This window comes from Streptomyces sp. NRRL WC-3605, assembly GCF_001509795.1.
Taxonomy (GTDB): domain Bacteria; phylum Actinomycetota; class Actinomycetes; order Streptomycetales; family Streptomycetaceae; genus Streptomyces; species Streptomyces viridochromogenes.
The window spans coordinates 1-55,195 of record NZ_LLZN01000024.1 but is presented as its reverse complement, the minus strand read 5'-3'; the positions used below and the strand labels follow the sequence as shown (position 1 = coordinate 55,195).

Below are 55,195 nucleotides of genomic sequence, written 5' to 3'. Positions count from 1 at the left end.
AAGACCATCGGCGACACCGCCCGGCTGGTCTCCGACACCTCGGGCGCCCTGCGCGACAACCTGGACGACCTCGTCGAGCGCGCCCCGGGTGCCGCCAAGGGCGCGCACGCCGCCTCCGGGGTGCTGGACACCGTCTACCGGGCGCGCTGCGAGGACGCCGTCCTGCCCGATCCGGCCTGCGCCGACCTGAAGAAGGCCAGGCAGTCGGCGGCGGACGTGGCGACGATCGCCGACGACCTGAACACGCTGATCGCCGACCAGCACGGCGATCTGAAGAAGCTCGACAAGAACCTCGCCACGCTCCAGAAGCAGGCCGACGCCCTCGCCGAGCGCGCGCCCCACCTCTCGGAGGACCTCGACGACGCCGTCGGCCGCATCAACAAGCTGAACGACGGGGCCGCGAAGGTCGCCGCCGGCGCCAAGAAGCTGCACACCGGGCTGGGCACGGCGAAGTCCGGCGCCAAGGACCTGGACACCGGCGTGGGCCGGCTGAAGTCGGGCGCGTACGACCTGAGCGGCGGCATGTACAAGCTGGCCGACGGCTCCGGCAAGCTCTCGAACGGCCTGCACGAGGGCGCCGGGAAGATCCCCGACTACGACAAGAAGGACCGCGACCAGCGCACCGAGGTGATGGCCGACCCGGTCCAGCTCGTCTCCCGGGACCTGCACAAGGCGCCCAACTACGGCACCGGCTTCGCCCCGTACTTCATCCCGCTGTCCCTGTGGGTGGGCGCGATGGTGGCGTACATGCTGATCGCGCCGATGAACCGGCGCGCGCTCGCCGCGGGCGCCTCGGCGTGGCGGATCGCGCTGGCGGGCTGGCTGCCCGTGGTCGCCCTCGGGGTGCTGCAGACCGCGGCGCTGATGGCGGTGCTCCACTGGGCGATCGGGCTCCAGATGGCGCGGGCCGCCGGGACGGTGGGCTTCCTCTTCCTGGTGACGGCGTGCTTCGCGGCGATCGTGCAGTGGCTGAACGCCCGCTTCGGCGCGGCCGGACGGATCCTCGTCCTCGCGCTGCTGATGCTCCAGCTGACGTCCGCGGGCGGCACCTACCCGGTGCAGACCAGCCCGGGCTTCTTCAACGCCCTGCACCCGTTCCTGCCGATGACCTACGTCGTCGAGGCGCTGCGCCGGCTCATCACGGGCGGCGGACTGCAGCCGGTGTGGACCGGAAGCCTGGTCCTGGCCGCGTTCACGGTCGGCGCCCTGGCGCTGACCGCGCTGGCGGCCCGCCGCCGGCAGGTGTGGACGCTCGACCGGCTGCACCCGGAGCTGAGCCTGTGAGCGGGCGCGGGACAATCGGGGCCATGGAAAGCAGCAGCGCCGCGTCGGGCGGCAGCACGCGCCGTGAGGCCACCCGGCAGAAGCTCTACGAGGCGGCCGTCACGCTCATCGCCGAACAAGGCTTCTCCGCCACCACCGTGGACGAGATCGCCGAGCGTGCCGGGGTGGCGAAGGGCACCGTCTACTACAACTTCGCCAGCAAGTCGGTCCTCTTCGAGGAGTTGCTGCGGCACGGGGTCGGGCTCCTCACGGCCTCCCTGCGGGACGCGGCCGAGACGACCGCCCGCGCGGGCGGGAGCAGGGTGGACGCGCTCGACGCGATGATCCGCGCGGGACTGGTCTTCATCGACCGCTACCCGTCGTTCACCCAGCTCTACGTCGCCGAGCTGTGGCGGACCAACCGCGCCTGGCAGTCCACGCTGATGGTGGTCCGGCAGCAGGCCGTGGCGGTCGTCGAGGGCGTGCTGCGCGAAGGCGTGGAGGGCGGTGAGTTCAGCGACGAGATCGACGTCCCGCTGACCGCCGCCGCCCTGGTCGGCATGGTGCTGGTGGCCGCGCTGGACTGGAAGTCGTTCCAGCCGGAGCGCTCCCTGGACGACGTCCACGCGGCGCTGTCCCGGCTGCTGCAGGGCAGGGTGAGCGGTCGCCGCTGACGCCCGATCCGGGCAACGGACACACGAAGGCGCCGGTCCGTGACGGCCGCGTCCCCCGCGGGCCGTCACCGGACCGGCGCCTCCTCGTGCACCCCCGTGCTCCCCCGTTCCCCCGTTCCCCCCTGGACCCCCGTTCGGTCCGTCCCCCGGGTCCCCCGGTCTCGCTCCCGCCGACGCCGGGCCGGCGGAAGGAGCGGATCCGGGGCCGCTCCGTTCCGGCGCCCCGTGTCGCCGGTGCCGGAGCCGATCCCCTTCTCCGTGCCTCCACTCTCCCGTCCGGGCAGGTCGCGCCCCATCCGCGCGCGTACTCAACTCGCCGCCTAGGTACGGGTACTCAGGGCTGCGTGCCGGGCCCCATGACCTGACGTCGCCCACTGGCTACGATCCCCTGCGTGTCCGTACTCCCCCTGGTGTTCACGAGCGGCTGGGCCAGCGGCGTCAACGCGTACGCGGTGGTGCTGCTCCTCGGCATATTCGGCGCGACCGGACTGAGCGACGACGTCCCCGAGGCCCTGCAGCGGCCTGACGTCCTGATCGTGGCCGGTGTGCTCTTCCTGTGCGAGGCCGTCGCCGACAAGATCCCGTACGTGGACTCGGCCTGGGACACGGCGCACACCGTGATCCGCCCGGTGGCCGGCGCGGTCGTCGCCGCGCTGCTCGCCGGTCAGAGCGGATCGGTGCCGGAGCTCGCGGCGGGCGCGCTCGGCGGTTCCACGGCCCTGGTCAGCCATCTGGTGAAGGCCGGGACGCGGATGGCGGTCAACAGCTCCCCGGAGCCCTTCAGCAACATCGTGGTGAGCCTCGCCGAGGACCTCGGGGTCGCCGCGCTCATCACCTTCGCGATCTTCCACCCCGTCGCGGCGGCCGTCATCACGGGCGCACTGCTGCTGGCCGGGGTGCTGCTGCTGTACTTCCTCATCTCGCGCATCCGCCGCTTCCGGCGGCGCCGGGCCGAGCGGCGCGCCGAGAAGCGGCTCGCCCGCCCCGCGGTGACCCAGCGCCCCGGCTGAGCTGCGACGGAGCCCGGCGGTCCGGTTGTCGGCGGCGGCCGATAAGGTCCCCTCCATGGCACGGATTGCGGTGATCGGCGCCGGGATGGGCGCCCTGGCGGCGGCGGCCCGGCTGGCCGTCGCGGGCCACCGGGTGGCGGTGTACGAGCGCACGGAGACGTACGGCGGAGCGGTGCGCCGCTTCGAGCGCGACGGCTTCGCCTTCGACACGGGCCCCGGCCTGCTCCCGCTGCCCGCCGTGTACCGCGACCTGTTCGTCAAGACCGGCAAGGAGCCCCTGGAGGAGTGCGTCGGGCTGGTCCAGGTCGACCCCTCCGCGCGGCACCTCTTCGCGGACGGCTCCGGGGCCGCCCTGCCGAACGCCTCACGCGCGGGCGTCGTCTCGGCCCTGGACGAGGCTCTGGGCGCCGGGGCGGGGCGCCGCTGGGGCGACTTCCTGGTCCGCGCCCGCGAGACCTGGGACCGCACCCGCAGACCTCTGCTGGAGGAGCCCCTGTGGCCCAACTGGCAGGTCCTGGCCGAGCGTGAGCCCTACCCGTCGGTGCCCCACAAGCGGCTGCTGCGCACCCGCCGCGCCGGCACCCTCGCCGAGGTCGGCGCCTGGGAGCTGCGCGACCCCCGGCTCACCGCCCTCCTGGAGAGCCACGCGCTCGTGTACGGCCTCGATCCCCGCGAGGCCCCGGCGAACGCGGCGGTGCTGCCGTACATGGAGCACGCCTTCGGGACCTGGTATGTGCGCGGCGGCATGCGGGAGTTGGCGCGGGCCGTGTACGAGCGGTGCCTGGCCCGCCGGGTCGCCTTCCACTTCGGCGCGGAGGTCGCGGCGGTCCTGGAGGAGGACGGCCGGACGTCGGGGCTGGAGCTGGCCGACGGGACGGCGGTGGAGGCGGACTTCGTGGTGTGCGGGGTCGCGCCCGGCGTGCTGGACCGGCTGGTGCGGGGCACGGCGGTTCGCGGCGGCGAGGGCGAGGTCCCGCCGAGGCGGCGGGCCCCGAGCCGGCTGACGGTGCTGCTGGCTCTGCGCGGCGGCCGCCCGGAGGGCACGGCGCACCGCACGGTGGTGCACGCCGAGGACCGGGACGCCGAGCTGGACGCCCTGTTCGGGCCCACCGCGGGCATGGCGGCGAGCCCCACGGTCACGGTGCTGCGGCCCGACGACCCGTCCCTGGTCCCGGACGCCGGTCATGAGGCGGTCACGCTCGTGGCGACGGTGCCGGCCGGCGGCGCTTCCGCCGAGGAGACGGCCCGGCGTGCGGACGACCTGGTGACGGCGGCCGAGCGGGCGGTGCCGGATCTGCGGGAGCGTCTGCTGTGGCGCGAGGTCCTGACCCCGGCCGACGTCGCGGAGGCGACGGGCGCGGAGGGCGGTGCCGTTCCGGCCCCGGCGCTGGCCGCGGCGGACGGGCGGATGCTGCACGCGGCCAACAGCACGGGCCTGGAAGGGCTGTTCACGGTCGGCGGCTGGTCGCACCCCGGCGGCGGGCTACCGCACGCGGGGATGTCCGGCGCGCTGGTGGCCGGGCTGATCGTGGAGGGACCGGGGTTCCAGGGCTCTCGGTGAGCCCTGGCCCGCGGACCCGTCAGAAACGGTACTGCTCGTCGTAACCGGGGCCCTGCTGCTGCCCGTTGTCCTGGTACGGGTACTGCTGCTCGGGCGGGAGCTCGGCGCCGTACTCGTCGGTGCGCTGCTGCGGCACCCAGACACCGCCGGGCGGGGTGCCCTCGGGGTAGGTGCCGGTGGCGTACGCGTCCTGCCCGTAGGACTGCTGGCCGTACTGCTGCTGCCCGTAGGCGTCGTAGGAGGCGCCGCCGTAGGTCTGCGTGCCGATGTACGGGTCGGAGTAGGCGGCGTACTGCTGCTGGCCGTTCGCGTCGTAGCCGTACTGCTGCTGCTGGTCGTACCCGGCGTAGCCGTCGTACCCGTAGCTCTGGTCGGCGGTGGCGTACTGCTCCTGGGACTGCCCCGCGTCGGCGTAGCCCTGCTGGGCGGCCGCGTAGGCGGCGTCGCTGTACACGCCGTAGGAGCCGGTGTCCTCCGGCATCGGCTGCGGCTCGTAGACGGCGGTCGACTCGGCGGCCGTCTCCCGGCCGCCGCGCGCGGGCGTGAAGACGTCGTCGCGGTCGTAGTCGTCGGTGCCGTAACCGGCCCGGTCGCGGCCGTAGTCGGCGCTGTCGTCCGCGTAGCCGTCGCCCGCCTCCAGGTCGGAGACCTCCAGGGTCGGCTCCTGCCGGTCGTCGTCCTCGTCGCGGCGGCGCTTGGACCCCAGCGGGCCGAGGGCCGGCGCGGAGACCGCCCAGCCGGCGGAGAAGCCGCGGCGGAACGACAGCGTGACGTAGGTCTGCCCGATGGCGAAGGCCGAGGCGCCCACTCCGATGATGACCACGGATCGCGTGAGCACGCCGAGGACGACTCCGAGGAAGCCGACGAAGGCGACCAGCCGCCAGCGCAGCCGCGCCTTGTACTGCAACAGCACCTCGCCGAGCAGCCACAGCGCGACGACGCCGAACGCGATGTAGAGGACCGTCAAGCCCATGTACGCCCCTCTCCCAGTGGCCGCCTACGCAGTGTGACGTATATCAGGACGACCGGTCTAGGCCTGCGGTGGGTGGTGCAGGCCCAGGTTCTCGTGGATTTCCAGTGTCGCCGTGGAGTTGTTGAGCGTGATGAAGTGCAGTCCGGGCACTCCCTCGGCCAGAAGCCGTGCGCAGAACTCGGTGGCGAACTCGATACCGATGGAGCGTACCGCCGCGGGATCGTCCTTCGCTGTGAGGATCCGCTCTCTCAGGGCGTCCGGGAACGCCGCATTGGTGAGCGAGGGGATGCGTTCCAGCGTCCGGACGCCGGCGATGGGCATGATCTCCGGGATGATCGGGGTGTCGCAGCCGGCGGCGGCGACCCGGTCGCGCAGGCGCAGGTAGTCCTCCGGATCGAAGAACATCTGCGTGATCGCGTAGTCGGCTCCGGCCCGGCACTTGTCGACGAAGTGCCGGACGTCGGTGTCCCGGTCGGCGGAGCGCGGGTGCATCGCCGGGAAGGCGGCGACGCCGACGCAGAAGTCCCCCGACGCCTTGATCAGCTCGACGAGTTCGGCGGCGTAGGTGAGGCCGCGGGGGTGCGCCACCCAGTCGCCCAGCGGGTCGCCGGGCGGGTCGCCGCGCAGGGCCAGCATGTTGCGGATCCCGGCGTCGGCGTACTGGCCGATGATGTTCCGCAGGTCGGCCACCGAGTGGTCTACGGCGGTGAGGTGGGCGATCGGCGTGAGGGTGGTGTCCGAGGCGATGGCCTCGGTCGCTTTGACGGTGCCGGCGCGCGTGGAGCCCCCGGCGCCGTACGTCACCGAGACGAAGTCGGGCCGGACGGCCTCGACCCTGCGCAGCGCGTTCCACAGGTTCCGCTCGCCCTTCGGGGTCTTGGGGGCGTAGAACTCGAAGGAATACGTCGTCTTGCCGGTCGCGAGCATCTCGCGCACGGTACGAGCGTGGTCCGACCTGATGGATGCGGTGCCGAGGGCCATACTCGCAGGTTAACCAGGGGTACCCGGTCCCCCAACCGGACGCCGGACATTTGCCCGATTTGTCAGGCCCGTGTCCACCCCTTGGACAGATCGGGGCCGATGACCGCCCTCGCACACCACTCAAGATCCCTGGGCGCCCACCATCCGAGACGGCTCCTCGCCGAAAATGAGACAGCCGGATGAAACGGACCGAAGGAGACGGCCGGATGACACGGCCGGATGAGACGGTCCGGTTCAGTCCTGCCGCAGCCGCTTCGCGAACTCGGCCGCGGCGGCGCCGGGGTCGTCCGCCTCCGTGAGGGCCCGGACGACGACCACCCGGCGGGCTCCGGCCTCCAGCACCTGGTCGAGATTGCCGAGGTCGATGCCGCCGATGGCGAACCAGGGGCGCTCGGTGCCGAGGGCGGCGGTGTGGCGGACCAGGCCGAGACCGGGCGCGGGCCGGCCGGGCTTGGTCGGGGTGGACCAGCAGGGGCCGGTGCAGAAGTAGTCGACGCCCTCCTCGACGGCCGCCGCGGTGGCCTCCGCCTCGGTGTGCGTGGAGCGGCCGATCAGGACGCCGGGGCCGAGGATCGCCCGGGCGGCCGGGACGGGCAGGTCGCCCTGTCCGAGGTGCAGCACGTCGGAGCCGGCCGCATGGGCCACGTCGGCGCGGTCGTTGACCGCGATGAGCTTGCCGTGCCGGGCGCACGCCTCGGCGAGGACGCGCAGGTGCTCCAGCTCCTCGGCGGCCTCCATGCCCTTGTCGCGCAGCTGCACGATGTCGACGCCACCGGCGAGCACGGCGTCCAGGAACTCCGCGAGATCGCCCTGGCGCCTGCGGGCGTCGGTGCACAGGTACAGCCGCGCGTCGGCGAGTCGCGTGCGGGCGGTGTCGGACATGCGGAGCCCCCTGGGGTCGGTGGTGCCGGGTTCCGGACGGGTGCCGGACGCTGGCACGGTACCTGGGAGCCCTCGCCGAGGTCCGATCCAGGGGGAGCCCGGCCTGATCGGCAAGACACCCCCCTAGGGCACGGGTGCACCACGGAGCGCGCGATGCGAAGGCCGCGCCCCGGATGCACCCACCGGCCGGTCCCGGGCCGCGTGTCTGCCGCGGCCCGGGACCGGCCGCAGGGCCGGGTGCGGGTCGGTCAGACGGCGAGCGCCTGGGCGCGGCGCTTCACCTCCGTGCCGCGGTTCTCGCTGAGGGCCTGCGCGGGCGTGCCGGGCAGGGAGGGGTCGGGAGTGAAGAGCCACTCCAGCATCTCTTCGTCCGTGAAGCCGTCGTCCCGCAGGAGCGTCAAGGTCCCGGACAGGCCCTTGACGACCTTGTCCCCGTCGATGAAGGCGGCGGGGACGTGCAGCGCGCGGTTCTCACCCCGGCGTACGGCGATGAGCTGGCCCTCCTTGACCAGCTGCCGGACACGGGTCACCTCGACGCCGAGCATCTCGGCGATGTCGGGAAGGGTGAGCCAGGCGGGGACGAGAGCATCGATCTTTGCGTCAATCTCGGTCACGGGAACAAGCCTGCCATCTGGCACCGACAGTCGGAAGTCAGGCCGGTCCGGCCGGGCGCCGCCGCCGTCCGGCAGGCTCACGCCGTCGCCGCCTTCAGGGGCCGCGCGGGGTCCGCCAGCAGCGAGGCGTCCAGCGGCGTGCCCGCCTCGATCAGCCGCCGCCCCTGGGCGAGGTCCCGGGGCCGGCCCACCGCCAGCAGGGCGGCCAGCCGTCCTTCGCGCAGCCAGCACACCGACCAGGCGGGGCCCGCCGGGTCGCCGCGCCACAGCAGCGTGTCGGCGCCCGGATGGTGTCCCGCGTACTGCACGAACCGGCCGAACTGCTCGGACCAGAAGTAGGGCACGGGGTCGTAGCGCGCGGTGGTCTCGCCGAGGATGTCGGCGGCGACCGTGCGGGGCCCCTGGAGGGCGTTGTCCCAGTGGTGGACGAGCAGCCGCTCGCCGTAGCGCCCGGAGGGGAAGGAGGCGCAGTCGCCGACCGCGTACACGTCCGGCGCCGAGGTGCGCAGCCGGTCGTCGGCCAGCACCTCGCCGTGCGCGCCGAGCGCGATGTCCGAGCCGGTGAGCCAGGAGGTGGCGGGCCGGGCCCCGATGCCGACGACGACGGCGCCGGCCGGCACGCGCGTGCCGTCGTCCAGGACGACGGCTCCCGGCTCGACGCGCTCCACGCGCGTGCCGGTGCGCAGCACGGCCCCGCTGTCCGCGTACCAGGCGGCCATCGGCGCGGCGACCTCGGCGGGCAGGGCGCCCGCGAGCGGCCGCTCGGCGACCTCCACGACGGTCACCGCGCAGCCCGCCTCCCGGGCGGCGGTGGTGAACTCGGCGCCGATCCAGCCCGCGCCGACGACCACGATGTCGTGCCGGCGGGCGAGCACCGGGCGCAGCCGCTCGGCGTCGTCCAGGGTGCGCAGCAGGTGCACGCCGGGGACGCCCTCGGTACCGGGCAGCCGCAAGGGTTCGGCGCCGGTGGCGAGGACCAGCACGTCGTACGGGACGGGCCCGGTCTCGGTGTCCAGGACGCGGTCGGGGGTGCGGACGCCCAGCACCTCGCAGCCCAGGCGCAGTTCGACGCCGAGCGTCTCGAAGTCGACGTCGAAGGCGGAGCCCTCGGCGGTGCCGAGCAGCACGGCCTTGGACAGGGGCGGGCGGTCGTACGGCTGGTGGGGCTCGGCGCCGATCAGGGTGATCGCCCCGGTGAAGCCCTTCTCCCGCAGGGCGACCGCTGTCTGCACACCGGCCATGCCGGCCCCGGCGACGACCACGGACCGCTGCGACTGGGTGGTTGGCTCGCTCACCCGATCACCATAGACACTCGTCGTCAGCTCGGGTTCCGGCCCCGGCCGCGTCGCGCGACGAGGAGCACGCCCGCGCCCGCGGCCACCGCCGCGGCGGCCACGCCCGTGGTCGGCAATGTCGAGGAGCCGGTGTCCGCCAGCTCGCCGCCGTTCGTCGCTCCGGCCCCACCGGTCGACGACGACCCGCCGGCCGAGCCACCAGTGGAACCGCCGGACGACCCGCCCGTCGAACCGGCCGACCCGCCGCCCGTCACGTCCAGCGTGATGTCCGCCTTGTCGTTGGCCTTGTCGGGGTCGAACGACCGGTTCTCGGGGCTCAGCGCGATCGAGCCCTTGGCGCCCGCGATCCGCTTGTCGATCCTCAGCTTGAAGGTGTACTCCATCCGGGCGTCCTCGCGCATGTTCATCCCGAGGTGCGCGGGGCAGTTGTACGTCCCGCCCTTGTCGTGGCAGTAGTAGTCGCGCTTGACGACCGAGGTTCCGGCGGGAAGCTTGATCAGGACGTGGACGCCCGGCACCCCGCCCTCCTCCAGGAGCCAGGCGGGCCCGGCGTTGGCGAACCCCACCTTCATCGTCACCGTGTCACCGACCCGCCCGCTCAACGCGGCACCCGTCACCTGGTAGTCGGCCGTGTTGACGGTGGTGACCGGCACGTAGACGTACGCCGCGGAGCCCGCGCCCCCGGCCGGTCCCTCGACCAGCTTCACGGCCGGTGCGGTCCCCGGCACCGACGGCTCTCCGTTCTCGTCGTCCGACGGAGCGTCCCCGTACCCGACGCGCAGCCGCAGCCTGTCGTTGTACGCGCGGTCGAGTGCCTTCACCCGGAGAGGCTTCTCGGGCGTGAGGACGGCGCCCGGCTCCACCGGCTGGTCGTACGCGCACGTCGCGGTCCAGTACTCGGGCATCTCGTCGTAGGACCTGACGTGCTGCACACGGCAGTTGGAGGGGACGTCCACGAGGTCGAGCCCCCGGGTGACGGAGTAGGAGACCCACGCCTTCCCGGCGGTCACGGTGCCCTTGTTCGTCACGGTGGCCGGCACGTCGAACGTGCTCCCCGGTCGCAGCCCGTGGACCGGCTCGACGCCTCCGAGGACCAGGTCGGGTACGGCTTCGTCGCCGAGGGCGGCGGGAGCAACGGACAGCACGATCAGTCCGGCGGCGCCGAGGGCGGCGACGACGGCTCCGGAGGCGCGGCGGTTGTGCGGGGGTATCGGCATGAAGACATCCTCTGCTGGGACGCGGGAGACGGACGGCACCTTCCGGGGGAACGGCCCTTCTCTCACTAGACCCTCGCCGATCTCCGACGGTTGTACGTCCGGCGCCTTCTCCGCCGTACCGCCGGTCAGGGCGCGGGGACCTGCTCGACCACGCTGGTGCCGCTGCCCGCCTGCGACTCCCACTCCCAGGTCTCCGTCAGGCGCACGCGCCCGTCGGGGAGTTCGCCCACCGTGGACACGCAGTGGCCCGAGGAGGTCGTGCCGTCCCGCTTGAGCTGCACGTAGCGGAAGTCCAGCCGGTCGCCGTCGCGGGTGCCGACGAGGTGCCCGCGCACGACGTCGCCGCCCGCGTACTGGGCCCAGACCACGCCGTCCTCCTCGTGGTACGTGAACCGGGTGCGCGTCCCCACCTGTCCCGGCGCCTGGTCGGCGACGGGGGCGAGGACGAGACCGTCGAGCGAGCGGGCCATGCGGGGAGGCTCCCTTACCGATGTCCGGGGCTGCGGGCTAGGGTGGCCACCGTAGAGCACTCGCGGGAGCCCGGACGCACCGGGCTGAGAGGGAGGCTGGCGGCCTCCGACCGTACGAACCTGATCCGGGTCATGCCGGCGAAGGGAGGGGCTGGACGCCCATGTCCTCACGTACTGCAGACGTCCTCGTCGTCGGGGGCGGGATCATCGGCCTGGTCACGGCGTGGCGGGCCGCGCAACGCGGGTTCGCCACGGCCGTGGTGGACCCGGAGCCGGGCGGCGGGGCCGCCCAGGTGGCGGCCGGGATGCTGGCCGCCGTCACCGAACTCCACTACGGGGAACAGACCCTGCTGGGTCTCACCCTCGACTCGGCCCGCCGCTACCCGGACTTCGCGGCCGAGCTCGCCGACCTCACCGGGCACGCCCTCGGCTACCGCCGGTGCGGCACGCTCGCCGTCGCGCTGGACGCGGACGACCGCGCGCACCTGCGGGAGCTGCACGCCCTGCAGACGCGTTCCGGGCTGGACTCGGAGTGGCTGACCGGCCGGGAGTGCCGGCGCCTGGAGCCGATGCTCGCGCCCGGGGTGCGCGGCGGCCTGCGGGTGGACGGCGACCACCAGATCGACCCCCGGCAACTCACCGGGGCGCTGCTGCAGGCGTGCGAGCGCGCCGGTGTGACCTTCCACCGGGCCTGGGCGGAGCGCCTGGACGTGACGGCGGACCGGGCGACGGGGGTCACCACCACGGACGGCACCGCGCTGCGGGCGGACCGGGTGGTCCTCGCGGCGGGCAGTCTGAGCGGCCGGCTCGCGGGCGTCCCGGACGACGTGCGACCGCCCGTGCGGCCCGTGAAGGGGCAGGTGCTGCGGCTGACCGTGCCGCGGGGCCTCGCGCCGTTCCTGAGCCGGACGGTGCGCGCGATGGTGCGGGGCAGCCAGGTGTACCTGGTGCCGCGCGAGAGCGGGGAGCTGGTCGTCGGGGCGACGAGCGAGGAGCAGGGCTGGGACACCACGGTGACCGCGGGCGGCGTGTACGAGCTGCTGCGCGACGCCCACGAGCTGGTGCCCGGCATCACCGAGCTGCCGCTGACCGAGACCCGGGCTGGCCTGCGCCCGGCCTCCCCGGACAACGCGCCGCTGCTCGGCCCGACCGCCCTGGACGGGCTGCTGCTGGCCACCGGGCACCACCGCAACGGCGTGCTGCTCGCGCCGGTCACCGGGGACGCCCTGGCGCACGTCCTGACCACCGGTGAACTGCCGGACGTCGCCCGTGACTTCACACCGCTGCGGTTCGCCGCCGTCCCCCAGGAGCAGCCGGCATGAACATCTCGCTCAACGGGGAGCGGCGGCGTGTCGCCCCCGGTACGGCGCTCGACGCCGCCGTCCGGCTGCTCACGGCGGCCCCCTCCGGGGTGGCCGCCGCCCTCAACGAGACCGTCGTCCCGCGCGCGCAGTGGCCGTCGACGCCGCTGCGCGAGGGCGACCGCGTCGAGGTCCTGACCGCCGTGCAAGGAGGCTGACCCATGGCCGACGACCCCCTCGTCATCGGGGACCTGTCCCTCGGCTCCCGGCTGATCATGGGCACGGGCGGGGCGCCCAGTCTGGACGTCCTGGAGCGGGCGCTGGTGGCGTCCGGGACGGAGCTGACGACCGTCGCGATGCGGCGGGTGGACCCCTCGGTGCACGGCTCGGTCCTCTCCGTCCTCGACCGGCTCGGCGTCCGGGTGCTGCCGAACACCGCGGGGTGCTTCACCGCGGGCGAGGCGGTGCTGACGGCCCGCCTCGCGCGCGAGGCGCTCGGCACGGACCTGGTCAAGCTGGAGGTCATCGCCGACGAGCGAACCCTGCTGCCGGATCCGGTCGAGCTGCTGGACGCGGCGGAGACGCTGGTGGACGACGGGTTCACGGTGCTGCCGTACACCAACGACGACCCGGTGCTGGCGCGGAGACTGGAGGACGCCGGGTGCGCGGCGGTCATGCCGCTGGGCTCTCCCATCGGCTCGGGGCTCGGCATCCGCAATCCGCACAACTTCCAGCTGATCGTGGAGCACGCGCGCGTGCCGGTGATCCTGGACGCGGGCGCCGGGACGGCCTCGGACGCGGCGTTCGCGATGGAGCTGGGCTGCGCGGGCGTGATGCTCGCCTCGGCGGTGACGCGGGCCCAGGAGCCGGTGCTGATGGCCGACGCGATGCGGCACGCGGTGGAGGCGGGCCGGCTGGCCCGCCGGGCGGGCCGGATCCCCCGGCGGCACTTCGCCGAGGCGTCGTCCCCGGTGGACGGCCTGGCACGGCTCGATCCGGAACGGCCGGCCTTCTGAACGTACGTTCGATCAAGGTGCCCGGAGGCTGAGTCGTCCGTCACAGGACGGTCGCAGTCCCGCCCCGATCCCGGCCGGACCGGACGGGGTGTCGGTGTCGGCTCGTACACTCACCTGCGTGGATACGACCCTTCAGGACCCTCTGGTCGGGCAGGTGCTCGACGGCCGGTATCGCGTGGACGCGCGCATCGCGGTCGGCGGGATGGCCACGGTCTACCGGGCCCTGGACACCCGCCTCGACCGCGTGCTCGCGCTCAAGGTGATGCATCCCGCGCTGGCGGCGGACGGGGCGTTCGTCGAGCGGTTCATCCGGGAGGCGAAGTCCGTCGCCCGGCTGGCCCATCCGAACGTGGTGCAGGTCTTCGACCAGGGCACCGACGGGTCGTACGTCTATCTCGCGATGGAGTACATCGCCGGCTGCACCCTGCGGGACGTCCTGCGCGAGCGCGGGGCGCTCCAGCCCAGGGCCGCGCTCGACATCCTGGAGCCGGTGCTCGCCGCGCTCGGCGCCGCCCACCGCGCGGGGTTCGTGCACCGGGACATGAAGCCGGAGAACGTCCTGATAGGGGACGACGGCCGGGTCAAGGTCGCCGACTTCGGCCTGGTGCGCTCGGTGGACACCGTGACCAGCACCACCGGGGCCGTCCTCGGCACCGTCTCGTATCTCGCGCCCGAGCAGATAGAGCAGCCGGGCGCCGCCGACGCCCGTGTCGACGTGTACGCCTGCGGTGTCGTCCTGTACGAGATGCTGACCGGTCAGAAGCCGCACGACGGGGACTCCCCCGCCGTGGTGCTCTACAAGCACCTGCACGACGACGTGCCGCCGCCCTCCGCGGCGGTGCCGGGCCTGGCCTACGAGCTCGACGAGCTGGTCGCCTCCGCCACCGCCCGCACCCCGGAGGTCCGTCCGTACGACGCCGTGGCCCTGCTCGCGCAGGCCCGTGTGTCGCGTACGGCGCTCACCGACGAGCAGCTGGACGCGATGCCCCCGCAGGCGCTGTCCGACGGGCACGACAACGCCGACGACCGCACGAGCGTGATTCCGCGCGGGCTGGCCGTGCCCCGGCCGCTGCCCGTCGACGGGGACGAGCCCGCGCACCGCACCACCCGCCTGGAGATGCCGCCGCCCCCGCCGTCCGGGCCGCCCCGCGCGCGGGGCCCGCGCCGGCCGCGCGGCCCGCTGGTCGTGGTGGCCGCGGTGCTGCTGGCCCTGGGGCTCGGCGCCGGCATCTGGTACATCAACTCCGGTCAGTTCACCGAGGTCCCGCCTCTGCTGTCGAAGACCGAGGCGCAGGCCCGGGACCGTCTGGAGCAGGACGGGCTCGACGTCGGCCGGGTGCGGCGCGCGTACAGCGACACCTTCGACCGCGGGACCGTCGTCGGCACGGACCCGAAGCCGGGCGCCCGTATCCGGCAGAACGACGCCGTGGACCTGGTCGTCTCCCTCGGCCCCAAGACCGTGAAGGTGCCGGACCTGCGGGACCGGCCGCTCGCCGAGGCGCGGGCCGCGCTGAAGGACCGCGGCCTGGAGCCGGGCATGGTGACGCGCGAGTTCGACGACGCGGTGGCACGCGGCTCCGTGATCTCCTCCTCCCCCGGCGACGGCTCCACGGTCCGCTCGGGCTCCGCGGTCGCGCTCACGGTCAGCAAGGGCAGCCCGGTCGACATCCCGGACGTCACCGGGGAGAGCGTGGAGGACGCGCGGGCCGAGCTGCAGGAGGCCGGCCTGAAGGTGAAGATCGCCCCCGCCCGGGTCAACTCCGAGTTCGACGCGGGCCAGGTCGCCCGGCAGTCGCCGGGTGAGGGTTCGCAGGCGGCCGAGGGCGACACCGTCACGCTGACCCTCTCCAAGGGCCCGGAGATGATCGAGGTTCCGGACGTGGTCGGCGAGAGCGTCGACGACGCCAAGGACCGGCTGGAGGCCGCCGGCTTCGAGGTCGACGAGGACCGCGGGCTGCTCGGCCTGTTCGGCGACACGGTCAAGAAGCAGTCCGTGAAGGGCGGCGACAAGGCACCGAAGGGGTCGACGATCACCATCACGATCCGCTGAGGGCGACGATCGGGCGGCGGGGCGGCCGGGTGACCGGGCCGTTCCCGCCGCATGACACCCTGGACCGGTGAGAAGTCAGCAGTCCGGCCCCCCCCCCCCCCGCCCCTCCCGCACCACCCTCCCCGGCCCCTCGCGCAACCCCGTCGGCGGTCATGTCCCGGTGGCGGGCGGCCTCAGCTCCGTCGGCCTCGCCTACGCCCGTGACCTGAGCGCCGAGACGGTCCAGGTGTTCGTCGCCAACCCCCGGGGCTGGGCGACCCCGCCCGGCAATCCGCGCCAGGACGAGGAGTTCCGCGCGGCCTGCGCCGCTGAGTCGATACCGGCGTACGTGCACGCCCCGTACCTGATCAACTTCGGCTCGCACACCGAGGCGACCGTCGAGAGGTCCGTGGAGTCGCTGCGGCACTCGCTGCGGCGCGGCCGGGAGATCGGGGCGCTCGGCGTGGTGGTGCACACGGGCAGCGCGACCGGCGGCCGGGACCGCTCGGTGGCCCTGAAGCAGGTCCGCGAGCACCTGCTGCCGCTGCTGGACGAGCTGACCCACGACGACGACCCGTTCCTGCTGCTGGAGTCCACCGCGGGTCAGGGCTCCTCGCTGTGCTCGCGGACCTGGGACTTCGGGCCGTACTTCGAGGCTCTGGACGCCCATCCGAAGCTGGGAGTCTGCCTGGACACCTGCCACATCTACGCGGCCGGCCACGATCTCACCGGCCCCTCCGGGATGCACCAGACGCTGGACCTGCTGGTGGACACGGTCGGCGAGGGCCGCCTGAAGCTGATCCACGCCAACGACTCCAAGGACGTCGTCGGCGCCCACAAGGACCGGCACGAGAACATCGGCGCGGGGCACATCGGCGAGGACCCGTTCCGCGCGCTGATGACCCACCCGGCGACCGCGGGCGTTCCGCTGATCATCGAGACCCCCGGCGGCAAGGAGGGGCACGTGGCGGACGTGGAGCGGCTGAAGAAACTCCGTGACGGCTGACGCGGACGGGAATACCCCCAGGGGGTATGTGGTTCCGGTGGAGCGAGAGACGGAACCGCGCGTCAGGGGGCGTCATGGAACACGAAGCACACGCGTCACACGTTCATCACCACCATGCGGGCATGACCGCCGGCGGTGGCTGGGAGACCGCGGTCCGGGCCACCCTGCACTGCCTCACCGGCTGCGCCATCGGCGAGGTGCTGGGCATGGTGGTCGGCACCGCGCTCGGCTGGGGCGCCGTGCCGACCCTGGCCCTGGCGATCGCCCTGGCCTTCTTCTTCGGCTACGCGCTCACCCTGCGCGGCGTCCTCAGGGCCGGTCTCGGACTGGGCGCCGCCGTGAAGGTCGCACTGGCCGCCGACACCCTGTCCATCGCGGTGATGGAGCTGGTCGACAACGGCGTGATCGCGCTGTGGCCGGGCGCGATGGACGCCGGGCTCGGCGACCCGCTGTTCTGGTGGGTGCTGGCGATCGCGCTGGCCGTCGCCTTCGTCCTCACCACTCCGGTGAACAAGTGGATGATCGGCCGCGGCCGTGGGCACGCGGTGGTGCATCGGTACCACTGAGAGGCGTCCGCGCCAGGAGTCAGAGCCCGGGGCCGTCCCCGGGCTCCTCCTGGTAGGAGTAGCGCTGCTCGCGCCACGGGTCGCCGATGTTGTGGTAGCCGCGCTCCTCCCAGAAGCCGCGCCGGTCGGCGGTCATGTACTCCACGCCACGGACCCACTTGGGCCCTTTCCAGGCGTACAGATGGGGGACGACCAGCCGCAGCGGGAAGCCGTGCTCGGCGGTCAGCAGCTCGCCGTCCCGGTGGGTGGCGAAGATGGAGCGCTCGGAGGCGAAGTCGGCCAGCCGCAGGTTGGAGCTGAAGCCGTACTCGGCCCACACCATGACATGGGTGACGGCGGGCGCGGGCGGGGCGATCTGGAGGATCGTGCGCGCCGGGATACCGCCCCACTCGGCGCCGAGCATGCTGAACTTCGTCACGCAGTGCAGGTCGGCGACGAGGCTGGTGTACGGCAGGGCCGTGAACTCCTCATGGGTCCAGCTGTGCTTCTCGCCGTCGGCCGTGGCACCGAAGACCCGGAAGTCCCAGCGCTCGGGACGGAACTTGGGCACCGGGCCGTAGTGCGTGACGGGCCACCCGCGCTGGATGCGCTGCCCCGGCGGGAGTTCGGACTGTGCTGCTGCCTCACCTTCGCGCTCCACCGGCTGACCCATGCCTCCATCCTGACAGACCCGGGACCGTGCGCCTGACCACACCCCCCACCGAACCACCCAAAACGGACTAAGCCTGCACTTACTTACTAAGTGAAGACTTACTGGACGATCTTCGCGTCCGGTGGAATCATGCGCCGCATCCTGCCAGTCCCCCGCTTGGAAGGAGCCCGTAGCGATGCAGGGCGACCCCGAGGTCCTCGAATTCCTCAACGAGCAGCTCACCGGTGAGCTCACCGCGATCAACCAGTACTGGCTGCACTACCGCATCCAGGACAACAACGGCTGGACGAAGCTCGCGAAGTACACGCGGGAAGAGTCCATCGACGAGATGAAGCACGCGGACAAGCTCACCGAGCGCATCCTCATGCTGGACGGCCTGCCCAACTACCAGCGCCTCTTCCATGTGCGCGTGGGCCAGACGGTCACGGAGATGTTCCAGGCCGACCGCCAGGTGGAGGTGGAGGCGATCGACCGCCTCAAGCGCGGCATCGAGGTGATGCGCTCCAAGGGCGACATCACGTCCGCGAACATCTTCGAGGAGATCCTGGCGGACGAGGAGCACCACATCGACTACCTGGACACGCAGCTGGAACTCATCGACAAGCTCGGGGAGGCGCTCTACATCGCCCAGCAGATCGAGCAGCCGAGCTAGGACCAGCCGACCCGCCGGACTAGGCGGCGTCCTCGAGGCCGGAGACGACCGGCTCACCGCGGTCGGCGAGCTCACGGCGGGGGCAGGCACCCCGGCCCAGCAGCGCCTGGATACGGCGCACGCACGATCCGCAGTCGGTACCGGCCTTGCAGGCGGAGGCGACCTGGCGGGGGGTGCAGGCGCCGTTCTCCGCGTGCTTCTTGACCTGCTGCTCGGTGATGCCGAAGCAACTGCAGACGTACACGCGGTTCACCTCCCGATGGGGTCGAAGTGCCATCCCCTGATCGGTGAGGCAAACCTAACCTTACCTGTCGTGGCAGGAGCGCAAAAGTGGTGTGGGGCGCGGATCGTGTGATCCGCGCCCCACCGCCCCTGACCGGGAAGATCACTGGTCGCGGTACATCTCCGCGACGAGGAACGCCAGGTCGAGCGACTGGCTGCGGTTGAGCCGCGGGTCGCAGGCCGTCTCGTAGCGCTGGTGCAGATCGTCGACGAAGATCTCGTCGCCGCCGCCCACGCACTCGGTGACGTCGTCGCCGGTGAGCTCCACGTGGATGCCGCCCGGGTGGGTGCCCAGCGACTTGTGGACCTCGAAGAAGCCCTTGACCTCGTCCAGCACGTCGTCGAAGCGCCGGGTCTTGTGCCCGGAGGCGGCCTCGAAGGTGTTGCCGTGCATCGGGTCGGTCACCCAGGCCACGGTGGCCCCGGAGGCGGTGACCTTCTCGACCAGCTCGGGGAGCTTGTCGCGGACCTTGTCGGCACCCATGCGGACGATGAAGGTCAGCCGGCCGGGCTCGCGCTCCGGGTCGAGACGGTCGATGTACTGCAGCGCATCCTCGGCCGTCGTCGTCGGACCCAGCTTGATGCCGATGGGGTTGCGGATCTTCGAGGCGAACTCGATGTGCGCGTGGTCCAGCTGCCGGGTGCGCTCACCGATCCACACCATGTGCCCGGAGACGTCGTACAGCCGGCCGGTGCGGGAGTCGACCCGGGTCAGCGCGGACTCGTAGTCGAGCAGCAGCGCCTCGTGGGAGGCGTAGAACTCGACCGTCTTGAACTCCTCCGGGTCGGCCCCGCAGGCGTGCATGAAGTTGAGCGCCTGGTCGATCTCGCGGGCCAGCTGCTCGTAGCGCTGACCGGACGGGGACGACTTCACGAAGTCCTGGTTCCAGGCGTGCACCTGGCGCAGGTCGGCGTAGCCGCCGGTGGTGAAGGCGCGCACCAGGTTGAGCGTGGAGGCGGAGGCGTTGTACATCCGCTTCAGGCGCTCGGGGTCCGGGACGCGGGCCTCCTCGGTGAAGTCGAAGCCGTTGACGGAGTCGCCGCGGTAGGTCGGCAGGGTGACGCCGTCGCGGGTCTCGGTCGGCTTGGAGCGCGGCTTGGAGTACTGGCCGGCGATGCGGCCGACCTTCACGACCGGCACCGAGGCGGCGTACGTGAGCACGGCGCCCATCTGGAGCAGGGTCTTGAGCTTGTTGCGGATGTGATCGGCGGACACCGCGTCGAACGCCTCGGCGCAGTCGCCGCCCTGGAGGAGGAACGCCTCTCCCTTGGCGACGGCCGCCAGACGGGCGCGCAGCTGGTCGCACTCGCCCGCGAAGACGAGCGGCGGATACGACTCGAGGTCCGCGATCACTGCGCGCAGAGCCTCGGGGTCGGGGTACTCGGGCTGCTGCGCCGCGGGCAGGTTTCGCCAGGTGTTGCCAGCGCTCGCGCTGGTCTTAGCGTTCACGGTCACGTCCTCAACATTACGGGGTCGTGTCGGGCGTCCCGCCCCATGCCCAGCAATTGAGACACGGGGTACACCAGTCGGACATGCGGTAAGGTGCGTGGCATGTTCGCGCACTCGATCCAGAACTGGTGGTGGACCGCTCATCCGGCGGCCCGCTGACTGCGCGTATCCCAGACTTCGCGAAGGCCGCCCGAGGGGCGGCCTTCGGTGTTTCCCGGGGTCCGTTCCTCCCAGCGAGAAGGACACCGGACCCATGCAGCTGCTCGACCTGCTCGACGATCCACGCCCGTTCGCCCTGCTGCGCCGTCGCGCGCCGGGCCACGACGAGAACACCGTGGAGGTCCTCCTCGGCCCGGTCACCGCCCGTGACCGGCTGGCCGACCTCCCCGACGAGGGCCTGGCGCTCGTGCCCTTCCGGCAGATCCGCGAGCGCGGCTTCGACGTCCGCGACGACGGCACCCCGCTGCTGGTGCTGACGCCCGAGGAGTCGCACACCGTGCCGCTGGCCGAGGCCCTGGCGCAGCTCCCGGCGCACGAGGTGCGGGTCGACGGCGGCGGCTTCGACGTCGGCGACGAGGACTACGCCGAGATCGTCGGACGGGTCCTGGAGCAGGAGATCGGGCGGGGCGAGGGCGCCAACTTCGTGATCCGGCGGACGTACGAGGGCCGCATCCACGGGTTCTCCCGGGCCGACGCGCTGGCCCTGTTCCGGCGGCTGCTGGAGGGCGAGCGGGGCGCGTACTGGACGTTCGTCGTCCACACCGGCGACCGCACACTGGTCGGGGCCAGCCCCGAGGTGCACGTGCGGATGTCGGGCGGCACGGTCGTGATGAACCCGATCAGCGGGACGTACCGCTACCCCGCGGAGGGTCCGACCCCCGAGCACCTGCTGGACTTCCTCGCCGACGGCAAGGAGATCGAGGAGCTGTCGATGGTGGTCGACGAGGAGCTGAAGATGATGTGCACCGTCGGCGACATGGGCGGCGTCGTCGTCGGGCCCCGCCTGAAGGAGATGGCGCACCTCGCGCACACCGAGTACGAGCTGCGCGGGAAGTCCTCGCTGGACGCGCGGGAGGTGCTGCGGGAGACCATGTTCGCGGCGACCGTGACCGGCTCCCCCGTGCAGAACGCCTGCCGGGTCATCGAGCGGTACGAGCCCCTCGGGCGGGACGGCGTGGGGCGCGGCTACTACGCGGGCGCCCTGGCCCTGCTCGGCCGGGACTCCGGCGGGGCGCAGACCCTGGACTCCCCCATCCTGATCCGCACCGCCGACATCGACGCCGGCGGGCGGCTGCGGGTGCCGGTCGGCGCCACGCTGGTGCGCGGCTCGGACCCGGCCGGCGAGGTCGCCGAGACCCACGCGAAGGCGGCCGGGGTGCTGGCGGCCCTGGGGGTACGGCCGTCCCGGCCGGGTACCGGGCACGCGCGCGTGCGGCTCGCCGACGACCCGCGCGTGCGGGCCGCGCTGGACGGGCGCCGGGCGTCGCTGGCGCCGTTCTGGCTGCGGATGCAGGAGCGGGACGGCGCGCTCACCGGGGACGCCCTGGTGGTCGACGCCGAGGACACCTTCACCGCGATGCTGGCGCACGTGCTGCGTTCCGGAGGCCTCGGGGTGAGCGTCCGGCGCTACGACGAGCCGGGGCTGCGGGAGGCGGTGCTCGCGCACGAGGGGCCGGTGGTGCTCGGCCCCGGCCCCGGCGACCCCTCCGACCCGTCCGACCCGAAGATGCGCCTCCTGCGGGACCTGACCGCCGAGGTCGTCCGGCATCACCGGCACGGCGTGCTCGGCGTCTGCCTCGGCCATGAGCTGATCGCCGCCGAGCTGGGCCTGGACATCGTGCGCAAGGACGTGCCGTACCAGGGCGCGCAGACCACGATCGACCTGTTCGGGCGGGCGGAGACGGTCGGCTTCTACAACAGCTTCGCGGCGCGCTGCGACGACGAGGCGCTCCAGGAGCTGGCCGCGCACGGCGTCGAGGTGAGCCGGGCGGAGAACGGCGAGGTGCACGCCCTGCGCGGTCCCGGCCTTGCGGGAGTGCAGTTCCACCCCGAGTCGGTGCTGACGCTGAACGGCGCGGCGATCGTCCGGGAGCTGGTGGGTCAGCTGCGCGGGACCAGCACGTTCTCGGAGCGGCGGCCCGCGGTGTAGTCGAGGACGTTGCGCACGGTGGTGTCGACGATCTGGCCGACGGCGTCCCGGGTGTAGTACGCCTGGTGGGAGGTGACCAGGACGTTCGGGAAGGTGACCAGGCGGGCCAGGGTGTCGTCCTCGATGGCCTGGAGCGACTTGTCCAGGAAGAACAGTCCGGCCTCGGCCTCGTAGACGTCGAGGCCGACCCCGGTGAAGCGGCCCTCGCGCAGCTCGGCGACGAGGGCCGCGGTGTCGATGAGCCCGCCCCGGCTGGAGTTCACGAGGATCGCGTCGTCCTTCATCGTCCTGAGCGCGTCCGCGTCGATCAGGCGGCTCGTCTCGGGCATCAGCGGGACGTGCAGGCTGACCAGGTCGGACTCGGCGAGGAGCCGCTCCTTGGGGACGTAACGCATGCCGAGCTGCATACAGGCGGGGTTCTCGGCGACGTCCCAGCCGAGCAGTTTCATGCCGAAGCCGTGGGCGATGCGGGCGAAGGCCTCGCCGATCTTGCCGGTGCCGAGCACGCCCGCGGTGCGGCCGTGCAGATCACGGCCCATCAGCCCGTCGAGGCGGAAGTCGAAGTCACGCGTGCGCGTGGAGGCGCGCACGATGCGGCGGTTGACCGCCATGGCGAGGGTCCAGGCGAACTCGGCCACCGAGTACGGCGAGTAGTACGAGACCCGGGCGACGGTCATGCCGAGGTCACCGGCGACGTCGAGGTCGATGTTGTTGAAGCCGGTGGAGCGCTGGGCGACCATCCGGGTGCCGCCGACGGCTAGGGCCCGCAGCACGGGGGCGCCCAGGTCGCAGTTGACGCTGGTGCAGACGATCTCGTGCCCCGCCGCGATGGGGGCGGTGTCGTCGTTGAGGAAGACGTCCAGGCAGCGGACCGCGTGATGGTCCCTGAACGCCTGCTCGATCAGGGGTTTCTCGTCGGCCTGCACGCCGAAGGCGACGATCTCCAAGGCTGCTCCCGCTGCATAGGGTTGTGGGCCGCAATATACGGCCCACACCCCCTCCCCGCGTGGCGGACGGGCGCGGCGGCGGTCAGCCGAAGAACACGCCGGCCTCGTCGTAGAGCCTGGCGTCGACCGTCTTCAGCTTCGCCGTCGCCTCGGCGATCGGGACGCGCACGATGTCCGTTCCGCGCAGCGCGACCATCTTGCCGAAGTCGCCGTCGCGGACCGCCTCGATGGCGTGCAGTCCGAAGCGGGTGGCGAGCCAGCGGTCGAAGGCGCTGGGGGTGCCGCCGCGCTGGATGTGCCCGAGGACGGTGGTGCGGGCCTCCTTGCCGGTCCGCTTCTCGATCTCCTTGGCCAGCCACTCGCCGACCCCGGAGAGCCGCACGTGCCCGAAGGAGTCGAGCGACTCGTCCTTGAGCACCATGTCGCCGTCCTTGGGCATGGCGCCCTCGGCCACCACCACGATCGGGGCGTACGACGCCTTGAAGCGGGAGGTGATCCAGGCGCAGACCTTGTCGACGTCGAAGCGCTGCTCGGGGATGAGGATGACGTTGGCGCCGCCGGCCAGCCCGGAGTGCAGGGCGATCCAGCCGGCGTGACGGCCCATCACCTCGCAGACCAGGACGCGCATGTGGGACTCGGCGGTGGTGTGCAGCCGGTCGATGGCCTCCGTCGCGATGCCGACGGCGGTGTCGAAGCCGAAGGTGTAGTCGGTGGCGGACAGGTCGTTGTCGATGGTCTTCGGCACGCCGACGCAGGGCACGCCGTACTCGTCGGAGAGCCGGGCGGCGACCCCGAGGGTGTCCTCGCCGCCGATGGCGATGAGCGCCTGGACCTCCTGCTTGGCGAGGTTGTCCTTGATGCGCCGGATGCCGTCCTGTTCCTTGAGGGGGTTGGTGCGCGAGGAGCCGAGGATGGTGCCGCCGCGGGGCAGGATGCCGCGCACGGCGGGGATGTCGAGACGGACGGTGTCGTTCTCGAGCGGACCTCGCCAGCCGTCCCGGAAGCCCACGAAGTCGTAGCCGTACTCCTGTACGCCCTTGCGGACGACGGCCCGGATGACGGCGTTGAGTCCGGGGCAGTCGCCGCCTCCGGTCAGTACTCCGACCCGCATGGAAATGTCCCTTCGCCGCGGTTGCCTGGTGAGGCCACGCTAATGGTGAGCCACGTCACACAGCGATGGGTCGTACCGGCAATTCCGGTGAACGGCCGGGGATTTGGCTTGACGGCTCGTCAAGCCGGCGACGCGCGGTTCACTCGTCGTCGAGGCCCCGCTCTATCGCGTACCGCACCAGCTCCACCCGGTTGTGCAGCTGGAGCTTGCCGAGGGTGTTCTGCACGTGGTTCTGCACCGTGCGGTGGGAGATGACGAGGCGTTCGGCGATCTGCTTGTAGCTCAGGCCCTTCGCGACCAGCCGCAGCACCTCCGTCTCCCGCTCGGTGAGCTGCGGGGCGCCCGGCCGGCCGGCGTCCTGCGCGGGCGGCGCCGGCTCCGAGGCCAGCCTGCGGTACTCGCCGAGGACCAGCCCGGCCAGGCCCGGCGTGAACACCGGGTCGCCGACGGCGGTGCGGCGGACCGCGTCCAGCAGCTCCTCGGTGGACGCCGATTTTAGCAGGTAGCCGGTCGCGCCCGACTTCACGGCCTCCAGCACGTCGGCGTGCTCGCCGCTCGCGGACAGCACGAGGACGCGCAGCGCGGGGTTGTGCGCGACGAGTTCCTTGCAGACCTGGACACCGGGCTTGGCCGGCAGGTTGAGGTCGAGCACCAGGACGTCGGGGCCGGCGGCCTTGGCGCGGCGCACCGCCTGCTCGCCGTCGCCCGCGGTGGCGACGACCTCGAAGCCGGACGCGCCCAGGTCGCGGGCGACCGCGTCGCGCCACATCGGGTGGTCGTCGACCACCATCACCCTGATCGGCTCCCGCTGTCCGCTCGCGCCGTCCGTCATCGCTGCTCCGCCTTCCCCCGTGAGGCACTGCCGGCCTTCGGTACCTTCAGTTCCACTTCGGTGCCCTGCCCCGGCACCGAGATCACCTCGGCGGTGCCGCCGAGGTCGCGCAGCCGTCCCCGGATCGACAGGGCCACGCCGAGCCGGCCCTCGCCCTCGGCCTCGGCGAGCCGGCCCTCCGGAATGCCGGGGCCGTCGTCGCGGACGGTGACGACCACCTCGCCGGGCTCGTCCTCGACGAGGATCCACGCGCGCGCCTCGGCCCCGGCGTGCGCGCGCACGTTGTCCAGGGCGGCCCCGACGGCCGCCGTCAGCTCCCGCGCGGCGGCCGGGGGCAGCGGTACGGGCGCCCCGGGCTCCGCGAGGCTGACCCGCGCTCCGGCGTACGCGGCGAGCAGCGAGCGCAGGTCCACCGGCCCGCCGGCGCCGTCGTCGTCCGGCTCCTCCACGGCCCGGACGAGGGCGCCCTCGGCGGCGTCCTCCGACACCCGGGACACCGGCACCAGACCGCCGGAGACCAGGGTGCGCAGGGCCACCTCCTGCTCGCCCGCCATCCGGCCCAGCTCGGCCGCCTCGCCGCCGATCACGGCGCCGCGCCGCTGCACCATCGCCAGCACCTGCAGCACGCTGTCGTGGATGTCCCGGGCCAGGCGCTCCCGCTCACGGGTGGCCGCCTCGATCTCCAGGGCGCGGGCGAGGGTGCGCTCGGAGGCGCGGGCGACCTCCACGACGTAGCCGATGGCGATGGACGCGATCCAGACGAGCAGCACCATGTGGACGGTGTCCCGGGTGGGCACCCCGGAGCGCTCGGCCAGGTTGGCGACGGCGACCAGCGTGGAGGCGAACGCGGCCCAGCGCCAGCCGCCCTTGATGGCGAAGGCCAGCACGGCGCCCGCCGTCCAGATCGACGGCAGCGTGGGCGCCCCGGCGTCGATCCGCTCGGGCGACTCCGCGACCCGGGTCAGCAGGATGCCGACCACGGCGACCGACAGGTCCACGGCGAGGAAGGGCCGGGTGCAGCTCGCCGCGTTGGCGACCCTGGGCAGGGTGGCCAGGGTCCAGACGACCAGGACGGCGAAGTAGCCGAGGGCGACCCAGGGCCGGGCCACCTGGTCGTGCGCGCTGACGAACAGGCCGATCGCGTAGACCATGGTCAGTACGCGGTACCCGGCGAGCGCACGCCACAGCGGCTGCTCGACCGACATCCTCATGACCCGCTCACGCCTGGCCACGCCCCCACCCCCCTGTGTGCCGGACCGGCCGCCCCTACGGGGCCCCGGGACGCTCCCCGTCCGGCTGCTTCGTCTTCTTCGCCTGTTCCTTCTCGGCCTTGGCGGCCTCCGCGATCTGCCGCTTGGCGGCGGTCGCGTAGATGTCCACGTACTCCTGGCCGGAGAGCTTCATGATCTCGTACATGACCTCGTCGGTCAGCGCCCGCAGCACGAACCGGTCGTGCTCCATGCCCTGGTACCGGCTGAAGTCCATGGGCCTGCCGATCCGGATGCCCGGCCGCATCAGCTTGGGCATGACCTGCCCGGGCGGCTGGATCTTCTCGGTGTCGATCATGGCGACGGGGATGACCGGCGCCCCGGTGGCGAGCGCCACGCGCGCGAGGCCGCCCGGCTTGCCCCGGTAGAGCCGTCCGTCGGGCGAGCGGGTGCCCTCCGGGTAGATCCCGAACAGCTCGCCCCGCTCCAGCACCTCTATGCCGCTCTTGATCGCCGCCTCACCCGCGCCGCGCGCGCCCGAGCGGTCCACCGGCAGCTGGCCCACGCCCTTGAAGAACGCCGCCGTCAGCCGGCCCTTGACCCCCGGGGTGGTGAAGTACTCGGCCTTCGCGATGAAGGTCACCTTGCGGTCGAGGACCACGGGCAGGAAGAACGAGTCGGAGAACGACAGGTGGTTGCTCGCCAGGATCGCGGGCCCCTCGGCGGGAACGTTCTCCAGGCCCTCCACCCAGGGCCGGAAGGCGACCTTCAACGGTCCCCCGATGGCCACCTTCATCGCGCCGTACAACAACCCTGTGCCTCCTGTGTGTGTGGAGGAGACCTTAACCCGGAGCACCGCCGGAGGACCCGACGGCCCTGGTCGGTGTCAGTGCGGTCGCGTACGGTGAACCTCACCGGGTTGTCACGACATGCGGCTGCCGCGTGAGCCGATGTTGTCGTCGTACACGTCCATGCCGTCCCTCTCACGAACGGGAGACCGTAAGGTGCCGGTCCTTCCTGGAGCCGAGCCGTACCGCCGCGAGGGCACAGAGGCCGGAGTCCTCCTGTGCCACGGGTTCACCGGCTCCCCGCAGTCGCTGCGCCCCTGGGCGGAGCATCTCGCCGCGCGCGGGTTCACCGTCTCGGTGCCGCTGCTGCCGGGGCACGGCACGCGCTGGGAGGACCTGGCGGTCACCGGCTGGCAGGACTGGTACGCCGAGGTGGACCGCGAGCTGCGCGCCCTGCGCGACCGCTGCTCCACGGTCTTCACCGGCGGCCTGGGCCTGGGCGGCGCCCTTGCGCTGCGGCTGGCCGCCCGGCACGGCGAGGACGTGGCGGGAGTGGTGGCCGTCAACCCGGCGAACCGGCTGCACGGTCCGGCCGCGCGCACCCTACCGGTCACGCGCCACATGGTGCGTACCGGGCCCGGAATCACCGGAGACATCGCGAAGGAGGGCGCCGTCGAGGTCGGCTACCATCGCGTGCCGCTGCACGCCGCGCACTCGATGCGGGCCTTCCTCCGCCTGGTCGACGGAGAGCTGCCGCAGGTCACGCAGCCCCTGCTGCTCCTGCGCGGCGGACAGGACCGCGTCGTGCCCGCCGCGGACGCGGCCCGGATCCTCAGCCGGGTGTCGTCCACCGACGTGACGGAGATCGTGCTGGAACAGAGCCGTCACGTCGCGACGTTGGACCATGACGCGGACCGGATCCACGAGGAGAGCCTCGCATTCATCGGCCGGCTCGCGACCGGTGCCGGCAAGGAAGGGACGACCGCACGTGGCTGAGCACGACTCCGGCTCCGACCGCGACAGACACGAGGACCGCGAGCCCGACGAGCAGCAGGTCCCGTTCGACGAGGACGCCGCCTGGGCCGCGATCGTCGCCGGGTACGGCGAGGAGCCGACGGACCCGCCCGGGACCAAGCCGTTCAAGTCGGTCGAGGACCTGGCGCTGCTCGAATCGGGCACCAACGACTCCTCGGCCGGCGCCGCGGACGCCGAGCCGAAGGGCGAGCGAGCCGAGCCCGGCGACACCGCCGTGAAGGACGACGACGCGGGCGACGCCCCGGTGCGCCCGCTGGGCGCCTCCGTCTCCTTCGCGCCCGGCGTCGGCCCCCGCGACTACAGCGTGCCCGAGCCCTCCGAGGAGGACTTCGACGCCGACGACGAGGGCCACTTCGTCCCGCCGGAGCCGCCGCCGCTGCCCGAGGCGGACGCGACCGCGAAGTTCGCCTGGCTCGCGGTGGTCGGCGGGCCGGTGCTGCTGCTGCTCGCCGTCCTGTTCGGCTGGGACATGACGTGGTGGCTGGCCACCCTCGGCATCGGCGGCTTCCTGGGCGGCTTCGGCACGCTGGTGATGCGGATGAAGACGGACGACGAGGACGGCGACGACCCCGGGCGGGGCGCCGTCGTCTGAGGCGGCGCCCGCCGCCCCGGTTCAGCCCGGTGGCGCGGCGGGCACTTCGAGGGCGGCCAGGACCGGCAGATGGTCCGTGGCCGCCAGCAGGTCCTCCCGCCTCACCCCGGGCTGCTCCAGCGGCACCCCGCAGCCCAGCACCCGCACGCCCTCGGTGGCGAAGATCGCGTCGATGCGCTGGTGCGGGTCGAGCGGTGTCGAGGTGTGCTCGCCGCCCCAGGGGGCGGTGGCCCAGCAGTCCTGGAGGCTCCCGGCGAGCCGGCGGAAGGTGCGCCCGGTGGGCCGGTCGTTCAGATCGCCCCCGGCGACGGCGTGCTCCACACCGAGCGCGGACAGCCGGTCCAGCAGCATGCCGCCCTGTTCCAGACGCTCGTCGGAGTGCAGGGAGAGGTGGCAGCTGAGGACGCCGAGGCGGGCGCCGCCGAAGCGGACCACGGCGGTGGCGAAGCCGCGCCGGTGGTGTCCGGGGACCAGCGGCAGCAGCACGTCCTCGGTGCGCTCCACGGTGGCCCGCAGACCGCACAGGATCGCCGGTCCCGCCGCGGTGGCCCCGCCGGTGAGGATGACGAGGTCGGCGGCGCGGGCCAGCCGGGCGAGTTTCTTGCGCCAGCGGAAGAACCGGGGCGCCTCCTGGACGAGGACCAGGTCGGGCGCGCAGGCGCGGATCACGCGGGCGAGGGCCGCGGTGTCGTCGCGCAGGGAGCGGACGTTGTAGCTCAGGACGCGGAGGGTGGCGGAACCGTCGGGGTCGGTGCGGGACTCGGGGAGCAGCGCCATGCCGATCAATGTACGCCCGACGGCTCGGGGCGCGGGGTCATGGCGACGGCCTGTCCACGGCCGGTCGCGCAGGTCCCCGCGCCCCGGAGCGGTGGCGCGTGCGGTGCCCTACAGGGTGTACCCGAGGACGTACCGCGTCACATGATCGGGTCGGGCTCGCGGGCCAGGTCGGCGGCGCCCACCAGCCCGGCCTTGTTGCCGAGCTGCGCGGCGATGACGTCGGCGACCGGGCGCCAGTTGCCGCCCACCAGCCAGCGCTTGTAGGACTTGCGGATGGGGTCGAGGACCAGTTCGCCCTCGTCGGAGAGACCGCCGCCGACGATGAACGCGGACGGGTCGAACAGCGAGGCCAGGTCGGCGAGGCCGGCGCCGGCCCAGCGCGCGAGCTCCCGGTAGGAGTCGACGGCGACGGGGTCGCCCTGCCGGGCGGCCATGGAGATGTGCTTGCCCTCGATGCCGTCGGGGCTGCCGTCGCCCAGGCCGAGCAGGATCTCGGCGTTCTCCGGGGTGGCGTTGGCGCGCTGCTTGGCGTAGCGCACGAGGGCGCGGCCGGAGGCGTACTGCTCCCAGCAGCCCTGGCTGCCGCAGCCGCACAGCAGGCCGTCCGGCACCATGCGGATGTGGCCGAACTCGGCGGCCACGCCGAAGTGCCCGCGGCGCAGCTTGTTGCCGATGATGATGCCGCCGCCGAGGCCGGTGCCCAGCGTGATGCAGATGACGTTGCGGTGGCCCTTGCCAGCGCCGAACTTGTACTCGCCCCAGGCGGCCGCGTTGGCGTCGTTCTCCACGACGACGGGGAGGCCCACGCGGGCCTCGACCTTCTCCTTCAGCGGCTCGTTGCGCCAGTCGATGTTCGGCGCGAAGTACACCTCCGAACGCTGGCGGTTGACGTATCCGGCCGCACCGATGCCCACGCCGACGATCTCGTGCCCGGCGCGTGCCCCCTCCACCGCGGAGGAGATGGCGTCCACGATGCCCTCGGGCGTACCCGGGGTCGGCACCTTGTGGGTCGAGAGGATGTTGCCTTCCTCGTCGACCACGCCGGCCGCGATCTTCGTGCCGCCGATGTCGACGCCGATGGTGAGTCCCATGAATCCCTCAGTTTCGGTCGAGCCCCGCTACGGCCAACCGTACCCGAGGCCCTTGCCCTCCAGTCCGCGTCGTCCGTTCGGCGGACGGGGAGGCCGGGCGGGCGGGATCAGTCGAGGTCGATCCGCTCGCCGGGACCGGTGTCGTCGCCCCGGTCGGGGCCGTCCTTCGGGGCCTGGCCGCCGTCCCCGGCGGTCCAGCGGCGTTCCTGGTTCTGGACGGCCGAGCGGTAGGCGGCGAGCAGTTCGGTGCCGGCGGCGGCGAGATGGTCGAAGACGTCGGGATTGCGCTCGATGACGGGTTCGACGGCGGCCTTGGCCTGGTCCACGACCTGCTTGACCACCTGCTGGGCGGCGGGTCCCGCGACCGCGCCGAGCAGGGGGGACTGCAGGGTGGAGAGCCGGTCGGCGACGGCGTCGACGAACTTGCGCAGCTCCTCGGCGGCCGAGCCGGGCGGCTGTCCGTTCCGCTCCCGGCGGCGGGCCTTCTCCTCGGCGAGGTCCTCGGCGCAGGCCGTCGCCCAGGCGTCGGCGTCGGCCGCCCGTACCTCGTCCACGGGGTCCCCGGGCTCGGGCCCGTCGGCGTCGGACGGGGGGAGCTCTTCGCTCATGACGCACTCCTGACTACGGCTCGTCCCTCCGACGTTACCCGAACGGCGGTACCCGCTTCACTTGGCGCGGGGCCACAGGCCGGGGTCCGGGGCGAACCTGATCCGCAGCTCGCCGTCGCGCAGCGCGGCCCCGTCCACGGCGCACCGCCGCAGCACGGAGGGCAGCGGCACGATACGCCGGAACTGCCCCGCCGCGAGGACGAGTTCGTCGCCGCGCCGGATCAGGTCGAGTTCGTCGCGGTGGGCGCCGGGCAGCGGGATGTGCCAGACCAGGACGCCGTCGTCGGCGAGCCGGTCGGTGACGGGCCACTCGACCGTGGAGGACGTCCCGTTGACGACGGGCACCCCGAGCGCGGCGAGGTCGTCGGTGCCGCGCGGGTCGTGCCCGAGGTGGGGGACGTCGTGCACGTCGTGGGTGCCGCGCCATTCGTCGGTCGCCTTGCGCTGCTGGGCGACGGGTCCGGCGAGCCAGCTGCCGGGGCCGGCCTCCGCCTCGGGCAGCACCCGGTTGGCGACCAGCAGGTCGGGGCGCAGCCCGCGCAGGGCGAGGCCGAGCTCCGCGGCGCGCACGGCGTCGGCGCCGCCCTGGCCGGGTTCGGCGACGAGCCGCACGACGGTGTCGCGGTCGGCGACGACGGCCTCGACGGCGGCCAGCTCGACGTCCCAGCGGGCGGCGGTCTCGTAGAGCCACTCGGCGGGCATGGGGACGCCGGCCAGCCGGCCGAGGACCGGGCGCAGCGCGCGGGCCGCCTGGCGTTCCGGCGGGAGCAGGCGGCGCAGGTAGCGGCGCAGCTCCTCGGGCAGGGAGAGCAGGGCGAGGGCGTGCGGGGTGGCGGGCAGGTCGACGACGAGGAGGTCGTGCGCCTCGGCTAGGGCCGCGTCGCGCAGGGCCCGCAGCAGCGCGAGTTCCTCCGCGCCGGGCAGGGGGGTGACCTCCTCGGGGTCGAGCCGGGAGGCGCCGAGCAGGTCGAGGGCGCCGGTGGCCCGCTCCTGGAAGGCGGCGAGGTCGTCGCGGAAGCCGGTGGCGGCGTCGGGGCGCCAGGCGGTGAGCCGGGGCGCGGCCTCGACGGGGGCCGTCCCGGTGCGCACGCCGAGTGCCGCGCCGAGGGTGTCGGTGCGGTCGGCACTCAGCACGAGCGTGCGGGCGCCGCCGGCGGCCGCGGCGAGCGCGGTGGCCGCCGCGACGGTCGTACGGCCGCTGCCGCCCGGGCCGGTGATCAGGATGGTGCGCATAGGGGTGAACCGTAACGGACGGCGCGGTCCCGTCCGGGCGCGGTGCTCCCGGCCGGGGCGGAGCTACTTGGCGGACTCCACGCGCTTCTTCAGACCGGCCAGGGCCCGGTCGATGATGACCTTCTCGGCCTTGCGCTTGATCATCCCCAGCATCGGGATCTTGACGTCCACGGTGAGGACGTAGGTGACCTCGGTGGCGCCGGCGCCGGCCGGCTCGAGGAGGTAGGAGCCGTCCAGGGAACGCAGCATCTGGGACTTCACCAGCGTCCAGGACACCTCGTGCTCGCCGGTCCAGGTGTACGCGAGCACCTGGTCGTCCTTGATCGCCCCGGCGTCCATGACGAGGCGGACCTGCTCGGCGCGGCCCTGGCCGTCCGTCGCGAGGACCTCCGCCTCCTTCACCTCGCCGGTCCAGTCCGGGTAGCGGGCGAAGTCGGAGATGACCCCCATGACATCGGCCGGTGCCGCCTCGATCGTGATGCTCGAGCTGGTGTGTTCCGCCATCGCCGTGGCTCCTCCAGAAGCGGCCGTCATGAAGTCGTGGTGCGCACGCGGGCGCAGCGTGAAGGCTACCGTGCGCCGGGCCGGGCGGAGCCACCCCCACCTGGGCGGTCGTACGGAAAGCGCCCGGGGGGCCGGATTCCGCTCACCACTGGAGCGCCCACGGCTTCCCGGACCGGGCGAAGTGGCCGACGTTCACGCACTCGGTGGCGCCGATCCGCATGCGCCGCACCAGGGGCTGGTGGACGTGCCCGAACAGCGAGTAGCGGGGCCGGGTGCGGCGGATCGCGTCCAGCAGGGCCCGGCTGCCGCGCTCGAAGCGCCGCGCGACGGTGTCGTAGACGAGTTCCGGGACCTCCGGCGGGATGTGGGTGCACAGCACGTCCACCTCACCGACGGCCTCGATCTTCGCGGCGTACTCCTCGTCGCTGATCTCGTAGGGCGTGCGCATCGGGGTGCGCAGTCCGCCGCCGACGAACCCGAAGGTCCAGCCGCCGATCTCGGCGCGCTGCCCGTCCAGGACGGTGACGCCGGGTCCGGCGTACTCCGGCCACAGGGGCGGGATGTCGACGTTGCCGTAGGTGGCGTACGTCGGTGTCGGCAGGACGGAGAACATCTCGCGGTACTGCTTGCGGACCGCCTCCTCGATCACGGCGGCCCGGTCGGAGCCGATGCCGGCCCACAGCCGCGTCCCGAACTCGCGGGCCTCCTCGAAGCGCCGGGCGGTGCGCAGCTCCACGATGCGGTCGGCGTTCTCCACGCCGAACAGGTCGGGGAAGATGCCGCGCGAGTGGTCGGCGTAGTCCAGGAACAGCACCAGATCGCCCAGGCAGATCAGGGCGTCGGCGCCGTCGCCGGCGCGGGCGAGGTCCCGGGCGTTGCCGTGCACGTCGCTCACCACGTGCACGCGGGTGCCGTTGTTTCCCGTCGGTTTCGGTGCCATGGCGATCAAGGGTAGGCGTCGTGGGGCAGACGTGAACAGTGGCGGGCGAACCGATGGTTACTGGCCAGTCGTCCGAACGCTCGACTACTGTGCGCGCAGAAACACCAATCCGTGTGACGCAGCGAACATCTCGCCGGGACCCCCTGTCGGAGAGGCCATACCGACGGGTAACGTCCGGTCGGTCCAGTCGTGCTCAGGATTTCAACATGTGAATCCCCGAGCACTTGCCCGAGCCTTGGACCGATCGGTCGCATCACACAACGTCGTGGCGCCGGCGCCCTATGAGGAGCAGCAGTCTTGCGCGAGTTCAGCCTTCCGGCTTTGTACGAGGTCCCTGCGGACGGCAATCTCACCGACATCGTCCGCAGAAACGCCGCGCAGCACCCGGACGTGGCCGTCATCGCCCGCAAGGTCGGCGGTGCCTGGCAGGACGTCACGGCCACCGCGTTCCTCGCCGAGGTGCACGCGGCCGCCAAGGGCCTGATCGCCGCCGGGGTCCAGCCCGGCGACCGGGTCGGCCTGATGTCCCGCACCCGCTACGAGTGGACCCTGATGGACTTCGCGATCTGGTCCGCGGGCGCGGTGACCGTGCCCGTGTACGAGACCAGCTCGCCGGAGCAGGTGCAGTGGATCCTCGGCGACTCGGGTGCCACCGCGGTCGTCACGGAGCTGGACGCCCACACCGCGGCCGTCGAGTCGGTGCGCGACCGGCTGCCCGCTCTCAAGCACGTCTGGCAGATCGACGCCGGCGGTGTCGAGGAGCTGGGCCGGCTCGGGCAGGACGTCGCCGACGCCACCGTCGAGGAGCGCAGCTCGCTGGCGAAGGCCGACGACCCGGCGACCATCGTGTACACCTCGGGCACCACGGGCCGCCCCAAGGGCTGTGTGCTGACCCACCGCAGCTTCTTCGCCGAGTGCGGCAACATCGTGGAGCGCCTGCGGCCCCTGTTCCGCACCGGCGAGTGCTCGGTCCTGCTCTTCCTGCCGCTGGCCCACGTCTTCGGGCGCCTGGTGCAGATCGCCCCGATGATGGCGCCGATCAAGCTGGGCAACGTCCCGGACATCAAGAACCTCACCGACGAGCTGGCCGCGTTCCGCCCGACACTCGTCCTGGGCGTTCCGCGGGTCTTCGAGAAGGTCTACAACTCGGCCCGTGCCAAGGCGCAGGCCGACGGCAAGGGCAAGATCTTCGACAAGGCCGCGGACACGGCCATCGCGTACAGCCGGGCGCTGGACACGCCGTCGGGGCCGTCCGTCGGTCTGAAGATCAAGCACAGGGTCTTCGACAAGCTGGTCTTCAGCAAACTGCGCGCGGTCCTCGGCGGCCGCGGCGAGTACGCGATCTCCGGCGGCGCCCCGCTGGGCGAGCGGCTCGGGCACTTCTTCCGCGGCATCGGCTTCACCGTCCTGGAGGGCTACGGCCTGACGGAGTCCTGTGCGGCGACCGCGTTCAACCCGTGGGACCGGCAGAAGATCGGCACGGTCGGCCAGCCGCTGCCGGGTTCCGTGGTGCGCATCGCGGACGACGGCGAGGTGCTGCTGCACGGCGAGCACCTGTTCAAGGAGTACTGGAACAACCCGGGCGCCACCGAGGAGGCGCTGGCCGACGGCTGGTTCCACACCGGTGACATCGGCACCCTCGACGAGGACGGCTACCTCCGCATCACCGGCCGCAAGAAGGAGATCATCGTCACCGCGGGCGGTAAGAACGTCGCCCCGGCCGTGATCGAGGACCGCATCCGGGCGCACGCGCTCGTCGCGGAGTGCATGGTGGTCGGCGACGGGCGGCCGTTCGTGGGCGCGCTGGTCACCATCGACGAGGAGTTCCTCGAGCGCTGGTGCGCCGACCACGGCAAGCCGGCCGGTTCCACTGCGGTGTCGCTGCGCGAGGACGCCGATCTGCTCGCCGCGATCCAGTCGGCGATCGACGACGGCAACGCGGCGGTGTCGAAGGCCGAGTCGGTGCGCAAGTTCCGCGTCCTGCCCGCCCAGTTCACCGAGGAGTCGGGCCACCTGACGCCGTCGCTGAAGCTCAAGCGGAACGTGGTGGCGAAGGACTACGCCGACGAGATCGAGGCGATCTACCAGAAGTAGGCGCTCCACCGGAGACGAGCAAGGGCGCGGTGTCCCCCTCGGGGGCCCGCGCCCTCGTGCGTCCGGCGGCTGACCGTCCTCAGAGCAGGGCTTCCAGCCGCTCGGCCAGCAGGTCCCAGCGCCACTTCTCCTCGACCCACGCCCGGCCCCGCTCGCCCATGCGGGCCCGCAGCGCGGCGTCCCCCAGCAGCGTGACGATGCGGTCGGCCGCGTCCTGCGGGGAGCCGCCGCGCACCACCCAGCCGGTCTCCCCGTCCAGCACCGCGTCGGGCGCGCCGCCGGAGTCGCCGGCCACGACCGGCAGCCCGGTCGCCGACGCCTCCAGGTAGACGATGCCGAGTCCCTCCACGTCCAGGCCGCCCCGGCGGGTGCGGCACGGCATGGCGAAGACGTCACCGGCGCCGTAGTGCGCGGGCAGCTCCGCCCAGGGCACGGCCCCGGTGAAGCGCACCGAGCCGGCGACGCCGGTCTCCCGGGCCAGCCGGCGCAGGTCCTGCTCGTAGGGCCCGCCGCCGACGACGAGCAGCACGGTGTCCGGCTCGGCGGCCAGGATGCGGGGCAGCGCCCGGATCAGGGTGTCCTGTCCCTTGCGCCGCACCAGCCGGGAGACGCACACCACGACGGGCCGGTCCGTCAGCCCGAGCCGGGCCCGGACCTCGTCACCGCCCGATCCGGGGTGGAAGGTCTTCTCGTCGACGCCGGGCGGCAGCTGCACCATCCGCGCGGCCGCCTCGGGCGTCAGGGCGCGCGCGATCCGCGAGCGGGTGTACTCGCCGAGGTAGGTGAGGGTGTCGGTGCCCTCCCCGATCCGGCCGAGCAGCTGCCGGGCCGCGGGCAGCTGCGCCCAGCCCGCCTCGTGGCCGTGGGTGGTGGCCACCAGCCGCTCGGCACCCGCCCTGCGCAGCGCCGGCGCCATCAGGCCGAGCGGAGCGGCCGCCCCGAACCACACCGACGTGCAGCCGTGCTCCCGCAGCAGACCCACCGCCCGCCGGGTCGCCCCCGGGGTCGGCAGCAGCATCGTCGTGCGGTCCCGTACGACCGTGAAGGGCTGCTCGGCGTCGAAGGCGGCGGTCGCCTCGGCGCCCTCCCGGCCGCGCTTCCAGGTGGAGGCGTAGACGACGAGGCGCTCGGGGTCGAGCCGCAGCGCCATGTTGTGCAGGAACGCCTGGATGCCGCCGGGGCGGGGCGGGAAGTCGTTGGTGACGATCAGGGTCTTGTGCATCGCGGCCGACCCTATCGAAGCCGCCGTTCGCGCCCCGGCCCGGCCGCGTATGTCGCCCGCGCCCCGCCGGACACGACATCATGTCCATTCGAGCCGGATATCGAACGGGACGGGGTTCTGGTGGAGACGACGGGCACGCGGCGGTCCCTGGCGTGGCTGGTGGGCGTCTGGGGCCTGACCAGGACGGCCCTGCTGCTGTTCGTGTTCAAGGTGTACGTCTTCCCCGGCCCCGACGTCACCAGCGACGTGTCGGTGATCTACCACGACTGGTACGAGGTGCTGCGCACCGGCACCTTCCCGCTGGACGACGTCACCTGGCAGTACCCGCCCGCCGCCGCCCTCGCGGTCCTGGCGCCCGCGCTGGTCTTCTGGCTCGACTACACCTCGGCGTTCTTCGTCCTCGCGTTCTGCGCGGACCTCGTGGTGCTGCTGCTCCTGCTGTACGCGGGGCTGCGTCCGGGCCGCCTCGTCCGCGGGGCCTGGGTGTGGGTGGCGGGCGTGCCGCTGCTCGGGCCGACCGTGTACGCGCGCTACGACGTGATGGTGACGGCGGTCGCCGTGGCCGCGCTGCTGGCCGGCGCCCGGCGGCCCGCGCTGATGGGCGCGCTGACGGCGTTCGGGGCGATGCTCAAGGTGTGGCCGGTGCTGCTGCTCGTGGCGGCCCGCAGGCGCGGGGCGTGGCTCTGGGCGGCGCTGACCGCGGGCGCCCTCGCGGCGGCGTTCGCCGTCGCCATGCCCGGCGCGTTCGCGTTCCTGACGTTCCAGCGCGACCGGGGCACGGAGGTCGAGTCGCTGGGCGGGCTGGTCCTCCACGTGGCCCGGCAGCACGGCTGGGACGGGCAGGTGCTGCTGAACTACGGCTCGGTGGAGTTCCTCGGCCCGTACGTCGACGCCGTCAGCACGGCCGCGCTCGTGCTGAGCGCCCTCGCGTTCGGCTGGCTGCTGCTGTGGCGGCTGCGGGCGCGGCGGTTCGCGCCGCACACGCTCGCCGACGCGGCGTTCGTGGCGGTGCTGATGTTCACCACGACCAGCCGGGTGATCAGCCCGCAGTACCTGGTGTGGCTGGTCGGCCTCGCCGCCGTCTGCATGTGCTTCCGGGGCAGCCCGATGCGTCTGCCCGTCGCCCTGGTGCTCGCCGCGTGCCTGGCGACGGTCCTGGAGTTCCCGCTGTGGTTCGCGCACGTCGTGGCGAGCGACGCCCTCGGCGTCACCCTGCTGTTCGTCCGCAACGGCCTGCTGGTCGCCGCGACCGTGCTGGCGGCCCGCGCGCTGTGGCGCTCCACGACCGGACGGCCCGCCCCGCTGCCGGTGCCGCGGCGGACGGAACGCGCCCGCGAGACGTCGCTGCCCTCCTGAAGCGGCGCGCTCAGCCGAACTCGGCGCGCAGATACGCCTGCCAGTCCTCGGTGAACCGCCGCGTCGACGTGCCGAGCACGTCCTCCAGGGCGTCCGCCACCGCGCCCGCGCGGCCGTCGTGCGCGCCGACGGCCCGGTAGAACGCGGCGAGCCGGTCCTCGCCCCAGCGATCGGCGATCATCCGGCAGGCCATCCAGCCGCTCTCGTACGCCTGCGCCAGCCGCCCGGCCTCGCCGGTGAAGCCGAAGTCCGCGTCGGCCGGGAGTGCGGCGGGCACCCGTCCCTCGCGCACCGCGCGGGCCAGCTCGGGCGCCGCCTGCGAGGGGGTGCGGGCGCCGCCCAGGTAGCCGATCCAGTCGGCGTAGCCCTCGGAGAGCCACAGCGGGGTCGCGCGGGTGGTGTGGGCGCGGGTGGCCACATGGGTCGTCTCGTGGGTGAGGACGACCTGCCGGCCGAGGTCACCGAGGACGCCGTACGCGTCCGGGTTGACGATGATCCGGTCCGCGGGGGCCTTCGCCGGGCCACCGGTCTCGCCGGTGGTGACCGCCGCGATCCCGCGGTACGAGGACTCGGGCGAGCCCAGCAGCGCCGCCATGCCGGTCAGGGACTCGGGGACGAGGACGACGACGCGTCCGGACCAGTCGCCGTCCCAGGCCCGGGACACGGCGGGCACCGCGTGGTCCGCGAGCCGCGCGAATCCGCGCAGGTCCTCCTCGGACCTCCCGACGCCCAGGACCAGGCTGTGGTCGCCGCGGACGGCCTCGACCCGGCCCTGGTCCCACAGCTGCGCGGCGGAGCCCTCGGCGGGCCGGTCCGTCTTCACGTACCAGTCGCCGTCGGCGTCCCGGCCGAGGGCGAGGGTGCGGCCCGCGGTGACGGGCGCCCGGTCGTAGCCCTCGACGCGGTAGCGCAGCTCGGCCTCGGCGACCGCCTCGTCGCCGTCCCCGCGCAGCCCGGTGACGCGGTAGGACCAGTCGGCGAGGGGCACCTCGCGCAGATGCGCGGACCAGTCGCTCGCGCCGGTGCGCAGATACGCCGTCCGGTCGTGCTGGAGCAGCGCGTCGGCGCGCCGGTCCAGGAGGTGCTGCACCTCGGCGCGGGTGCCGTCGGCGCCGGGCCGCCCGCCGCAGCCGACGAGCCCGGCGAGCAGCAGGCAGAGGGCGACGACGACCCGTGTTCCCGGCACCCGCCTGCGACCAGCCATTTCCCGATCGTACGGCGGGCCGGGCGCGGAGGTCAGACCCTGGTGACGGTCGCCCCGGGGATCATGCCCACCGGGTCGTAGCGCACGGGCGCCCCCGGGTAGGGCGCGTGGATCACCTGGCCGTTGCCCATGTACATCCCGACGTGGCTGGCGTCGGACCGGTAGGTGACGATGTCGCCGGGCCGGGCCTCGGAGAGCGGGACCTGCCGCCCGGCGTACCGCTGGCCCTGCGAGGTGCGCGGCAGGGCGACACCGGCCTGGGCGTACGACCACTGGATCAGGCCCGAGCAGTCGAAGCCGGACGGCCCGCTGGCGCCCCACACGTACGGCCGGCCGAGCGCGGACTGGGCGGCGGCGACGGCCGCGGCCGCTCGGCCCGAGGCGGGCGGGGCGTCGCCGAAGCCGGGCAGTTCGGCCCGGCCGGAGCGGGAGGCCCGGTCGTAGGCGGCGCGGTCGGCGGCCGTCAGGGAGTTGAGGAGCCGGCGCGCCTGGGTGAGCTTCTGCTCGACGGTGCGCTTGTGCGCGGTGACGGCCTGGCGGCTCCTGTCGAGTTCGGCGAGCTTGCCGGTCGCCTCGGAACGCTCCTGGGCGAGTTCGCGCATGGCGTCCTGCAGCTCCTTGAGCTCGCCCGCGTGGTGGGCGCTGATCCGGGCGAGCGTGGCGGCCCGGTCGAGGTAGTCGGCCGGGTCGTCGGAGAGCAGCAGGGCGAGGGAGGGGTCGATGCCGCCCGAGCGGTACTGGGCGCCGGCCAGCGAACCGAGCGCGTCCCGCTTGGAGTTGATGTCCTGCTGCTGGCGGGCGATGCGGTCCTGGGCGGTCCTGACCTCGGTGCGCAGCTTCTCGGCGCGCTCCTCGGCCCGGTTGTACGCCTCGGTGGCCTTCTCGGCCTCCGTGTAGAGGCGGTCCACCTCGGCCCGGGTGTCGTCGTGCGGCGCGGCGACCGCCGGTACGGCGCCGAGGGCGGCGGCCGCCGCGGACAGGACGCACAGCGCTGCGCCGGCGCCCCGGTCGAACCCGGGTGATTCAAGGCGACGATGGGACCCCACGGGAAGCCGCGCTCCTTCCGCTGGCGGACAAGGACTGCTCCCCCGGCGTCGGGGGAAACGCGGCAGACAGTAGCTCCGTGCGAGGGGCGGGGACCAACGGCCGTCGTGGGCACACACCGTGACGCCCCGCCTCTGACGCAGGTCATGGGCGGGGCGCGGGGTCAGGCGGCGGTGCCGTAATTCGCCCGATCGGGCGGCACTCGGCGTTGATCTTGCGGGGTTCCCGGGGTCAGATCCGGACGCCGAACTGGAACGGCATGTTGTTGATCGACTCGTAGCGCACGACCGTGCCGGAGCGCGGGGCGTGCAGGACCTGGCCGTTGCCGGCGTAGAAGCCGACGTGGTGCAGGTCGCCGTAGAAGATGACCAGGTCGCCGACCTTGAGCTGGGACTGGCTGTAGATCCTGGTGCCGTAGCTCGCCTGCGCCTGCGAGGTGCGCGGGATGCCGACGCCGGCCTGGGCGAAGGCCCAGGAGGTCAGGCCCGAGCAGTCGAAGGAGGACGGGCCGGAGGCGCCGTAGACGTAGGGCGAGCCGATCTTGCTCTGGGCGGCCTGGAAGGCGGCCATGGCACGGCCCGAGCCGGGGGCGGTGTTGCCGAGGTCCACGCGGTCCGAGGCGGAGCGGCTGGCGCGGGCGTCCTCGGCGGCGAGGGCGGCCTTCTCGGCGGCGGTGAGGCTGTTGAGGAGCTTCTGCGCCTCGCCCAGCTTGCCCTGGACTTCCTTCTTCTTCTTGCCCAGCTCGGTGCGGGTGGAGGAGAGGTCCTTGAGCTTGTCCGCGGCCTCGGCGCGCTGCTGCGCGAGCTCGCGCTGCTTCTCCTGGATCTTCTTCAGCGACTCGACCTGCTGAGCGCTCAGCTGGTCCATCGTGGACGCCTTGTCCAGGTAGTCGTCCGGGTCGGCCGACAGGAACAGCTGGACGGAGGAGTCGATGCTGCCGGTGCGGTACTGCGCGGCGGCGGCGAGACCCATGGCGTCGCGGAGCTCGTTCAGGTCCTCCTGGCCCCGGGCGACGTTGTCCTGGATCGTGGAGATCTCCTTCTGGAGCTTCTCCTGCTTCTCCTTGGCCCCGTTGTACTTCTCGGTGGCCTGCTCGGCCTGCTCGTAGAGGGCGTCGACCTTCGCCTTGACCTCGTCCTTGCTCGGCTTCTCGCTGGGTGCCGCGTTGGCCGCCTGGGAACTGATGGCCACGGCGGCGGCTGCCGCGGTGGTGAGCACGGTCACACGTGCACGGCTCGGCTGCTTGGGTCGACGGTGGGACGCCACGGAGGTGAACTCCTTCTTCTGAGTGATCACCCGCTCGGAGGTTCGAGGCCAGACCCTAGTGACCCTCTTGTGATCAGATCAAATCCTCACCGGAAAAATCTCGCCCCAGCCGTCATTCTTTACACACAACTCACAGGTCGTCACGTCGGATTGACGCAGTGTGGTGCGACGGGGCGGCCAATTCGGGCATTGCGCCTGTACGTTGGCGCTTCAGGACAGGCGCTTGAGAAGTACCGCAGATGCCACGGGGCGCGCGCCGGCGCGTGCGACCCCGTCCGCCACCTCGCGGTCCGTCGAGGCGACGATGACCGGCCGGCCGGGCGGCTCGGCACGCACGAGCTGCCGGATCAGCTCGTCGGCCGTCACCCCCGGCTTGGAGAAGAGCACCCGCACGCCGCGCGGCGGCGCCAGCAGCACCGGGGCGGCCAGCTCGGCCCCGTCGAAGACACACGTCACCTCGGCGCCGGTCTGCGCGGCGAGCTGCGAGAGCTGGCCGAGGAGCCGCAGCCGCTGCTTCTCCAGCGGCATCTGCGGATAGCCGGTCTTCGTGACGTTGTAGCCGTCCACCACCAAGTGCGCCTGGGGCAGGGCGAGAAGCTGGTCGAGGATGGCCGGATCGTGCTCGGACAGCGCCCGCGCGGCGATGTCCTTCGGGGTCATCCGGCCCGGCTCGACGGCGTCCACGGTCTCGGCGGGACGCACCGACACCGGTGGCAGCGCCAGTTCCCGGCGCAGCCCCTGGGTGGCGTCCAGCAGGGTGTCGAGGAGCAGCCGTACGCGCATGTCCTCCACGCTGCGCCCCTCGCGGGCGGCGCGGCGCGTGGCCTCCAGAGCCGCCTCGGCCTCCGCGAGCCGCGCCTTGAGGCGCCGGGTCTCGCTCTCGGCGGCCGACACCTGGGTGCTCCCCTCGGCCCGTACGGCCTCGGTCTCGGCCTGGGCCTTGCGCAGCGCCGCCTCGCCGCGCTTGACGTCGCTGAGGGCCGAGCGCAGCTTGCGGTGCAGCGACTCGGCCTCCTTCTTCGCCGCGTCCAGCTCCGCGCGAAGCCGCTCGGTCTCGTGCCGGGTGTGCTCGCGGGCCTGTGCCAGCTCCTCGCGGAGCCGCTCCAGCTCGGCGCGGCTCTCCTCGCCGGCCCGCTCGGCGTCGGCCCGCTGGGCCTCCTCACCGGCCGCGGTGACCAGCTTGACCCAGCCCGCGGGGCGCAGCACATAGGCCGCGGCCGCCACGTCGAGCGGGTCCGCGGCCGCGGGTGCCGAACCGGAGTCGAGGGCGCCGGTGAGCTCCGGCTGGGCCTCTCTGAGCTTCTCCCCGATCCGCTGGCGGAAGAGCGGATCGGTCTCCAGCGCGGCCGCCATCGCGTTCCCCGCGAACTTCGCCCGGCGGTTCGGCGCGAATCGGGCGTACTGCCGCAGTTGCGCGGGCAGTTCGCCGACGGTCAGTCCGCCGAAGCCGTCGGACACGATCTGCACGACCCTGCGGCGCACGCCGTCGGGCAGCGGACGGTCGAGCACCTCAGCGGCGCCGTCGTCCGGCCCCCCGCCTTGTGTCTCCACCATCCGTCACCCCAATACGTGTGCGGTGCCGTCCCCGTCAGGAATCGGCGCCCGGCCTGTCCACGAGCTCCACCTTGTCCACGGCGTTGCACCAGCGGCAGCGCACCGACTCGATCGTCTCACTGAGCACCTCGCGCTCCTCGACCTTGGGCTCGCCGGCCAGATCGAGGTGGACGTACTCCACGACCTTGGACGAACGCGTCACGTCGAAGCGGGTGAGGTTGCCGCAGAGGGTGCAGCGCCACCGCGTCGTCCCGGTGGGCAGGGGAACCGTCATCGTGACCGCGCTCTTTCCTTCTAGGCCTTCTATTGTCCGCGACGCCCCGGGCTGCCGGGGCGTGTGGCTCGTAACCCTACGGCCTGGCGGGTACTCGCCGCCCGTCCGTCCACGGCGGCGAGGCGGTCTGCGGGAGTGCGTCCCGTTACATCATGCTCTGTATTCATGATCCGCACCTGGCGTCCGGCACGCTCCCCGGCCCGCTCCGGCCCCGCGGGCCGCAGACGGTCGGCACCGGTGACGCACACCCTGATCGTCCTGTGCGCCGCGCTGTTCCTGGCCGGCCCGGCGGCCGGGCTGAACCCGGCGTTCGGCTCCGGCGAGGAGCTGGTCGCCGCGCAGCGGGCCTACTTCCACCGCTGGGGCGTGGTGCCCGCCGACCTCTTCGCGGGGACGCCCCGGGCGGCGCTGACCCCGCTCACGGCCTCGTTCGTGCACGGCAGCTGGGTGCACCTGCTCGGCAACATGCTCTTCCTCTACGTGTTCGGCGCGATGACCGAGGAGCGGATGGGCCGGGTGCAGTTCGCGCTGTTCTGCCTGGGCTGCGGATATCTGGCCCTGCTGGGCTACGCCGCCGCGAACGACGACTCCGCCCAGCCTCTGGTCGGCGCGTCCGGGGCGATCTCGGCGGTCCTCGGCGCGTTCCTCTTCCTGTTCCCCACGGCACGGGTGACAAGCCTGCTGCCGTTCCTGCTCTTCCTGCCGCTGCGCTTCCCCGCCTGGGTCGTGCTGCCCTTCTGGGTGGCCGTGCAGTGGGTCGCCGCGAGCCGGGCGGGAGCGGGGCCGGGGGTGGCCTACCTGGCGCACCTGGTGGGCTTCGGCCTGGGCTTCGGCTACGCGTGGGCGCGGTTCGGGCGGCGCACTAGAGTGAGGAGCACCCGAGCTCCGGCCCCTGAGGGAGAGAACAAACCGTGATCACCGCGATCGTCCTCATCAAGACCAGCGTGGACCGGATCCCCGAGATCGCCGAGCGGATCGCGTCGCTGGACAGCGTCAGCGAGGTCTTCTCGGTCACCGGCACCTACGACCTGATCGCCATGGTGCGGGTGAAGCGGCACGAGGACCTGGCGGAGGTCATCCCGGGCCGGATCAGCAAGATCCCCGGGGTCGAGGGCACCGACACGCACGTCGCCTTCCGCACCTACTCCCAGCACGACCTGGAGGCCGCGTTCGCCATCGGCCTCGACAGCTGAGACGGCGTTCCCCTGCGGTTGCCCGGCGGCGCCGGCCGAGCCGGCGCCGCCGGGCGCGGGCCGCTCAGGCCGAGGTGTCGGGCACGCAACGGCCGTTCTCGGTCCGGTAGTTCCACCGTGCGCCGTCCGTCACCAGTTCCCGCACGGCCGTGACGAACCGCTCGACGTGCTCGTCCGGCGTCCCGGCGCCGAAGCTGACCCGGATCGCGTTGAGGGACTTCTCGCCCGGCGCCGCCTCCGGGGAGCCGCACTCCCCCTGGGTCCCCGGGTCGCCGCCCAGCAGGGTCCGCACCAGCGGGTGCGCGCAGAACAGTCCGTCGCGGACGCCGATGCCGTACTCGGCGGACAGGGCGGCAGCGAAGTGCGAGCTGTTCCAGCCCTCCACGACGAAGGAGATCACGCCGACGCGCGGCGCGTCGTCGCCGAACAGCGACAGCACGCGCACCTCGGGCACCTCGGCGAGACCCGCCCGCACCTTCTCGATCAGGTACCGCTCCCGGGCGACCAGGCTGTCGAAGCCGGCCTCGGTGAGCGCCTTGCAGGCGGAGGCGACGGCGTAGGCGCCGATGACGTTCGGGGAGCCGGCCTCGTGGCGGGCGGCACCGTCGTGCCACTCGACCTCCACTCCCCCGTCCTCGCGCCGGGCCACCGTACGGCTGGCGCCGCCGCCCGCGAGGTACGGCTCCGCCTCCCGCAGCCAGTCGGCGCGGCCCGCGAGCACGCCGGAGCCGAACGGGGCGTACAGCTTGTGCCCGGAGAAGGCGACCCAGTCGACGTCCAGGTCGCGGACGCTCACCGGGTGGTGCGGGGCGAGCTGCGCGGCGTCGAGCACGATCCGGGCGCCGTGCGCGTGCGCGGCCGCCGCCAGCTCCCGTACGGGCCACAGCTCGCCGGTGACGTTGGAGGCGCCGGTGACGCACACCAGGGCGGGTCCGTAGGGGTCGCGGTCGGCCAGGGCGTGCTCCAGGGTCCGCACGGCCTCGCCGGGGGTGCGGGGCGCGTCGAGGTAGGTGACCCGGGCGTCGCGCCACGGCAGCAGGGAGGCGTGGTGCTCGGTCTCGAACACGAAGACCTGGCAGCCGGCCGGGAGCGCGCCGGCGAGCAGGTTGAGCGAGTCGGTGGTGGAGCGCGTGAAGACGACCTGGTCGTCGTCGCGGCAGCCGAGGAACTCGGCGACGGTCCGGCGGGCGTTCTCGAACAGGTCGGTGGAGAGCTGCGAGAGGTACCCGGCGCCCCGGTGGACGCTGCCGTAGTACGGCGCGTAGGCCGCCACGTCGTCCCAGACGCGCTGGAGGGCGGGGGCGCTGGCGGCGTAGTCGAGGGCGGCGTAGGCGACCTCGCCACCGGTGACGAGCGGGACGGTGACGTCGCCGCCCAGAACGGGCAGCGGGGAACAAATGTCCTGGACGGAGGCAGCGCTGGAGACGGACATGACGGAACTCCCGTGAGAGAAAGGGTGAAGGTGAAGAAGGGTGTGCGGAGGCGGGGCTCGGCGGCCCTATCGCATTCGCTTGCTCACGGAAGACTCCTCGACGACCAGGATCCCTGGAATCGTGAGGGATCCGCGCTTGCCGCAGACCTCGCTGCCTGCGGCCTGGTCTTCACCCGGGGCACCCCGCCACGGACGGAGGGTTGCCGGACAGTCGGCCGGGGCCTCATGACTGTCACTCATGACCTGGTACGGGAACGTACCGAGATGATCGTCGTCCCGCAACCCATGTCCGGATCGCGGGACGACGTCTCGTTCGTCAGGCGTTGCTGGCGGCCACCCAGCGCTCCAGCGTCCGCTTCGCCGCGCCGGAGTCGATGGACTCGGCGGCCTTCCCCATGCCGAGCCGGATCTGCTCGGTCAGCGGGGCCTCCGTCGGCTCCAGGGCGACCAGCGCGGCGGCCGAGTTGAGCAGGACGGCGTCCCGGACGGGCCCGGTCTCCCCGTCCAGCAGCCGCCGGGCGACCTCCGCGTTGTAGGAGGCGTCGGCGCCGCGCAGGGCCTCCACCGGCACCAGCTCGACGCCGACGTCACGCGGGTCGAAACTCTCCTCGCGGACCGCGCCGTCGCGGACCACCCACACGCGGGAGGTGGCCGTCGTCGTCAGCTCGTCGAGGCCGTCGTCGCCGCGGAACACCAGCGCGGACGAGCCCCGCTCGGCGAGGACACCGGCGATCAGCCCCGCCATCCGCGTGTCGAAGCACCCGATGGCCGAGGCGCTGACCCGGGCCGGGTTGGTGAGCGGGCCGAGCAGGTTGAACGAGGTCGGGATGCCGAGGTCCCGGCGCACCCCGCCGACGAACCGCATGGAGGGGTGGAACTTGGCGGCGAAGCAGAAGGTGATCCCGGCCTCGTCGACCACCCGGGCCACCCCTTCGGGGGACAGGTCCAGGTTGATCCCCAGCTTCTCCAGCACGTCGGAGGAGCCGCTCGCGGAGGACGAGGCGCGGTTGCCGTGCTTGACGACCCTGGCCCCGGCACCGGCGATCACGACGGCGGACATGGTGGAGATGTTGACCGTCTTGGCCCGGTCGCCGCCCGTGCCCACGATGTCCACGGCGGGCCCGGGGATGTCCAGGGGCTGCGCGTGCGCGTACATCGCCTCGACCAGGCCGTTGATCTCCTCGACCGTCTCGCCCTTGGCGCGCAGGGCGACCATGAAGCCGGCGATCTGCGCGTCGGACGCCTCGCCGCTCATGAACCGGTCCATCGCCCAGGCGGTGTCGGCGGCGCTCAGATCCCGGCCGGCCAGCAGGGCGCTCAGGACCTCGGGCCAGGAACGGCCCGCCGCGGTGTCGCCTCCAGCGGGGGTCACAGCGCTCATAAGCCGCTCCAGGGTCAGGTGTCCCGCACTGCGGGACATCGGTCTCAACGAGGTCCACCCTATCCAGGCGCCGGACACGGAGAGGGGCCCCGTCCGAAGACCGGACGGGGCCCCTCTGCCGTGTGTGGCGGTGCAGCGATCAGTGGTGGCCGTGGCCGCTCGTGATCTCCTTGTACTCGTCGACGGTCGGCTTCGGGATCTGGCTGTCCGGGCCGTAGTACGACTTGCTGAGCTTGGCGCGCAGCTTCTCGGACGCCTTCACCTTGCGCTCGACGCCGTTCTCGTCGACCGTCGGGCCGATCTCGGCCGGCTTGTACTGCTCGTGCGCGGTGAGCGTGTACATCGCGTCCTGGCTGAGCGGCTCGTGGATCTCGATGAACTCACCGTGCGGCAGGCGCTTGATGATGCCCGACTCGCGGCCGTGCAGCACCTTGTCCTTGTCCCGGCGCTGGAGGCCGAGGCAGATCCGCTTGGTGATGATGAACGCGAGGACCGGTCCGGCGAAGAAGCTGATCCGGACGAACCAGGTGACCGCGTTGATCGACAGGTGGAAGTGGGTGGCCCACAGGTCGTTTCCACCGCCGACCAGACCGACCATGTACACCGTGATCCAGGCGACGCCGAACGCGGTGCGCGTCGGGGCGTTGCGCGGGCGGTCCAGGATGTGGTGCTCGCGCTTGTCGCCGGTGACCCAGGACTCGATGAACGGGTAGACCGCGATCGCCGCGAGGACCACGCCGAAGAGGACCAGCGGGATGAACACGCCGAGGACCAGCGTGTGACCCCACAGGTTGATCTCCCAGCCCGGCATGTACCGGACCAGACCCTCGGCGAAGCCCATGTACCAGTCGGGCTGGGCGCCGGTGGAGACCATGTCCGGACGGTAGGGGCCGATGGCCCAGACCGGGTTGATCTGCGCGATGGCCGCGATGACCGCGATGACACCGAAGACCAGGAAGAAGAAGCCTCCGGCCTTGGCCATGTAGACCGGCAGCAGCGGCATGCCGACGACGTTCTTGTTGGTCTTTCCGGGACCCGCGAACTGCGTGTGCTTGTGGTAGAAGACCAGGATCAGGTGGGCGACGACCAGGCCGAGCATGATGCCCGGCAGCAGCAGGATGTGGATCGAGTAGAACCGGGCCACGAAGTCGACACCCGGGAACTCGCCGCCGAAGAGGAAGAACGAGATGTACGTGCCGACGATCGGCATGGACAGGATCGCGCCCTCGGTGAAGCGGACACCGGTGCCGGAGAGCAGGTCGTCCGGGAGCGAGTAGCCGGTGAAACCGGTGAACATGCCCAGGACGAACAGCAGGAAGCCGAACAGCCAGTTGATCTCACGCGGCTTGCGGAACGCGCCCGTGAAGAACACACGCATCATGTGCACGAACATGCCGGCGAGGAAGATCAGCGCCGCCCAGTGGTGGATCTGCCGGATGAGCAGACCGCCACGCACGTCGAACGAGATGTGCAGCGTGGAGCTGAACGCCTCACTCATCAGCTGGCCCTGCAGCGGGACGTAGCTGCCGTGGTACTCCACCTCGTTCATCGACGGGTGGAAGAACAGCGTCAGGTACACACCCGTGAGGATGATGATGATGAAGCTGTAGAGGCAGACCTCACCCAGCATGAACGACCAGTGGTCGGGGAAGATCTTGCGCATGTTGGCCTTGGCCAGGGAGTAGATCCCCAGGCGGCCGTCGGCCCAGTCGGCGACGCGCTCGCCGGCCGGCGCCTTCCCGCGAGAGCGGGACTCGGTGGTCTCTGAAGTGCTCATCCGCGCTCCCAGAATGCAGGACCGACGGGCTCCGTGAAGTCGCCGAGCGCCTCGAGGTAGCCCTCGTCGTTCACACCGATGCGCAGCTGCGGCAGGGGGTGACCGGCCGGGCCGAAGATGACCTTGGCGCCGTCGGAGAGGTCGAAGGTGGACTGGTGGCAGGGGCAGAGCGCGTGGTGCGTCTGCTGCTCGTACAGGGAGATCGGGCAGCCGACGTGGGTGCAGATCTTCGAGTACGCCACGATGCCCTGGTAGGACCAGTCGAGTTCCTGCTTGTCCTTGATGTCGTCCGGCTGGAGCCGGATGATCATCAGGGCCGCCTTGGCGATCTCGTTCTGGAACTCGTGGTCGTCCTCCTCCAGGCCCTCGGGCTTGGCGAAGGTCAGCGAACCGACCGCGACGTCCTCGGGACGCAGCGGCTCGTTCGTGTTCATGTTGACGAGCAGCTTGCCCTTGGACCACAGCGTGTGGCGCAGCTTGGTGCCGGGCAGCGGGCCGAGGTCGCGCAGCAGCACGACGCCGGAGAGCGGGAACAGGGCCAGCGCGCCGAACATCGTGTTGCGGATCAGCTTGCGGCGGCCGAGGGCCGACTCCTTGGCGCCCTGCTTGAAGTCGGCCATGACCTTGGCCTTGACGTCGGGCTCCGCGGCGATCGGGTGCCGCTCGTCCGCGACCTCGACGTCCGACATCAGGGTGCGGGCCCAGTGGACCGCGCCCGCGCCGATGCTGAACAGGGCCAGGCCGAGGGTCAGACCCAGCGCGAAGTTCAGCGCGTTGAGGTGACCGATCGGGAAGACGAAGATCGACTTGTCGTGCGGGATCGCCACGTACGAGGCGATGAAGCCGACGGTGGCCAGCATGGAGACCGTGAACAGCAGGGCGACCGTGCGCTCGGACCGCCTGGCGGCCCGCTCGTCGACGTCCTGGATCCGGTGCTCGTGAGGAGGCAGCCCGGGGTCGGCGAACGGGTGCTTCTCGTCCGCCACCGCGACGTGGGCGCCCTGCTCAGCGGGCGACTTCTCTTCTGGGATGTCTTGGCTACTCATGACTTCCTGGCCTTTGCGGTCCGAGCTGCGACCCAGATGGCGACCGCGATCAGGGCACCGAGGCCGAAGATCCAGGCGAAGAGGCCCTCACTGACCGGCCCGAGGCCGCCCAGCTCCAGACCGCCCGGGTTCTCCGTCTCGTCGCTGTTGACCGCGTGCAGGTACGCGATGATGTCCTTCTTGTTCTGCTCCGACATGGTGGTGTCGGGGAAGGACGGCATGTTCTGCGGGCCGGTGAGCATGGCCTCGTAGATGTGCTTGGGCTCGACGCCCTCCAGGCTCGGGGCGTACTTGCCCTTCGTCAGGGCGCCGCCCTTGCCGGTGAAGTTGTGGCACTGGGCGCAGTTGTTGCGGAAGAGCTCACCGCCCTTGGCGATGTCCGCGCCCTCGGGGTCGTACTGGTCCTTCGTCGGGACGTTGGGACCGGCACCGAGGGAGGCGATGAACGCCGCGAGCTGGTCGATCTCGGCCTGCGAGTAGATGTTCTTCTTCTTCGGGACCTGGGCGCCCTGGGAGGTGGCGGCCGGCATACGGCCCGTCGAGACCTGGAAGTCCACGGCGGCCGCGCCGACGCCCACCAGGCTCGGCCCGTCGGAGGTGCCCTGACCATCGGTTCCGTGGCAGCTGGCGCAGCCGACGGTGTAGAGCTTCTTGCCCTCCTCGATGGTGAGGGACTGGGCGGATTCCTCGGCCTGCGCCTTGTCCGCGGGCGCGAACACGGCGTACAGCCCCCCCGTGCACGCCAGCGCGAGGAGTAGGACGACGACTGCCGCCAGCGGATGGCGTCGTCGTGCGGAGAGCTTTTTCACGGATTACCCCGGTGTCAGGATCTTCTGCGTCGATGCTTCTGGTAGGTGCGTTGGTGGAACGCGCGCGGGATCGGGCCCGGCTACTTGATCATGTAGATCGTGGCGAAGAGGCCGATCCAGACGACATCGACGAAGTGCCAGTAGTAGGACACGACGATCGCAGCGGTCGCCTGTTCGTGCGTGAACCTCCGGGCCGCGTAGGTGCGGCCGAGGACCAGCAGGAAGGCGATGAGGCCGCCTGTCACGTGCAGTCCGTGGAAGCCGGTGGTCAGGTAGAACACCGAGCCGTACGGGTCCGACGAGAGCGAGAGGCCCTCGTGCTTGACCAGCTCGGTGTACTCGTACACCTGACCGCCGATGAAGATCGCACCCATGATGAAGGTGACGATGAACCAGCCCCGGAGCTTCTTCACGTCACCGCGCTCGGCGGCGAAGACGCCGAGCTGGCAGGTGAGTGAGGAGAGCACCAGGATCGTGGTGTTCGTCGCCGAGAACGGGAAGTTCAAGGCCTCGGCCTTCTCTGCCCAGAACTCGGGTCCCGTCACCGATCGCAGGGTGAAGTACATCGCGAAGAGGGCCGCGAAGAACATCAGCTCGGAACTCAGCCAGATGATGGTTCCGACGCTGGTGAGGTTCGGCCTGTTGACCGACGGGTGCGCGTGCCCGGTTTCTACTGTCGTTGCTGTCGCCACGACCGACATTATGTCGGTCGCTTATCCCGCCCTCACTCCGGGGGGTGCCGTTCGGAGTGTCTTCCCCGTTCGTACCGGTGTTGACGTGGTGTTCAAGGGAGTAGCATCCGGCCCAACGGGCCCTGTCCTTACGACGCCGACGTCACGGAGGAACCCATGCAGCCGACCGCCACGGTGCTGGTCTACAGCGACGACTCCAACACCCGCGAGCAGGTGCGGCTCGCCACCGGGCGCCGGCCCGCACCGGACGTGCCGGTGGTGGAGTTCGTGGAGTGCGCGACGCCGGCCGCCGTACTCACGGAGCTGGACAAGGGCGGGATCGACGTCTGCGTCCTGGACGGCGAGGCCGTGCCGATGGGCGGCATGGGGCTGTGCAAGCAGATCAAGGACGAGGTGTTCGAGGCCCCGCCCGTGCTGCTCCTCATGGGACGCCCGCAGGACGCGTGGCTGGCCACCTGGAGCCGCGCCGAGGCGGCCGTGACGCTCCCTGTGGAGCCCGTGGAGTTCGCGCAGGCCCTGGCCTCCCTGCTGCGCACCAAGCGCCTCCAGAGCGCCTAGGAGGCCCGCACGGGACCCTTGGGCGTCCCGGTCAGACGTTCTGCGGTCTCAGCCTGGCCCGTTCGGCCGGGCTGGGGCCGTCCGGCGTGCCGCCCACGAGGGCGCTGCCGACGCGCCACTTGCGCCAGCTGAGGTTCCAGTCGCCGTAGCCGTTGCCGAAGGGCGCCATCATCTCGCCGCCGGAGTTCACCACCTCGACGACGTCGCCCTCCTTGATGGTGTCGTAGAACCAGGCGGCGTTGTCGTTGCTCATGCCCGTGCAGCCGTGGCTGACGTTGGCGTAGCCCTGGGAGCCCGTCGACCAGGGGGCGGCGTGGACGTACTCACCGCTGTTGGTGAGGCGTACCGAGTGATGCACGATCAGGTCGTAGAAGTCGGACGAGCCTATGCTCGCGCTCGTCATCCGAACGGTGCCCTCCTTGGCCAGGACGACCTTGACGCCGTTGCGCGTGTCGTAGCCGGGCTTGCCCGTGGTGACCGGGATCTCGCGGACGACCTCGCCGTTGCGGTAGACGGTCATCACGTGCGACGCGGCGTCGGTGACGGCGATGACACGGTCGCCGATGTCGAGGGTGAGGGGCTTGGACCTGCCGCCCCGCAGACGGTCGCCGACCCGGATGCCCTCCAGGTTGCTGAGCGCCCGGACGGTGGCGCCGGCCGGCCAGTAGTCCTTGGGCCGGTAGTGGAGTTCCTGGTCGTCGACCCAGTGCCAGGCGCCGTCGACGGCGGGTACGGACTCCACCCGCAGGGCCCGCTCGACCGTGGCCCGCTGCTCCTTGGTCGTGACGGGCGCGCTCAGCTTCGCGGTGACGGGCTGGCCCACGCCGTACTTGCCGGCCCGGGGGCCGAAGGTGACGGTCAGCTGCTTCTTGCTGGCCGGCCTGCTGGTGTCGAAGGTGACGACCCGGCGGCCGGGGGCGCCGTCCTCGTCCTCCGTGCTCACCCGGACCGTGTAGCGGGCGTCGGCGGCCAGCGGGGACGTGCTGTGCCACCGGGTGCCGTCGGCGGAGAGTTCGCCCGCCACACGCCGTCCTGTGGCGTCCTGGGCGACGACGTCGGTGATCCGGCCGTCGGAGTCCTCGGACGTGATCTCCAGGGGCTTGTCCGGGTCGACCTTCCGGCCGTCGCCTATGGGGCCGTTGAAGGCGATCTGCTCCGCCGCGTCGTACGGCTCGGCGGAGAGCGGGTTGCCGTCGCTGCTGCAGCCTGCGGCACTCGCGCCGAGCGCGATCAGCAGCAGCGCGCAGCCTATGACGGTGCTGGTGCGCGGTGTTTGGCTCATGGACCCACGCTAGGAACCGGCGTCGGGGGCGGCGCGCCGAGTCATGCGTTCGGGTGACGGGGAGCGGGGCGGACGCGGGAAGCCCGGACCCTCCTGACGGAGGATCCGGGCTTCCGGTGCTGCGAGCTCAGGTCACTGGGTGCGGTTCTCACCGCGGTAGTACTCGAAGACCCAGCCCCAGATGCCGATGAGGATCATCGGCAGCGAGAAGTACATCAGCCACCAGCCGACCGCGATCGACAGGAACGCGAGAGCGCCACCGATCGCGAGGGAGAGGGGCTGCCAGCTGTGCGGGCTGAAGAAGCCCACCTCGCCGGCGTCGTCCGCGACGTCCGCCTCCTTGTTGTCCTGCGCGCCGGCGTCCACCCGACGGGCCGTGAAGCCCAGGTAGAAACCGATCATGATCGCAAGACCGAAGGCCAGGAAGAGGGCCGTGGTACCGGCCGGCTCCTTCGACCACACGCCATAGACGATCGCCATGGCGAGGATGAAGACGCTCAGCCACATGAACATCCTGCCCTGGATCTTCACTTGCCGGCCTCCTTGCCACCAGCCAGAGCCTTGTCACCGTGAGGCGCGTTCTCGAGCTGGTCGAGTGCGGCGATCTCAGGGTGATGCAGGTCGAACGCCGGGGATTCGGAACGGATCCGCGGCAGGGTGATGAAGTTGTGCCGCGGCGGCGGGCAGGACGTCGCCCATTCGAGCGAACGGCCGTAGCCCCACGGGTCGTCGACGCCGACCGGCTTGCCGTACTTGGCCGTCTTCCAGACGTTGTAGAAGAACGGCAGCAGCGACAGGCCGAGCACGAACGAGCTGATCGTCGAGAAGGTGTTCAGGGCGGTGAAGCCGTCGGCCGCGAGGTAGTCCGCGTAACGACGCGGCATGCCCTCGGCACCCAGCCAGTGCTGGACCAGGAAGGTGCCGTGGAATCCGATGAACAGCGTCCAGAAGGTGATCTTGCCGAGGCGCTCGTCGAGCATCTTGCCGGTCATCTTCGGCCACCAGAAGTGGAAGCCGGAGAACATCGCGAAGACGACGGTGCCGAACACGACGTAGTGGAAGTGGGCCACCACGAAGTACGAGTCGGAGACGTGGAAGTCCATCGGCGGCGAGGCCAGGATGACACCGGTCAGACCACCGAAGGTGAAGGTGATCAGGAAGCCGACCGCCCAGAGCATCGGTGTCTCGAAGGACAACGAGCCCTTCCACATCGTTCCGATCCAGTTGAAGAACTTCACGCCTGTCGGAACGGCGATGAGGAACGTCATGAAGGAGAAGAACGGGAGCAGTACACCGCCGGTG

General features: G+C 72.2%; 56 protein-coding genes and 2 riboswitches (1 of these 58 cut by a window edge). Of the genes, 20 read left to right on the top strand and 36 right to left on the bottom strand.

Going from position 1 to position 55,195, the window contains the following annotated elements:
- From ADL34_RS05265 to ADL34_RS05250, 4 genes are all read left to right on the top strand, one after another.
- Positions 1–1,284: the 3' portion of a YhgE/Pip domain-containing protein gene (locus tag ADL34_RS05265; protein ID WP_062674923.1), read on the top strand. Its footprint begins 801 nt before the window's first position; 1,284 of the gene's 2,085 nt are visible here — the last part of the coding sequence; its start codon lies off the left edge, out of view; the stop codon is at positions 1,282–1,284.
- 23 nt (positions 1,285–1,307) lie between these two features.
- Positions 1,308–1,937 carry a TetR/AcrR family transcriptional regulator gene (locus tag ADL34_RS05260; RefSeq protein ID WP_062674921.1) on the top strand — a complete coding sequence of 210 codons (630 nt, stop codon included), beginning with the start codon at positions 1,308–1,310 and terminating at the stop codon, positions 1,935–1,937.
- A gap of 392 nt (positions 1,938–2,329) precedes the next feature.
- Positions 2,330–2,947: a DUF4126 domain-containing protein gene (locus tag ADL34_RS05255; RefSeq protein WP_062674919.1), complete on the top strand. Its 618-nt coding sequence runs from the start codon at positions 2,330–2,332 to the stop codon at positions 2,945–2,947.
- Between the two features lie 55 nt (positions 2,948–3,002).
- The gene (locus tag ADL34_RS05250) at positions 3,003–4,508 is read left to right on the top strand and encodes a phytoene desaturase family protein (RefSeq protein WP_062674917.1); all 1,506 of its coding nucleotides are present in this window, start codon (positions 3,003–3,005) and stop codon (positions 4,506–4,508) included.
- 19 nt (positions 4,509–4,527) lie between these two features.
- On the opposite strand, the gene ADL34_RS05245 is transcribed toward ADL34_RS05250, so the two are convergent.
- From ADL34_RS05245 to ADL34_RS05215, 7 genes are all read right to left on the bottom strand, one after another.
- Positions 4,528–5,481 (bottom strand): hypothetical protein, encoded by a 954-nt coding sequence (locus tag ADL34_RS05245; RefSeq protein ID WP_062674915.1) that lies wholly within the window; start codon positions 5,479–5,481, stop codon positions 4,528–4,530.
- Between the two features lie 57 nt (positions 5,482–5,538).
- Positions 5,539–6,462 carry a methylenetetrahydrofolate reductase [NAD(P)H] gene (gene metF / locus ADL34_RS05240; RefSeq protein WP_062674913.1) on the bottom strand — a complete coding sequence of 308 codons (924 nt, stop codon included), beginning with the start codon at positions 6,460–6,462 and terminating at the stop codon, positions 5,539–5,541.
- Positions 6,463–6,696: 234 nt separating this feature from the next.
- Positions 6,697–7,344: a thiamine phosphate synthase gene (gene thiE / locus ADL34_RS05235; RefSeq protein ID WP_062674911.1), complete on the bottom strand. Its 648-nt coding sequence runs from the start codon at positions 7,342–7,344 to the stop codon at positions 6,697–6,699.
- Between the two features lie 248 nt (positions 7,345–7,592).
- Complete coding sequence (locus tag ADL34_RS05230; RefSeq protein ID WP_004001914.1) at positions 7,593–7,958, bottom strand: Rv2175c family DNA-binding protein; 366 nt, start codon at positions 7,956–7,958, stop codon at positions 7,593–7,595.
- Positions 7,959–8,035: 77 nt separating this feature from the next.
- On the bottom strand, positions 8,036–9,220 hold the full coding sequence (locus ADL34_RS05225; RefSeq protein WP_062674908.1) for an NAD(P)/FAD-dependent oxidoreductase: 1,185 nt from the start codon (positions 9,218–9,220) through the stop codon (positions 8,036–8,038).
- Positions 9,221–9,276: 56 nt separating this feature from the next.
- Positions 9,277–10,470: a hypothetical protein gene (locus ADL34_RS05220; protein ID WP_062674906.1), complete on the bottom strand. Its 1,194-nt coding sequence runs from the start codon at positions 10,468–10,470 to the stop codon at positions 9,277–9,279.
- A 125-nt stretch (positions 10,471–10,595) separates the two neighbouring features.
- A complete protein-coding gene (locus ADL34_RS05215; RefSeq protein ID WP_062674904.1) occupies positions 10,596–10,940 on the bottom strand; it encodes a hypothetical protein in 345 nt (114 codons plus the stop codon).
- A 52-nt stretch (positions 10,941–10,992) separates the two neighbouring features.
- A riboswitch (TPP riboswitch) is annotated at positions 10,993–11,104 on the top strand.
- On the opposite strand from ADL34_RS05215, the gene thiO reads away from it, so the two are divergent.
- From thiO to ADL34_RS05185, 6 genes are all read left to right on the top strand, one after another.
- Positions 11,102–12,262 carry a glycine oxidase ThiO gene (thiO, locus tag ADL34_RS05210; protein ID WP_062675059.1) on the top strand — a complete coding sequence of 387 codons (1,161 nt, stop codon included), beginning with the start codon at positions 11,102–11,104 and terminating at the stop codon, positions 12,260–12,262. (Overlaps the previous riboswitch by 3 nt.)
- Positions 12,259–12,459, top strand: coding sequence for a sulfur carrier protein ThiS (gene thiS, locus ADL34_RS05205; protein WP_062674901.1), 201 nt, complete (start codon positions 12,259–12,261; stop codon positions 12,457–12,459). The genes thiO and thiS overlap by 4 nt, the downstream gene beginning before the upstream one ends.
- Positions 12,460–12,462: 3 nt before the next feature.
- Positions 12,463–13,257 carry a thiazole synthase gene (locus tag ADL34_RS05200; RefSeq protein ID WP_062674899.1) on the top strand — a complete coding sequence of 265 codons (795 nt, stop codon included), beginning with the start codon at positions 12,463–12,465 and terminating at the stop codon, positions 13,255–13,257.
- A 118-nt stretch (positions 13,258–13,375) separates the two neighbouring features.
- On the top strand, positions 13,376–15,307 hold the full coding sequence (gene pknB, locus ADL34_RS05195; protein WP_062674897.1) for a Stk1 family PASTA domain-containing Ser/Thr kinase: 1,932 nt from the start codon (positions 13,376–13,378) through the stop codon (positions 15,305–15,307).
- 67 nt (positions 15,308–15,374) lie between these two features.
- Entirely contained in the window at positions 15,375–16,292 is a 918-nt protein-coding gene (locus tag ADL34_RS05190; protein WP_062739770.1) for a deoxyribonuclease IV, read from the top strand.
- Between the two features lie 74 nt (positions 16,293–16,366).
- Positions 16,367–16,858 carry a DUF4396 domain-containing protein gene (locus tag ADL34_RS05185; protein WP_062674893.1) on the top strand — a complete coding sequence of 164 codons (492 nt, stop codon included), beginning with the start codon at positions 16,367–16,369 and terminating at the stop codon, positions 16,856–16,858.
- A gap of 19 nt (positions 16,859–16,877) precedes the next feature.
- Here ADL34_RS05185 and ADL34_RS05180 read toward each other — a convergent pair whose 3' ends face one another.
- Positions 16,878–17,510: a sulfite oxidase-like oxidoreductase gene (locus ADL34_RS05180; protein ID WP_062674892.1), complete on the bottom strand. Its 633-nt coding sequence runs from the start codon at positions 17,508–17,510 to the stop codon at positions 16,878–16,880.
- Between the two features lie 175 nt (positions 17,511–17,685).
- Here ADL34_RS05180 and bfr point away from each other — a divergent pair, with 175 nt between their 5' ends.
- Positions 17,686–18,162, top strand: coding sequence for a bacterioferritin (gene bfr / locus ADL34_RS05175; protein ID WP_062674890.1), 477 nt, complete (start codon positions 17,686–17,688; stop codon positions 18,160–18,162).
- A 19-nt stretch (positions 18,163–18,181) separates the two neighbouring features.
- Here bfr and ADL34_RS05170 read toward each other — a convergent pair whose 3' ends face one another.
- Both ADL34_RS05170 and ADL34_RS05165 read right to left on the bottom strand, forming a co-directional pair.
- Positions 18,182–18,415 (bottom strand): (2Fe-2S)-binding protein, encoded by a 234-nt coding sequence (locus tag ADL34_RS05170; RefSeq protein ID WP_062674888.1) that lies wholly within the window; start codon positions 18,413–18,415, stop codon positions 18,182–18,184.
- 132 nt (positions 18,416–18,547) lie between these two features.
- Positions 18,548–19,900, bottom strand: coding sequence for a class II 3-deoxy-7-phosphoheptulonate synthase (locus ADL34_RS05165; RefSeq protein ID WP_062674886.1), 1,353 nt, complete (start codon positions 19,898–19,900; stop codon positions 18,548–18,550).
- Positions 19,901–19,996: 96 nt separating this feature from the next.
- On the opposite strand from ADL34_RS05165, the gene ADL34_RS37185 reads away from it, so the two are divergent.
- Both ADL34_RS37185 and ADL34_RS05160 read left to right on the top strand, forming a co-directional pair.
- On the top strand, positions 19,997–20,053 hold the full coding sequence (locus ADL34_RS37185) for a trp operon leader peptide (RefSeq protein ID WP_079033853.1): 57 nt from the start codon (positions 19,997–19,999) through the stop codon (positions 20,051–20,053).
- Positions 20,054–20,147: 94 nt separating this feature from the next.
- Positions 20,148–22,043, top strand: coding sequence for an anthranilate synthase family protein (locus tag ADL34_RS05160; RefSeq protein ID WP_062674885.1), 1,896 nt, complete (start codon positions 20,148–20,150; stop codon positions 22,041–22,043).
- On the opposite strand, the gene ADL34_RS05155 is transcribed toward ADL34_RS05160, so the two are convergent.
- From ADL34_RS05155 to ADL34_RS05135, 5 genes are all read right to left on the bottom strand, one after another.
- Positions 21,995–22,990: a 2-hydroxyacid dehydrogenase gene (locus ADL34_RS05155; protein WP_062674883.1), complete on the bottom strand. Its 996-nt coding sequence runs from the start codon at positions 22,988–22,990 to the stop codon at positions 21,995–21,997. The genes ADL34_RS05160 and ADL34_RS05155 overlap by 49 nt on opposite strands.
- 82 nt (positions 22,991–23,072) lie before the next feature.
- Entirely contained in the window at positions 23,073–24,101 is a 1,029-nt protein-coding gene (locus tag ADL34_RS05150) for a 6-phosphofructokinase (protein ID WP_062674881.1), read from the bottom strand.
- Positions 24,102–24,240: 139 nt separating this feature from the next.
- Entirely contained in the window at positions 24,241–24,933 is a 693-nt protein-coding gene (locus ADL34_RS05145) for a response regulator (RefSeq protein ID WP_062674879.1), read from the bottom strand.
- Positions 24,930–26,165: a MacS family sensor histidine kinase gene (gene macS, locus ADL34_RS05140; protein ID WP_079034511.1), complete on the bottom strand. Its 1,236-nt coding sequence runs from the start codon at positions 26,163–26,165 to the stop codon at positions 24,930–24,932. The genes ADL34_RS05145 and macS overlap by 4 nt, the downstream gene beginning before the upstream one ends.
- 34 nt (positions 26,166–26,199) lie before the next feature.
- Positions 26,200–26,949, bottom strand: a complete 750-nt coding sequence (locus tag ADL34_RS05135; protein ID WP_079034510.1) for a lysophospholipid acyltransferase family protein — start codon at positions 26,947–26,949, stop codon at positions 26,200–26,202.
- A 196-nt stretch (positions 26,950–27,145) separates the two neighbouring features.
- Between ADL34_RS05135 and ADL34_RS05130 the strand changes: the two genes are divergently transcribed.
- Entirely contained in the window at positions 27,146–27,925 is a 780-nt protein-coding gene (locus tag ADL34_RS05130; RefSeq protein WP_062674873.1) for an alpha/beta hydrolase, read from the top strand.
- Positions 27,918–28,556, top strand: coding sequence for a hypothetical protein (locus tag ADL34_RS05125; protein WP_062674871.1), 639 nt, complete (start codon positions 27,918–27,920; stop codon positions 28,554–28,556). The genes ADL34_RS05130 and ADL34_RS05125 overlap by 8 nt, the downstream gene beginning before the upstream one ends.
- A 21-nt stretch (positions 28,557–28,577) precedes the next feature.
- On the opposite strand, the gene ADL34_RS05120 is transcribed toward ADL34_RS05125, so the two are convergent.
- The 6 genes from ADL34_RS05120 to ADL34_RS05095 all read right to left on the bottom strand — a co-directional run bounded on the left by ADL34_RS05120 (position 28,578) and on the right by ADL34_RS05095 (position 33,709).
- Complete coding sequence (locus ADL34_RS05120; protein ID WP_062674868.1) at positions 28,578–29,333, bottom strand: endonuclease/exonuclease/phosphatase family protein; 756 nt, start codon at positions 29,331–29,333, stop codon at positions 28,578–28,580.
- 137 nt (positions 29,334–29,470) lie between these two features.
- Positions 29,471–30,424, bottom strand: a complete 954-nt coding sequence (locus ADL34_RS05115) for an ROK family glucokinase (protein ID WP_062674866.1) — start codon at positions 30,422–30,424, stop codon at positions 29,471–29,473.
- Between the two features lie 107 nt (positions 30,425–30,531).
- A complete protein-coding gene (locus tag ADL34_RS05110; RefSeq protein ID WP_062674864.1) occupies positions 30,532–31,032 on the bottom strand; it encodes a DUF5304 domain-containing protein in 501 nt (166 codons plus the stop codon).
- Between the two features lie 57 nt (positions 31,033–31,089).
- On the bottom strand, positions 31,090–32,265 hold the full coding sequence (locus tag ADL34_RS05105) for an ArsA family ATPase (protein ID WP_062674862.1): 1,176 nt from the start codon (positions 32,263–32,265) through the stop codon (positions 31,090–31,092).
- A 63-nt stretch (positions 32,266–32,328) separates the two neighbouring features.
- Positions 32,329–32,769 carry an SRPBCC family protein gene (locus ADL34_RS05100; RefSeq protein WP_062674860.1) on the bottom strand — a complete coding sequence of 147 codons (441 nt, stop codon included), beginning with the start codon at positions 32,767–32,769 and terminating at the stop codon, positions 32,329–32,331.
- Positions 32,770–32,911: 142 nt separating this feature from the next.
- Entirely contained in the window at positions 32,912–33,709 is a 798-nt protein-coding gene (locus ADL34_RS05095; protein ID WP_062675057.1) for a metallophosphoesterase family protein, read from the bottom strand.
- Between the two features lie 297 nt (positions 33,710–34,006).
- Here ADL34_RS05095 and ADL34_RS05090 point away from each other — a divergent pair, with 297 nt between their 5' ends.
- Positions 34,007–35,803: an AMP-dependent synthetase/ligase gene (locus tag ADL34_RS05090; protein WP_062674858.1), complete on the top strand. Its 1,797-nt coding sequence runs from the start codon at positions 34,007–34,009 to the stop codon at positions 35,801–35,803.
- A 79-nt stretch (positions 35,804–35,882) separates the two neighbouring features.
- On the opposite strand, the gene ADL34_RS05085 is transcribed toward ADL34_RS05090, so the two are convergent.
- Positions 35,883–37,025, bottom strand: coding sequence for a glycosyltransferase family 4 protein (locus ADL34_RS05085; protein ID WP_062674856.1), 1,143 nt, complete (start codon positions 37,023–37,025; stop codon positions 35,883–35,885).
- A 120-nt stretch (positions 37,026–37,145) separates the two neighbouring features.
- On the opposite strand from ADL34_RS05085, the gene ADL34_RS05080 reads away from it, so the two are divergent.
- Positions 37,146–38,381: a glycosyltransferase 87 family protein gene (locus ADL34_RS05080; RefSeq protein ID WP_062674854.1), complete on the top strand. Its 1,236-nt coding sequence runs from the start codon at positions 37,146–37,148 to the stop codon at positions 38,379–38,381.
- A 10-nt stretch (positions 38,382–38,391) separates the two neighbouring features.
- On the opposite strand, the gene ADL34_RS05075 is transcribed toward ADL34_RS05080, so the two are convergent.
- The 5 genes from ADL34_RS05075 to ADL34_RS05055 all read right to left on the bottom strand — a co-directional run bounded on the left by ADL34_RS05075 (position 38,392) and on the right by ADL34_RS05055 (position 43,723).
- Complete coding sequence (locus ADL34_RS05075) at positions 38,392–39,585, bottom strand: hypothetical protein (protein WP_062674852.1); 1,194 nt, start codon at positions 39,583–39,585, stop codon at positions 38,392–38,394.
- A gap of 32 nt (positions 39,586–39,617) precedes the next feature.
- Positions 39,618–40,631, bottom strand: a complete 1,014-nt coding sequence (locus tag ADL34_RS05070; RefSeq protein WP_062674850.1) for an NlpC/P60 family protein — start codon at positions 40,629–40,631, stop codon at positions 39,618–39,620.
- A gap of 229 nt (positions 40,632–40,860) precedes the next feature.
- The gene (locus tag ADL34_RS05065; RefSeq protein ID WP_062675054.1) at positions 40,861–41,895 is read right to left on the bottom strand and encodes an NlpC/P60 family protein; all 1,035 of its coding nucleotides are present in this window, start codon (positions 41,893–41,895) and stop codon (positions 40,861–40,863) included.
- A 210-nt stretch (positions 41,896–42,105) separates the two neighbouring features.
- Positions 42,106–43,449 carry an NYN domain-containing protein gene (locus ADL34_RS05060; protein ID WP_062674848.1) on the bottom strand — a complete coding sequence of 448 codons (1,344 nt, stop codon included), beginning with the start codon at positions 43,447–43,449 and terminating at the stop codon, positions 42,106–42,108.
- Between the two features lie 34 nt (positions 43,450–43,483).
- On the bottom strand, positions 43,484–43,723 hold the full coding sequence (locus ADL34_RS05055) for a hypothetical protein (RefSeq protein ID WP_062674846.1): 240 nt from the start codon (positions 43,721–43,723) through the stop codon (positions 43,484–43,486).
- A gap of 165 nt (positions 43,724–43,888) precedes the next feature.
- Here ADL34_RS05055 and ADL34_RS05050 point away from each other — a divergent pair, with 165 nt between their 5' ends.
- Both ADL34_RS05050 and ADL34_RS05045 read left to right on the top strand, forming a co-directional pair.
- The gene (locus ADL34_RS05050) at positions 43,889–44,638 is read left to right on the top strand and encodes a rhomboid family intramembrane serine protease (protein WP_062674844.1); all 750 of its coding nucleotides are present in this window, start codon (positions 43,889–43,891) and stop codon (positions 44,636–44,638) included.
- A complete protein-coding gene (locus ADL34_RS05045; protein WP_062674842.1) occupies positions 44,635–44,916 on the top strand; it encodes an Lrp/AsnC family transcriptional regulator in 282 nt (93 codons plus the stop codon). Before ADL34_RS05050 ends, ADL34_RS05045 begins: the two co-directional genes overlap by 4 nt.
- Before the next feature lie 64 nt (positions 44,917–44,980).
- On the opposite strand, the gene ADL34_RS05040 is transcribed toward ADL34_RS05045, so the two are convergent.
- The 6 genes from ADL34_RS05040 to ADL34_RS05015 all read right to left on the bottom strand — a co-directional run bounded on the left by ADL34_RS05040 (position 44,981) and on the right by ADL34_RS05015 (position 52,062).
- Positions 44,981–46,348 carry an aminotransferase class V-fold PLP-dependent enzyme gene (locus tag ADL34_RS05040; RefSeq protein ID WP_062674840.1) on the bottom strand — a complete coding sequence of 456 codons (1,368 nt, stop codon included), beginning with the start codon at positions 46,346–46,348 and terminating at the stop codon, positions 44,981–44,983.
- 127 nt (positions 46,349–46,475) lie between these two features.
- Positions 46,476–46,592, bottom strand: a riboswitch (SAM riboswitch).
- A gap of 72 nt (positions 46,593–46,664) precedes the next feature.
- Positions 46,665–47,729: an anthranilate phosphoribosyltransferase gene (gene trpD, locus ADL34_RS05035; protein ID WP_062674838.1), complete on the bottom strand. Its 1,065-nt coding sequence runs from the start codon at positions 47,727–47,729 to the stop codon at positions 46,665–46,667.
- Positions 47,730–47,868: 139 nt separating this feature from the next.
- The gene (locus ADL34_RS05030) at positions 47,869–49,506 is read right to left on the bottom strand and encodes a cytochrome b (protein ID WP_062674837.1); all 1,638 of its coding nucleotides are present in this window, start codon (positions 49,504–49,506) and stop codon (positions 47,869–47,871) included.
- Complete coding sequence (locus tag ADL34_RS05025; RefSeq protein ID WP_062674835.1) at positions 49,503–50,552, bottom strand: ubiquinol-cytochrome c reductase iron-sulfur subunit; 1,050 nt, start codon at positions 50,550–50,552, stop codon at positions 49,503–49,505. The genes ADL34_RS05030 and ADL34_RS05025 overlap by 4 nt, the downstream gene beginning before the upstream one ends.
- Positions 50,549–51,361 carry a c-type cytochrome gene (locus ADL34_RS05020; protein WP_062674833.1) on the bottom strand — a complete coding sequence of 271 codons (813 nt, stop codon included), beginning with the start codon at positions 51,359–51,361 and terminating at the stop codon, positions 50,549–50,551. Before ADL34_RS05020 ends, ADL34_RS05025 begins: the two co-directional genes overlap by 4 nt.
- 80 nt (positions 51,362–51,441) lie before the next feature.
- Positions 51,442–52,062, bottom strand: coding sequence for a cytochrome c oxidase subunit 3 (locus ADL34_RS05015; protein WP_055624516.1), 621 nt, complete (start codon positions 52,060–52,062; stop codon positions 51,442–51,444).
- A 147-nt stretch (positions 52,063–52,209) separates the two neighbouring features.
- Here ADL34_RS05015 and ADL34_RS05010 point away from each other — a divergent pair, with 147 nt between their 5' ends.
- A complete protein-coding gene (locus ADL34_RS05010; RefSeq protein ID WP_062674831.1) occupies positions 52,210–52,611 on the top strand; it encodes a hypothetical protein in 402 nt (133 codons plus the stop codon).
- 31 nt (positions 52,612–52,642) lie between these two features.
- Here ADL34_RS05010 and ADL34_RS05005 read toward each other — a convergent pair whose 3' ends face one another.
- The 3 genes from ADL34_RS05005 to ADL34_RS04995 all read right to left on the bottom strand — a co-directional run.
- Positions 52,643–53,893: a L,D-transpeptidase gene (locus tag ADL34_RS05005; protein WP_062674829.1), complete on the bottom strand. Its 1,251-nt coding sequence runs from the start codon at positions 53,891–53,893 to the stop codon at positions 52,643–52,645.
- Between the two features lie 132 nt (positions 53,894–54,025).
- A complete protein-coding gene (locus ADL34_RS05000; protein ID WP_062674827.1) occupies positions 54,026–54,424 on the bottom strand; it encodes a cytochrome c oxidase subunit 4 in 399 nt (132 codons plus the stop codon).
- Positions 54,421–55,195, bottom strand: a 775-nt coding sequence (locus ADL34_RS04995; protein ID WP_199835524.1) for a cytochrome c oxidase subunit I, incomplete at its 5' end; no start/stop codon positions are given. The genes ADL34_RS05000 and ADL34_RS04995, both read right to left, overlap by 4 nt.

What these genes read in the sequence shown, in the direction of transcription:
- ADL34_RS05260 (WP_062674921.1), top strand. Translation starts at nt 1,308, where the DNA reads ATGGAAAGCAGCAGCGCCGCGTCGGGCGGCAGCACGCGCCGTGAGGCC.
- ADL34_RS05250 (WP_062674917.1), top strand. Translation starts at nt 3,003, where the DNA reads ATGGCACGGATTGCGGTGATCGGCGCCGGGATGGGCGCCCTGGCGGCG.
- ADL34_RS05245 (WP_062674915.1), bottom strand. Translation starts at nt 5,481, where the DNA reads ATGGGCTTGACGGTCCTCTACATCGCGTTCGGCGTCGTCGCGCTGTGG.
- metF (WP_062674913.1), bottom strand. Translation starts at nt 6,462, where the DNA reads ATGGCCCTCGGCACCGCATCCATCAGGTCGGACCACGCTCGTACCGTG.
- thiE (WP_062674911.1), bottom strand. Translation starts at nt 7,344, where the DNA reads ATGTCCGACACCGCCCGCACGCGACTCGCCGACGCGCGGCTGTACCTG.
- ADL34_RS05220 (WP_062674906.1), bottom strand. Translation starts at nt 10,470, where the DNA reads ATGCCGATACCCCCGCACAACCGCCGCGCCTCCGGAGCCGTCGTCGCC.
- ADL34_RS05215 (WP_062674904.1), bottom strand. Translation starts at nt 10,940, where the DNA reads ATGGCCCGCTCGCTCGACGGTCTCGTCCTCGCCCCCGTCGCCGACCAG.
- thiO (WP_062675059.1), top strand. Translation starts at nt 11,102, where the DNA reads ATGTCCTCACGTACTGCAGACGTCCTCGTCGTCGGGGGCGGGATCATC.
- thiS (WP_062674901.1), top strand. Translation starts at nt 12,259, where the DNA reads ATGAACATCTCGCTCAACGGGGAGCGGCGGCGTGTCGCCCCCGGTACG.
- ADL34_RS05200 (WP_062674899.1), top strand. Translation starts at nt 12,463, where the DNA reads ATGGCCGACGACCCCCTCGTCATCGGGGACCTGTCCCTCGGCTCCCGG.
- ADL34_RS05185 (WP_062674893.1), top strand. Translation starts at nt 16,367, where the DNA reads ATGGAACACGAAGCACACGCGTCACACGTTCATCACCACCATGCGGGC.
- ADL34_RS05180 (WP_062674892.1), bottom strand. Translation starts at nt 17,510, where the DNA reads ATGGGTCAGCCGGTGGAGCGCGAAGGTGAGGCAGCAGCACAGTCCGAA.
- bfr (WP_062674890.1), top strand. Translation starts at nt 17,686, where the DNA reads ATGCAGGGCGACCCCGAGGTCCTCGAATTCCTCAACGAGCAGCTCACC.
- ADL34_RS05160 (WP_062674885.1), top strand. Translation starts at nt 20,148, where the DNA reads ATGCAGCTGCTCGACCTGCTCGACGATCCACGCCCGTTCGCCCTGCTG.
- ADL34_RS05150 (WP_062674881.1), bottom strand. Translation starts at nt 24,101, where the DNA reads ATGCGGGTCGGAGTACTGACCGGAGGCGGCGACTGCCCCGGACTCAAC.
- ADL34_RS05145 (WP_062674879.1), bottom strand. Translation starts at nt 24,933, where the DNA reads ATGACGGACGGCGCGAGCGGACAGCGGGAGCCGATCAGGGTGATGGTG.
- ADL34_RS05120 (WP_062674868.1), bottom strand. Translation starts at nt 29,333, where the DNA reads ATGGCGCTGCTCCCCGAGTCCCGCACCGACCCCGACGGTTCCGCCACC.
- ADL34_RS05115 (WP_062674866.1), bottom strand. Translation starts at nt 30,424, where the DNA reads ATGGGACTCACCATCGGCGTCGACATCGGCGGCACGAAGATCGCGGCC.
- ADL34_RS05110 (WP_062674864.1), bottom strand. Translation starts at nt 31,032, where the DNA reads ATGAGCGAAGAGCTCCCCCCGTCCGACGCCGACGGGCCCGAGCCCGGG.
- ADL34_RS05105 (WP_062674862.1), bottom strand. Translation starts at nt 32,265, where the DNA reads ATGCGCACCATCCTGATCACCGGCCCGGGCGGCAGCGGCCGTACGACC.
- ADL34_RS05100 (WP_062674860.1), bottom strand. Translation starts at nt 32,769, where the DNA reads ATGGCGGAACACACCAGCTCGAGCATCACGATCGAGGCGGCACCGGCC.
- ADL34_RS05095 (WP_062675057.1), bottom strand. Translation starts at nt 33,709, where the DNA reads ATGGCACCGAAACCGACGGGAAACAACGGCACCCGCGTGCACGTGGTG.
- ADL34_RS05085 (WP_062674856.1), bottom strand. Translation starts at nt 37,025, where the DNA reads ATGCACAAGACCCTGATCGTCACCAACGACTTCCCGCCCCGCCCCGGC.
- ADL34_RS05075 (WP_062674852.1), bottom strand. Translation starts at nt 39,585, where the DNA reads ATGGCTGGTCGCAGGCGGGTGCCGGGAACACGGGTCGTCGTCGCCCTC.
- ADL34_RS05060 (WP_062674848.1), bottom strand. Translation starts at nt 43,449, where the DNA reads ATGGTGGAGACACAAGGCGGGGGGCCGGACGACGGCGCCGCTGAGGTG.
- ADL34_RS05055 (WP_062674846.1), bottom strand. Translation starts at nt 43,723, where the DNA reads ATGACGGTTCCCCTGCCCACCGGGACGACGCGGTGGCGCTGCACCCTC.
- ADL34_RS05050 (WP_062674844.1), top strand. Translation starts at nt 43,889, where the DNA reads ATGATCCGCACCTGGCGTCCGGCACGCTCCCCGGCCCGCTCCGGCCCC.
- ADL34_RS05040 (WP_062674840.1), bottom strand. Translation starts at nt 46,348, where the DNA reads ATGTCCGTCTCCAGCGCTGCCTCCGTCCAGGACATTTGTTCCCCGCTG.
- trpD (WP_062674838.1), bottom strand. Translation starts at nt 47,729, where the DNA reads ATGAGCGCTGTGACCCCCGCTGGAGGCGACACCGCGGCGGGCCGTTCC.
- ADL34_RS05030 (WP_062674837.1), bottom strand. Translation starts at nt 49,506, where the DNA reads ATGAGCACTTCAGAGACCACCGAGTCCCGCTCTCGCGGGAAGGCGCCG.
- ADL34_RS05025 (WP_062674835.1), bottom strand. Translation starts at nt 50,552, where the DNA reads ATGAGTAGCCAAGACATCCCAGAAGAGAAGTCGCCCGCTGAGCAGGGC.
- ADL34_RS05015 (WP_055624516.1), bottom strand. Translation starts at nt 52,062, where the DNA reads ATGTCGGTCGTGGCGACAGCAACGACAGTAGAAACCGGGCACGCGCAC.
- ADL34_RS05010 (WP_062674831.1), top strand. Translation starts at nt 52,210, where the DNA reads ATGCAGCCGACCGCCACGGTGCTGGTCTACAGCGACGACTCCAACACC.
- ADL34_RS05005 (WP_062674829.1), bottom strand. Translation starts at nt 53,893, where the DNA reads ATGAGCCAAACACCGCGCACCAGCACCGTCATAGGCTGCGCGCTGCTG.